The 45,530-nt window shown below is 30.1% G+C and carries 48 protein-coding genes and 2 riboswitches; of the genes, 15 read left to right on the top strand and 33 right to left on the bottom strand.

What is annotated here, in order from left to right; genetic code table 11:
* Positions 1 to 95: 95 nt before the first annotated feature.
* Genes DW911_RS08765 through DW911_RS08755 form a run of 3 tightly spaced genes read right to left on the bottom strand, consistent with a single transcriptional unit; the run spans position 96 to position 3,701 of the window.
* Positions 96 to 788 (bottom strand): GntR family transcriptional regulator, encoded by a 693-nt coding sequence (locus DW911_RS08765; protein WP_118433429.1) that lies wholly within the window; start codon positions 786 to 788, stop codon positions 96 to 98.
* Position 789: 1 nt separating this feature from the next.
* The gene (locus DW911_RS08760; RefSeq protein WP_118433427.1) at positions 790 to 1,782 is read right to left on the bottom strand and encodes an isocitrate/isopropylmalate dehydrogenase family protein; all 993 of its coding nucleotides are present in this window, start codon (positions 1,780 to 1,782) and stop codon (positions 790 to 792) included.
* Positions 1,782 to 3,701 (bottom strand): aconitate hydratase, encoded by a 1,920-nt coding sequence (locus tag DW911_RS08755; RefSeq protein ID WP_118433425.1) that lies wholly within the window; start codon positions 3,699 to 3,701, stop codon positions 1,782 to 1,784. Before DW911_RS08755 ends, DW911_RS08760 begins: the two co-directional genes overlap by 1 nt.
* 113 nt (positions 3,702 to 3,814) lie before the next feature.
* On the opposite strand from DW911_RS08755, the gene abc-f reads away from it, so the two are divergent.
* Together abc-f and DW911_RS08745 are read left to right on the top strand one after the other, a co-directional pair.
* Complete coding sequence (gene abc-f, locus DW911_RS08750; RefSeq protein WP_118433423.1) at positions 3,815 to 5,659, top strand: ribosomal protection-like ABC-F family protein; 1,845 nt, start codon at positions 3,815 to 3,817, stop codon at positions 5,657 to 5,659.
* Positions 5,660 to 5,746: 87 nt separating this feature from the next.
* A complete protein-coding gene (locus DW911_RS08745) occupies positions 5,747 to 7,165 on the top strand; it encodes a glycoside hydrolase family 1 protein (RefSeq protein WP_118433421.1) in 1,419 nt (472 codons plus the stop codon).
* An 8-nt stretch (positions 7,166 to 7,173) separates the two neighbouring features.
* Here DW911_RS08745 and DW911_RS08740 read toward each other — a convergent pair whose 3' ends face one another.
* Positions 7,174 to 7,785 (bottom strand): YczE/YyaS/YitT family protein, encoded by a 612-nt coding sequence (locus DW911_RS08740; protein WP_118433419.1) that lies wholly within the window; start codon positions 7,783 to 7,785, stop codon positions 7,174 to 7,176.
* A gap of 98 nt (positions 7,786 to 7,883) precedes the next feature.
* Here DW911_RS08740 and DW911_RS08735 point away from each other — a divergent pair, with 98 nt between their 5' ends.
* The gene (locus tag DW911_RS08735; RefSeq protein ID WP_118607713.1) at positions 7,884 to 8,675 is read left to right on the top strand and encodes a LysR family transcriptional regulator; all 792 of its coding nucleotides are present in this window, start codon (positions 7,884 to 7,886) and stop codon (positions 8,673 to 8,675) included.
* A 26-nt stretch (positions 8,676 to 8,701) separates the two neighbouring features.
* Here the strand turns inward: DW911_RS08735 and DW911_RS08730 are convergent, their stop codons facing one another.
* Positions 8,702 to 9,241 carry a DUF305 domain-containing protein gene (locus DW911_RS08730; protein ID WP_118607712.1) on the bottom strand — a complete coding sequence of 180 codons (540 nt, stop codon included), beginning with the start codon at positions 9,239 to 9,241 and terminating at the stop codon, positions 8,702 to 8,704.
* A 53-nt stretch (positions 9,242 to 9,294) separates the two neighbouring features.
* Positions 9,295 to 10,656: an alanine/glycine:cation symporter family protein gene (locus DW911_RS08725; RefSeq protein ID WP_118433413.1), complete on the bottom strand. Its 1,362-nt coding sequence runs from the start codon at positions 10,654 to 10,656 to the stop codon at positions 9,295 to 9,297.
* Between the two features lie 48 nt (positions 10,657 to 10,704).
* Positions 10,705 to 10,787, bottom strand: a riboswitch (glycine riboswitch).
* Positions 10,788 to 10,863, bottom strand: a riboswitch (glycine riboswitch).
* A 44-nt stretch (positions 10,864 to 10,907) separates the two neighbouring features.
* On the opposite strand from DW911_RS08725, the gene DW911_RS08720 reads away from it, so the two are divergent.
* Positions 10,908 to 11,378, top strand: coding sequence for a VanZ family protein (locus DW911_RS08720; RefSeq protein ID WP_335673710.1), 471 nt, complete (start codon positions 10,908 to 10,910; stop codon positions 11,376 to 11,378).
* On the opposite strand, the gene DW911_RS08715 is transcribed toward DW911_RS08720, so the two are convergent.
* The 18 genes from DW911_RS08715 to DW911_RS08630 form a co-directional block, all read right to left on the bottom strand.
* Positions 11,362 to 12,006, bottom strand: coding sequence for a YczE/YyaS/YitT family protein (locus DW911_RS08715; RefSeq protein ID WP_118433409.1), 645 nt, complete (start codon positions 12,004 to 12,006; stop codon positions 11,362 to 11,364). The genes DW911_RS08720 and DW911_RS08715 overlap by 17 nt on opposite strands.
* Positions 12,007 to 12,120: 114 nt before the next feature.
* Complete coding sequence (locus tag DW911_RS08710; RefSeq protein WP_118433407.1) at positions 12,121 to 13,554, bottom strand: C69 family dipeptidase; 1,434 nt, start codon at positions 13,552 to 13,554, stop codon at positions 12,121 to 12,123.
* An 89-nt stretch (positions 13,555 to 13,643) separates the two neighbouring features.
* Positions 13,644 to 15,722 (bottom strand): glutamine synthetase III family protein, encoded by a 2,079-nt coding sequence (locus DW911_RS08705; RefSeq protein ID WP_118433405.1) that lies wholly within the window; start codon positions 15,720 to 15,722, stop codon positions 13,644 to 13,646.
* Between the two features lie 149 nt (positions 15,723 to 15,871).
* Positions 15,872 to 16,375 carry a hypothetical protein gene (locus tag DW911_RS08700; RefSeq protein ID WP_118433403.1) on the bottom strand — a complete coding sequence of 168 codons (504 nt, stop codon included), beginning with the start codon at positions 16,373 to 16,375 and terminating at the stop codon, positions 15,872 to 15,874.
* Between the two features lie 153 nt (positions 16,376 to 16,528).
* Complete coding sequence (locus tag DW911_RS08695; protein ID WP_118433401.1) at positions 16,529 to 17,878, bottom strand: PTS sugar transporter subunit IIC; 1,350 nt, start codon at positions 17,876 to 17,878, stop codon at positions 16,529 to 16,531.
* Between the two features lie 265 nt (positions 17,879 to 18,143).
* Positions 18,144 to 18,860 carry a GntR family transcriptional regulator gene (locus DW911_RS08690; protein WP_118433399.1) on the bottom strand — a complete coding sequence of 239 codons (717 nt, stop codon included), beginning with the start codon at positions 18,858 to 18,860 and terminating at the stop codon, positions 18,144 to 18,146.
* 114 nt (positions 18,861 to 18,974) lie between these two features.
* Positions 18,975 to 19,517 (bottom strand): phosphodiesterase, encoded by a 543-nt coding sequence (gene yfcE, locus DW911_RS08685; protein ID WP_118433397.1) that lies wholly within the window; start codon positions 19,515 to 19,517, stop codon positions 18,975 to 18,977.
* 2 nt (positions 19,518 to 19,519) lie between these two features.
* A complete protein-coding gene (locus DW911_RS08680) occupies positions 19,520 to 20,125 on the bottom strand; it encodes a GyrI-like domain-containing protein (RefSeq protein ID WP_118433395.1) in 606 nt (201 codons plus the stop codon).
* Between the two features lie 78 nt (positions 20,126 to 20,203).
* Entirely contained in the window at positions 20,204 to 20,461 is a 258-nt protein-coding gene (locus DW911_RS08675) for a glutaredoxin domain-containing protein (protein ID WP_118433393.1), read from the bottom strand.
* A complete protein-coding gene (locus DW911_RS08670; RefSeq protein WP_118433391.1) occupies positions 20,461 to 20,943 on the bottom strand; it encodes a peptidylprolyl isomerase in 483 nt (160 codons plus the stop codon). The genes DW911_RS08675 and DW911_RS08670 overlap by 1 nt, the downstream gene beginning before the upstream one ends.
* 1 nt (position 20,944) lies before the next feature.
* The gene (locus tag DW911_RS08665; protein WP_118433389.1) at positions 20,945 to 21,229 is read right to left on the bottom strand and encodes a hypothetical protein; all 285 of its coding nucleotides are present in this window, start codon (positions 21,227 to 21,229) and stop codon (positions 20,945 to 20,947) included.
* A gap of 71 nt (positions 21,230 to 21,300) precedes the next feature.
* Positions 21,301 to 21,780 carry a 23S rRNA (pseudouridine(1915)-N(3))-methyltransferase RlmH gene (gene rlmH / locus DW911_RS08660; RefSeq protein ID WP_118433387.1) on the bottom strand — a complete coding sequence of 160 codons (480 nt, stop codon included), beginning with the start codon at positions 21,778 to 21,780 and terminating at the stop codon, positions 21,301 to 21,303.
* Positions 21,770 to 22,519 carry an MBL fold metallo-hydrolase gene (locus DW911_RS08655; protein WP_118433385.1) on the bottom strand — a complete coding sequence of 250 codons (750 nt, stop codon included), beginning with the start codon at positions 22,517 to 22,519 and terminating at the stop codon, positions 21,770 to 21,772. The genes rlmH and DW911_RS08655 overlap by 11 nt, the downstream gene beginning before the upstream one ends.
* A gap of 44 nt (positions 22,520 to 22,563) precedes the next feature.
* Positions 22,564 to 22,767 (bottom strand): 50S ribosomal protein L31, encoded by a 204-nt coding sequence (rpmE, locus tag DW911_RS08650; RefSeq protein WP_118433383.1) that lies wholly within the window; start codon positions 22,765 to 22,767, stop codon positions 22,564 to 22,566.
* Between the two features lie 331 nt (positions 22,768 to 23,098).
* The gene (locus tag DW911_RS08645) at positions 23,099 to 23,773 is read right to left on the bottom strand and encodes a DUF6036 family nucleotidyltransferase (protein WP_118433381.1); all 675 of its coding nucleotides are present in this window, start codon (positions 23,771 to 23,773) and stop codon (positions 23,099 to 23,101) included.
* Positions 23,763 to 24,158 carry a hypothetical protein gene (locus tag DW911_RS08640; protein WP_118433379.1) on the bottom strand — a complete coding sequence of 132 codons (396 nt, stop codon included), beginning with the start codon at positions 24,156 to 24,158 and terminating at the stop codon, positions 23,763 to 23,765. Before DW911_RS08640 ends, DW911_RS08645 begins: the two co-directional genes overlap by 11 nt.
* Before the next feature lie 538 nt (positions 24,159 to 24,696).
* On the bottom strand, positions 24,697 to 25,290 hold the full coding sequence (locus DW911_RS08635; protein WP_118433377.1) for an NAD(P)H-dependent oxidoreductase: 594 nt from the start codon (positions 25,288 to 25,290) through the stop codon (positions 24,697 to 24,699).
* Positions 25,291 to 25,316: 26 nt separating this feature from the next.
* Positions 25,317 to 26,591, bottom strand: a complete 1,275-nt coding sequence (locus DW911_RS08630) for a UDP-N-acetylglucosamine 1-carboxyvinyltransferase (RefSeq protein ID WP_118433375.1) — start codon at positions 26,589 to 26,591, stop codon at positions 25,317 to 25,319.
* 171 nt (positions 26,592 to 26,762) lie between these two features.
* Here DW911_RS08630 and DW911_RS08625 point away from each other — a divergent pair, with 171 nt between their 5' ends.
* A complete protein-coding gene (locus DW911_RS08625; RefSeq protein WP_118433373.1) occupies positions 26,763 to 27,305 on the top strand; it encodes a GNAT family N-acetyltransferase in 543 nt (180 codons plus the stop codon).
* Between the two features lie 36 nt (positions 27,306 to 27,341).
* Here DW911_RS08625 and fba read toward each other — a convergent pair whose 3' ends face one another.
* The 4 genes from fba to DW911_RS08605 all read right to left on the bottom strand — a co-directional run bounded on the left by fba (position 27,342) and on the right by DW911_RS08605 (position 30,687).
* Entirely contained in the window at positions 27,342 to 28,208 is an 867-nt protein-coding gene (gene fba / locus DW911_RS08620) for a class II fructose-1,6-bisphosphate aldolase (RefSeq protein ID WP_118433371.1), read from the bottom strand.
* A gap of 296 nt (positions 28,209 to 28,504) precedes the next feature.
* Entirely contained in the window at positions 28,505 to 29,689 is a 1,185-nt protein-coding gene (locus DW911_RS08615; RefSeq protein WP_233541865.1) for a MalY/PatB family protein, read from the bottom strand.
* Positions 29,682 to 30,428, bottom strand: a complete 747-nt coding sequence (locus DW911_RS08610) for a TrmH family RNA methyltransferase (protein ID WP_118433369.1) — start codon at positions 30,426 to 30,428, stop codon at positions 29,682 to 29,684. The genes DW911_RS08615 and DW911_RS08610 overlap by 8 nt, the downstream gene beginning before the upstream one ends.
* Positions 30,418 to 30,687, bottom strand: a complete 270-nt coding sequence (locus DW911_RS08605; RefSeq protein ID WP_118433367.1) for a hypothetical protein — start codon at positions 30,685 to 30,687, stop codon at positions 30,418 to 30,420. Before DW911_RS08605 ends, DW911_RS08610 begins: the two co-directional genes overlap by 11 nt.
* An 87-nt stretch (positions 30,688 to 30,774) precedes the next feature.
* On the opposite strand from DW911_RS08605, the gene DW911_RS08600 reads away from it, so the two are divergent.
* The gene (locus DW911_RS08600; RefSeq protein WP_118607711.1) at positions 30,775 to 31,581 is read left to right on the top strand and encodes a methyltransferase domain-containing protein; all 807 of its coding nucleotides are present in this window, start codon (positions 30,775 to 30,777) and stop codon (positions 31,579 to 31,581) included.
* Positions 31,571 to 32,476, top strand: coding sequence for an RluA family pseudouridine synthase (locus DW911_RS08595; protein ID WP_118607710.1), 906 nt, complete (start codon positions 31,571 to 31,573; stop codon positions 32,474 to 32,476). The genes DW911_RS08600 and DW911_RS08595 overlap by 11 nt, the downstream gene beginning before the upstream one ends.
* Here DW911_RS08595 and DW911_RS08590 read toward each other — a convergent pair.
* Together DW911_RS08590 and DW911_RS08585 are read right to left on the bottom strand one after the other, a co-directional pair.
* On the bottom strand, positions 32,412 to 32,981 hold the full coding sequence (locus tag DW911_RS08590; protein ID WP_118433361.1) for a hypothetical protein: 570 nt from the start codon (positions 32,979 to 32,981) through the stop codon (positions 32,412 to 32,414). The genes DW911_RS08595 and DW911_RS08590 overlap by 65 nt on opposite strands.
* A 4-nt stretch (positions 32,982 to 32,985) precedes the next feature.
* Positions 32,986 to 33,717, bottom strand: coding sequence for an acyl-[acyl-carrier-protein] thioesterase (locus DW911_RS08585; protein WP_118433359.1), 732 nt, complete (start codon positions 33,715 to 33,717; stop codon positions 32,986 to 32,988).
* Positions 33,718 to 33,798: 81 nt separating this feature from the next.
* On the opposite strand from DW911_RS08585, the gene DW911_RS08580 reads away from it, so the two are divergent.
* The 3 genes from DW911_RS08580 to DW911_RS08570 all read left to right on the top strand — a co-directional run bounded on the left by DW911_RS08580 (position 33,799) and on the right by DW911_RS08570 (position 36,538).
* Positions 33,799 to 34,998, top strand: coding sequence for a CapA family protein (locus tag DW911_RS08580; protein ID WP_118433357.1), 1,200 nt, complete (start codon positions 33,799 to 33,801; stop codon positions 34,996 to 34,998).
* Between the two features lie 7 nt (positions 34,999 to 35,005).
* On the top strand, positions 35,006 to 35,869 hold the full coding sequence (locus DW911_RS08575; protein WP_118433355.1) for a M15 family metallopeptidase: 864 nt from the start codon (positions 35,006 to 35,008) through the stop codon (positions 35,867 to 35,869).
* A 177-nt stretch (positions 35,870 to 36,046) separates the two neighbouring features.
* Positions 36,047 to 36,538, top strand: a complete 492-nt coding sequence (locus DW911_RS08570; protein WP_118433353.1) for a hypothetical protein — start codon at positions 36,047 to 36,049, stop codon at positions 36,536 to 36,538.
* A gap of 37 nt (positions 36,539 to 36,575) precedes the next feature.
* Here DW911_RS08570 and DW911_RS08565 read toward each other — a convergent pair whose 3' ends face one another.
* Positions 36,576 to 37,895, bottom strand: coding sequence for a hypothetical protein (locus DW911_RS08565; RefSeq protein ID WP_118433351.1), 1,320 nt, complete (start codon positions 37,893 to 37,895; stop codon positions 36,576 to 36,578).
* 185 nt (positions 37,896 to 38,080) lie between these two features.
* Here DW911_RS08565 and DW911_RS11025 point away from each other — a divergent pair, with 185 nt between their 5' ends.
* The 3 genes from DW911_RS11025 to DW911_RS08555 are packed head-to-tail and all read left to right on the top strand — an operon-like array spanning position 38,081 to position 40,061.
* Positions 38,081 to 38,497 (top strand): LytR/AlgR family response regulator transcription factor, encoded by a 417-nt coding sequence (locus DW911_RS11025; protein WP_199669470.1) that lies wholly within the window; start codon positions 38,081 to 38,083, stop codon positions 38,495 to 38,497.
* A 3-nt stretch (positions 38,498 to 38,500) separates the two neighbouring features.
* The gene (locus DW911_RS11360; protein WP_199669471.1) at positions 38,501 to 38,809 is read left to right on the top strand and encodes a LytTR family DNA-binding domain-containing protein; all 309 of its coding nucleotides are present in this window, start codon (positions 38,501 to 38,503) and stop codon (positions 38,807 to 38,809) included.
* Entirely contained in the window at positions 38,799 to 40,061 is a 1,263-nt protein-coding gene (locus DW911_RS08555) for a GHKL domain-containing protein (protein ID WP_158575443.1), read from the top strand. The genes DW911_RS11360 and DW911_RS08555 overlap by 11 nt, the downstream gene beginning before the upstream one ends.
* 39 nt (positions 40,062 to 40,100) lie before the next feature.
* Here DW911_RS08555 and DW911_RS08550 read toward each other — a convergent pair whose 3' ends face one another.
* Positions 40,101 to 41,834, bottom strand: coding sequence for an ABC transporter ATP-binding protein (locus tag DW911_RS08550; protein WP_118433345.1), 1,734 nt, complete (start codon positions 41,832 to 41,834; stop codon positions 40,101 to 40,103).
* Positions 41,827 to 43,545 (bottom strand): ABC transporter ATP-binding protein, encoded by a 1,719-nt coding sequence (locus DW911_RS08545; protein ID WP_118433343.1) that lies wholly within the window; start codon positions 43,543 to 43,545, stop codon positions 41,827 to 41,829. Before DW911_RS08545 ends, DW911_RS08550 begins: the two co-directional genes overlap by 8 nt.
* 117 nt (positions 43,546 to 43,662) lie before the next feature.
* Between DW911_RS08545 and DW911_RS08540 the strand changes: the two genes are divergently transcribed.
* Both DW911_RS08540 and DW911_RS08535 read left to right on the top strand, forming a co-directional pair.
* On the top strand, positions 43,663 to 44,505 hold the full coding sequence (locus DW911_RS08540) for a LysR family transcriptional regulator (protein WP_118433341.1): 843 nt from the start codon (positions 43,663 to 43,665) through the stop codon (positions 44,503 to 44,505).
* A 12-nt stretch (positions 44,506 to 44,517) separates the two neighbouring features.
* The gene (locus tag DW911_RS08535) at positions 44,518 to 45,372 is read left to right on the top strand and encodes a MurR/RpiR family transcriptional regulator (protein ID WP_118433339.1); all 855 of its coding nucleotides are present in this window, start codon (positions 44,518 to 44,520) and stop codon (positions 45,370 to 45,372) included.
* The last annotated feature ends 158 nt before the right edge of the window (positions 45,373 to 45,530 follow it).

Here is a 45,530-nt window from a genome sequence, read left to right as displayed (position 1 = left end):
TTTGTGTGCCTGAAATTATCAATAAGAAAATTATGTTTTTTCTATTGATTTTTAGTAGGTCTCCTTATAAACAAATACATCCCATAAGGGATGTATTATACTTTTTCTGCTTGAATTTTTTCTTTTTGAGCATAGTAATTTTTTACTAATAATTGTGTTTTTCTAATATGTTTTTGAATTTTTTCTTTAGCCAACTCTTTATCTCGCTTTTCAATAGCTTCTAAGATTTCTTTATGTTCCTGAGCAGCAGGCAACAAACGATCTGGTTGTCTAATAGAATGACGTGATGTGACATGAATATAATAATTGATGTCAGACAATAATTGTTCAAAATACTGAGAATGTGTTCCACGATAAATAGCTTCATGGAATTCAATATTGATTTCAGTAAATTTTTCTTGATCATTCTTTTTAGCGTAGAATTCTAGTAAATCATAGATTTCTTTAATTTTTTCTAATTCTGCTTCACTAATACGATCAATCGCTAATTGAATTGAAAGACCTTCTAAAACAAGTCTAATTTCTAACATGTCATCAATATCACGAGGTGAAAATCCTAGTACATAAACACCTTTATTAGGAATACTTTTAACTAATCCTTCTAATTCTAATTGTTTTAATGCTTCTCTAATGGGTGTCCTTGATATATTTAACTCTTTTGACAAAGCTACCTCATTTAATTTTTGACCCGCTTCATAGTCTTCGTTTAGTATTTTATCTCTCAAAATACAAAATATTTTATGTCCTAAAGAACCATGCCCGGCATTTTCTAATAAATCTCTTTTCATCTTATAATTTCCCAATAATTGCTTCTGTAAATTCTTGTGTAGATGCACTTCCACCAATATCTGGTGTGACTACTTTTCCCTCTTCTACAACTTTCGATAAAGCTTCTCTTAAACGATGAGCTTCATTTGTTTTTCCTAACGCTTCTAACATAAGCGCAAACGCTAATAATAATGCGCTTGGATTTGCAATTCCCTTTCCTGCAATATCTGGTGCACTACCATGAACAGCTTCATAAATACGATATTCATCCCCAATATTTCCACTAGGTGCAAAACCTAATCCACCGACCAATCCTGCGCATAAATCAGAGACAATGTCACCATAAAGATTAGGTGCAACAAGTACATCAAATGTTTCTGGACGTAAAACCAATTGCATGCACATATTATCTATGATAACTTCTTGTTTTTCAATATCTGGATAATCTTTTCCTACATTTCTAAAGCATTCTAAAAATAACCCGTCAGTATATTTCATAATATTAGCTTTATGAATCGCTGTTACTTTTTTTCTACCATTATTTTTAGCGTATTCAAAAGCATAACGACAAATCTTTTCACTTGCACCTTTAGTAATTAATTTGATACCATGAGCCACATCATCACCGACCATATATTCAATCCCTTTATATAAGTCTTCAGTATTTTCACGAATCATAACTAAATCAATATTTTCATATTTTGATTTAATTCCTTTAAATGAACGAATAGGTCTGACATTGGCATAAGTAGCAAATTGTTGTCTTAATGCTACATTTACACTTCTAAATCCTGTTCCAATAGGTGTTGCTGTTGGACCTTTTAATGCCCATTTGTATTCTTTAATCGCATCGACTAAACCTGGTTCAAAGACTTCTTTTGTTTTAGCCGCATATTCTGCTCCTGCTTGATATTCTACCCATTCGATATCTAAATTCATAGCTTTCGTAACATCAACGACACTCTTTGATATTTCTTTACCAATTCCATCACCTGGTATTAAGACTGCTTTCATTAAAAGTCACCTCCTAGTTCTTTAATTGCATTTAATAAACCACCATATAAAATCATTGTTTTTTCTCTTGGTGTTAATTTTAACTTAGCAACAATAGTATCATTTGTTGTTTCATTCGTTACTTTTACATCTAAATCATTTTCTACACAATTTTTAAGATCATCTAAACGATAAGTATCTTGATCATTGAAGAAATCTAAGTCTTTAGCGTCAATCACTAATGGTAAAATACCATTATTAATTAAATTAGAACGATGAATTCTCGCAAATGAAACTGCAAAAATAGCTTTAATTTTTAAATAATTTGGAACTAAAGCAGCATGTTCACGAGATGAACCTTGTCCATAGTTATCTCCCCCAACAATAAATCCACCATTATTTGCTTTACAACGATTATAGAATTGATCATCTACTTTACAGAAACTGAACTTAGCTAAATGAGGAACATTACTACGATAAGGTAATAATTTAGAATCTGATGGTACGATATGATCAGTAGAAATATTATCACCTACTTTTAAACATACTTTACCTTCAATGACATCTTGTAATTTATCTCCTCTAGGAACTGGTTTAATATTAGGTCCCATATAAATTTCATTATTTTCATCATAATCTTCAATAAAGAAGTTTTTATTTTTAACAAATGGTGTTTGTGGTACATCTGCTAAATACATATCATCTTCAAATTCATCAGATAAATATCCTTTAATTGCACTTAATGCCGCTACTTCTGGTGATACTAAATAGACACTGGCATCATTTGTTCCAGAACGACCTTTAAAGTTACGGTTAATTGTTCTTAAAGAAATCCCTTTTGAAAGTGGTGCTTGACCCATTCCAATACATGGTCCACAACCACATTCAAGAATTCTTGCTCCAGCAGCAACCATATCGGCTAATGCTCCATTTTGTGATAACATTGATAAAATACTTGATGACCCTGGTGCAATAACTAATGATACATGCGTAGCCACACGTCTTCCTTTTAAAATACGAGCAGCTTTCATCATATCTGCAAATGATGAGTTTGTACATGAACCAATGACAACTTGATTAACTTTCATACCATTTAATTCACTTACTGGTACAACTGCATCTGGACTATGAGGTTTGGCTGTCATAGGTACAAGTTTTGATAAATCGACTGTGATTTCTTCGTCATATGTTGCATCTTCATCAGCTTTCATTTCTACAAAGTCTGCTTCACGTCCTTGTTGAATTAAATATTCTTTTGTTTTTTCATCAGTTGGGAAAATAGAAGTTGTTGCTCCTAATTCTGCCCCCATATTACAAATTGTAGCACGATCTGTTAAAGATAAAGATTGAACACCTTCACCCGTATATTCAATAATTTTATTAACTCCACCTTTAACTGTCATTTGTTGTAAGATATAAAGAATAATATCTTTAGCACTTACCCATTTTGATTTTGTTCCTACTAAGTTCACTTTAACAACACTTGGACATTGTAAATAGTATGTCCCTGTAGCCATTGCTACTGCAACATCTAATCCTCCTGCACCAATTGCAATCATTCCCATGGCACCACATGTTGGTGTATGTGAATCTGAACCAACTAAAGTTTTCCCCGGTTTAGCAAAGTTTTCTAATTGTAATTGATGGCATACACCATTCCCTGGTTTTGAAAATACAATACCATGTTTTTTAGCTACACTACGAATAAATTCATGATCATCCATATTTTCAAATCCTGTTTGTAACATATTATGATCGATATAAGCCACAGCTTTTTCTACTGCAACATGACCGATTCCCATTGCTTCTAACTGTAAGTAAGCCATTGTCCCTGTTGAATCTTGTGTTAATGTTTGATCAATTTGAATACCAATTTGTGTTCCTGGTATGAGTTCCCCTGTTTTTAATTTTGACTGCAATATTTTATATGCTAAGTTCATTTTTTGTCATCCCCCTTAATTGTATACAATTATACATTAAAGCAATTTCCATTACAACCTTATTTTTCATTGTTCTTATAATCTATATTTGATAAAATATGAGCGGTGATAATATGTTAATCGAACTTTCAAAAATTACAAAATCATTTCAAGGTATTCCTTTATTAAAGGATATTACTTTTAAAGTTGATAATCATGATAAAATTTCAATTATAGGTGTAAATGGCGCTGGTAAAACAACGATTCTAAAAATCATATTAGGTGAAGAAGAATATGATAGTGGTGATTTATTTAAAAGCCGTGATTTAACAATCGGCTATTTAAAACAACAACAAACAATGGATCCTACTTTATCGATTTACCAGATTGCTTTAGCTGTTTTTAAACCTTTAATTAAAATAGAAAATCGTATGCGTGAATTAGAACTCATTATGAAAGAAGATCATAGTGAACCTATATTAAATGAATACGATCAATTAAGTCATCAATTTCAAGAAAAAGATGGCTTTAGTTATCCAAGTAAAATAATCGGTATTTTAAAAGGGTTAGGTTTTCAAGAAGATGAATTTGATTTATTGGTTGGTCAACTTTCCGGAGGACAAAAAACAAGATTAGCTTTGGCTTGTTTATTACTAGAAGAACCTAAGTTACTTATTCTAGATGAACCAACTAACCATTTAGATAGTGAGGCTATCACCTTTTTAGAAAACTATTTAAAAGGTTATAAAAATGCTTTAATTCTTGTCAGCCATGATCGTTACTTCATTGATACTGTTTCTAATAAAATTATCGAAATAGAAAATGGTAAAGCATCAAGCTATCAATGTCGTTATGAAGAATATGCACTAAGAAAGAAAACCCAAAGAGCGATTGATTTAAAACATTACTTAAACCAACAAAAAGAAATTAAAAAAATGCAAGAGAGCATTGATACTTTAAAATCATTTAATCGTGAAAAGAGTATTAAACGTGCTGAATCTAAAGAAAAACAACTTGCAAAAATAGAACGCATCGATCGTCCTGAAAGTTTGCCTTCTACAATAACTATCAACTTTACTCCTCTTAAAGAATCTGGTTATGATGTTTTAAAGGTAGAAGATTTAGCTGTTCGCTATCAAGACCTTGTTTTTGAACATTGTAACTTAGATATTAAAAAGAATGAACGCGTTGCTATCGTGGGAGAAAACGGAATTGGCAAAACAACTTTGTTCAAAGCCATCATGGGACTCCTTCCTATTAGTCATGGTAAGATTAAATTTGGTAGTCATGTAGATTTAGCTTATTATGATCAAGAACATACTTCTTTAAATATGAATAAGACTATTTTTGATGAAATTTCTGATACTTATCCAAGAATGACAAATCAAGAAATTCGTAGCACTTTAGCTCTCTTTAATTTTAGAGGTGAAGATGTTTTTAAAGATATCGCCATGCTTTCTGGTGGTGAAAAAGGGCGTGTTGTTCTTACTAAGATTCTTTTAAAACAAGCGAATTTACTTATTTTAGATGAACCAACTAACCATTTAGATATTGCTTCTAAGGAAGTCTTAGAAGATGCTTTGTTACAATTTACAGGAACCATTTTATTTATCAGTCATGATCGTTATTTTATTAATAAAGTTGCATCTCGTATTGTTGAAATAACAAAAGAAGGTACAATTAGTTATAATGGTCGCTATGAGGATTACCTTTTATCTAAGCAGCCAGCTATAATAAAAGAAGAAGTCAAACAAACAAAAGTACAACAAACCATTGATCGTAAAACTAAAAATGAAATTAAAAAGGTTGAACGTCAAATTAGTGCTTTAGAAGAAAAAATCAAGGAAATGCAAACAGAATTAAGAAGTGATGAAGTCATGGACGATTATCAAAGATATAATGATTTACAAAGTCAAATAGAAGAAAATGAAAATGAATTAGAAAACTTATATGAAAAATGGGAGTCATTACAAATGTAAGACTGCCATTTTTTCATATTTTAAAAATAATCATGTTTTTTAATTAATTTATGTATAATAGGCGTGTAAATCAAGGAGGAAATATAAATGTTACATAAAAAATTAAAACCTTTTCCTAAAGATTTTCTTTGGGGAGCAAGTACAAGTGCTTATCAAGTAGAAGGTGCTAGTTTAGAAGATGGTAAAGGACCTTCATGTCAAGATGTTAAAGTTGTTCCTGAAGGAACATCAGATTTAAAAGTATGTGCTGATCAATATCATCGTTATAAAGAAGATATTGCTTTAATGGCTGAAATGGGATTTAAAACATATCGTTTCTCTATTTCTTGGTCAAGAATTATTCCTGAAGGTACAGGTGCTATCAACCCTAAAGGAATTGAATATTATAATAATGTCATTAATGAATGTTTAAAATATGGTATTGAACCATTAGTAACAATGTTCCATTTTGATATGCCTGCTGCATTAGATCAACGTGGATCATGGTCTAATAGAGAATCTGTAGACTGGTTTGTAAACTTTGCTAGAGTAATGTTTGAAAACTTTGGTGATCGTGTTAAATACTGGCTTACAATTAATGAACAAAATATGTTAACTTTAGTTGGTCCTGTTATTGGAACATTAACTATTCCTGAAGGATGCACAAATGTATTAAAAGAAACATATCAACAAAATCATCATATGTTAGTTGCTCAAGCTAAAGCTATGGCTTTATGTCATGAAATGTTACCTAACGCTAAAATTGGTCCTGCACCAAATATCTCATTAGTTTATGCTGCTACATGTAAACCTGAAGACGTTTTAGCTGCTCAAAACTATAACGCTATTAGAAACTGGTTATATTTAGATATGGCTGTTTATGGTGTTTATAATAATTTAGTATGGGCTTATTTAGAAGAACATGATGCTTGTCCTGAATTTGCTGAAGGTGATGAAGAAGCATTAAAGAATGGACATCCTGACTTTATCGGATTCAACTATTATAACACTGCTACATGTGAAGCAAGTGATGGAACTGAAACAATGGATCCAGGTGCTGATCAACAAACTGCTCGTGGTGAAGCTGGCGTATATCGTGGATATCGTAATCCTAACTTACCTACTACTGAATTTGGTTGGGAAATTGATCCTATGGGATTTAGAGCAACTATTCGTGAAATGTATTCAAGATATCGTTTACCAATGATCGTTACTGAAAATGGTTTAGGTGCATATGATACTTTAACTGAAGATGGTAAAGTTCATGATCAATACAGAATTGAATACTTAAGAAAACATATTGAACAAATCCGTTTAGCTATTAGTGATGGTGCTAAAATGATGGGATATTGCCCATGGTCAGCAATTGACTTAATTTCTACACATGAAGGAATGGTAAAACGTTATGGTTTCATTTATGTAGACCGTGATGAATTTGATTTAAAAACTTTAGATCGTTATCGTAAAGATTCTTTCTATTGGTATAAAAAAGTCATCGCTACTAACGGTGAAGATTTAAGTGATTAAAAAGCGAGTTAATACTCGCTTTTTTTATATGTATATTTTTCACATACTCCTATCACTCTACCAATATAAAATGCAGAAAAAACAGTACCTATACCTATTCCATATATAGGTTTACCACATAATAAACAAACAACGATTGTTATTGTTATCATAGAAATATCAAATAAATTTTTACATAATGAATATTTTTGATGAAAAGTTTGTGAAATACTTAATACTAAACCATCTACCGGTGTCATGACAAGGTGACTTAATATCATCAAAAATACACCTAATGCACAACAAGTATTTCCCAGTAATAATAAAATAATTTGCATAATGATATTTGTTTGAAAAATAGGTATCAAGTATTGGTAGAAATCAACTAAAAAACCAAATATAAATGAAAACGGTATTTCTAATAGAAAGGTTGTTTTTATTTGTTTTTCAATTATGATTTGTAATAAAACAAAAATTAAATAAAAAACAATATTAGCCTGACCAAAAGTTAAAAAAGTAATCCGACTTATAGCATAGGGTAAGGTGCTAAAAGCACCTACACCTAAACCAGATAATGTATTCAATGTAATTCCTAAAGCTAACACATTCATTCCAAGTATGTAATATCCATATTTTTTCATCTTATCCCTCTTTTCATTATGCATTGTATAGTTAATATTAATAACTTTCCAATATTAATATTTCATATTATAATAACTATATCTTATGAGGTGATAACATGAACATCAAGCAACTAGAATATTTCGTCGATCTAGCGTCTACATTAAATTTTACAAAAACAGCCAAAAACTTTTATATCAGTCAAACTGCGATAACAAAACAAATACAAAACCTAGAACATGATCTTGACTTAACTTTATTTTTAAGAACAAAAAAAGAAGTTGTTCTCTCTCAAGAAGGTAAAACTTTCCTTCCTTATGCCAAACAAATATTACATGATGTGAATTTAAGTTATGAAGCAATTAAAGAATATAAAAGAGGAAAAAGCGGGATAATTAAACTTGGATTCATCAAAGCCTGTGAGCACCAAGTTTTACTTGATTTATTAGAGAAATTAAAAAATCAATTTCCTCTCATACAATTCCAATACCAAGCCTATCCTCGCCAAGTTCTACTTGATCTTTTTAAAGATCATCAATTAGACGCTATTATTATGTACGAGCATAATGAAACTCAATCATTTTCTAAATGTGTTCTAAAAAATAGTTATCTAAGAAAGTATTACCATCGTGAATGTAACCTCAGTACACTTCCTTTAATATATGATGTTCAAGATGATGAAAATCACCAAGAATTAGAACAAACGTTACTCAAATTATGTCTAAAAGAAGGCTATGCGATTCTTCATGATTTTATTGAATATAATCAATATGCAAAAAACTTCAATTATGAAGATACTTTTGTTTCTTCACCACTATGTTTTTTCTATTTAAACAATCATACTAATTTTGCATTAAGCCATGTTATTGATTATGTTTTACAAACATATAAAAAGGATAACCTTAAATAGATTATCCTCTTTGTCATTCATTATAATCAACTATTCTCTTTAATTTTATTGATTTGATCAATTGTTTGTTGTTGATGATAAATAATACCTTCTAATATCGGTTGTAATGCTTCAATGACATGATATTGAATTGTTTCTTTAGCCATATCAATACCTGCTTGATAATAAATCAGCATTTGTTCAAGATATAATTGATTAATGTTGTCCTTACAAATCATCGTCATTTTTTCAAGCATAGCTTCAATTATTTGATTCATCTTTTCTTGATGTTTCTGTAAATCTTGATAAGTATTTTTTAAATCCTTTGCTTGATCTTTTACCTCCAGCATATTGTTAATTCCTGATGTTTGTTCTTTAATAATTGAAAAAGCGATATCTTGGACATCCTCATTTAATGAGTAATTTAACAAATTGGCACTTATTTTTATTCCTGCATAACGATAAGGTAAAAATTGGACAATAAAATTATATGAAATACTATCACTTAAACAGACACTCATCATCTTACAATACATCTTATTAATAATATTTTGATATTCATTTAAATAATGATTTATACAATTCACGAAGATCCCTCCAAGATAAAAATATGCGTATTCTTTAAAAGAATACGCATATTTTAATCAATTACTAATTCTTCTTGTTCTTCGTAACCAAAATAATTTTCAGTTTCCATGATGATTTCTTTTCTTAATCCAATTAATCCAATTAAATTTGGAATAGCCATACATCCATTAACAATATCTGCAAGGATAAAGATAAAGTCTAATGACATAAATGGTCCAATTGCGATAAAGATAATATAAATAAGTTTATAATATTTAATTGCTTTGATACCCTTTAAGTAATAAATGCATCTTTCACCATAATAATTCCATCCAATAATTGTTGTAAAAGCAAAGAATACTAAACCAATATTGACAATATATTTACCTATTAAAGGAATAAATAAACCTACTGAAAAAGCATGTGATGTCATGGTTGCACCATTTAATCCTGTTGTATGTGATTGTGTAAGTAAAATAGCGAGACCTGTCATTGTACAAATAACAATAGTATCAATAAATGTTCCTGTCATTGATACCAATCCCTGTTCTACACATGAATCTGTCTTTGCTGCAGCAGCTGCAATCGGTGCACTTCCTAGACCGCTTTCGTTTGAAAAAATCCCACGACTAATTCCTTTTTGCATTGCTAGTGCCATTGTAACTCCAGTTCCACCACCAACAACGGCTTGAGGTGTAAAAGCTGCTTTAATAATCATGGCTAGGGTTTGAGGAATCATTGTAATATGAGTGATTAAAATAAGTACAACTCCTCCAACATATAGCACACACATAAGGGGAATGACTTTTTCAGCTACTGATGCAATTCTCTTGATTCCACCAATAGTGATAAAAGCTACTGCAATAGTTAAAATAATCGCTGTAATATAGCGAGGTATATGAAATGACATTGTAAGTGCATCGGAAATAGATTTAACTTGAGTAAATGTTCCTATCCCAAGTAAAGCTACAGCTACACCAAAAAAAGCAAATAATTTGGCTAAAAATGGACTATGTAATCCTCTTTCTAAATAATACATAGGTCCCCCTGCCATTTGATTATTTTCATCTTTAACACGGTAGCGAATAGCAAGTAATCCCTCTGCATATTTTGTTGCCATTCCAAAAAAAGCAGAAACCCACATCCAAAATAACGCACCAGGTCCCCCTGCTACTATCGCTGTAGCAACACCAACAATATTTCCTGTTCCAATCGTTGATGAAAGTGCTGTACATAATGCTTGAAAACTGCTGACATCTCCTGATTCTTGCTCAGTCTTTTTAAAAATACAGCGAAAAGCTAATTTTAATTTTGTTAACTGAATTAATTTTAGATGAAAAGTAAAATAAATTCCTGTTCCTAACAATAAACAAATTAATGGCATCCCCCATATATAACTATTAATTTGTTTTAAGATATTGGTAATCATTTGCATAAAAAAAACTCCTCCTAATAAATTAGTCGGAATTAATAATGAAAAAACTATTAAGCCACTGTCCTTTTACCTGAGAGTTTCACCCTTCTAGGCTTGCTCCTTCGGTGTTCAAACGAATCTCTCCAGTGGTTCGTCCAATAGCGATCCTGTTACCTGAAATCTTTCATTCTTCGGTGTCCATCTAAGGATCTCTTTCGCCATTATCATCCGATATACGACTTTATTATACTACGTTGTATACAATTGTAAATATGATTTTATTTTTTGTAAATATTTTCATCCTTTGTTATAATACAAGCATGAAAAAATATAGATACTTAATATTTACAATTTTATGGATGATATTCATCTTTTTTATGTCACAAACACCTGGACAAGAATCATCTCATCAAAGTTCTTTCTTTGTTGATATTATAATTAACTTCATTCCTATAAAAGCTAATACACTTTCTTTTATCATTAGAAAATGTGCTCATATGTCAGAATATGCTATTCTCTTGTTTTTAATTTATCAAACAATTAAAAATAGATACACATTAAAAATCAGCTTTTTTATCACTTTTCTATATGCATGCAGTGATGAATTTCATCAATTATTTATCCCTGGTAGAGCCGGTCAATTAAGAGATGTACTCATTGACTGTACTGGTGCTTTTATTATGGCATTGGTTATTTATTGTTATAAAAAAAGAAAGCATAAGCTTTCTAATCATAATCAATAAGATCAAATTTTTTAAAAAGTGGCTTTTGCCATTTCATAAAAATACCCATTAAAGGACCAAACAAAAACATTCCTATAATTGTTCCTTCTCTTATGGCTAATGGTACATTGCATACAAGTCCTACCACTAAAGCAATCATAATACTGACAATATCAACACTTTGTCTTAATACATGAAATGGTTTATTCGTCTTTTTACTTACTGCCATGCATGCCCCTTCTAATGCAAAAGTAACAATATCTAAAACCATGACAGCCCCAACACCAAAAGCACAAATAATATATCCTGAAATTAAAATAGCCACATTCATCCAGTATTCATGAATATGAATTGAACCCAGCAAATCATATAATACAAAATTAACAATATTTCCTAATATAAGACATACTATAATTTGTAATAATTGGATTTTTTTAAAATCCTTTTTTAATACTAAAATTTGAACAATAATACAGCTAAAGTTAAAAAACATACCAATCGTTCCAACTTGAATACCCGTAATTTCATTTCCTGTTTGTGCAAGAGCATCCCACGCACCAACACCAATTGCAGCCTTTAAAGTTAATGCACTCCCAATGCTACCAATGATTACAAATACAACTAACATGATTAATCTCTTAATTTTCATATAAAACCCTTCCAAAATAATATCATTATGGCTAATCTTATACTAAAATATTTTTACTTTGTATATTTTTCTAATTATGAAAATTTAAATAGAGGAACTTATTAAGTTCCTCTATTAGGCGTCTGAACGTTCAAATTTATTTTTCATTGAAAGACTTAATTCATTTAAGACTAACGCTAAGGTTTTATCTGTTTCCTTTTTCAACATTTCAGCAATTTCTTGGTTAGCTTGATGTTTAAGAAGTAAGCATTTTTCATCGTTTGCTTCTTTTAATAAATTATCATATTTATTAATAATATAATGCCCTTTAGCCATGACACTTTTTTGATAACGCTCTATATGAATAGCTGATTTTTTATAACAGGCATCTGCCATCGCTGCAATTAAACGACTTGACCAATAAAAATTATCAGTCGAAACTGTTGCTGTTGTGTTATTTAAATATTCTGGTGTTTCTTCTATTCTTCCATAAAATGGAACTAATGCATTAAAAACATTTGATGCATAGGCTACCCATTCAATAGCTTGATAAGCTTGAGGCACATCATTTCTTAATTGGATTACTGATAAAAAATCGTTTCGATTAATACCGATAGGACGGTAAATTCCTTTTTTTATAGAATGACCATAAGGGTCATATTCAGTACCTTGATAATGTAAAGATAATGCATATTTAACATCCTCTACTGTTATTTTCTTTTCTGGCACTTGAGACCATGGAATATCGTCATCACTTGGAAGATGTTGGAAAGAACGCGGATTAAAGTATCTTTCAATATCATAGGCTCTTGGTGTGTTATAAACATGATCGGAATCATCATGACTTCCAAAAGTATCACGAGCATTAAATTTATCATCAAATGCAAGATTTAAATGATATTGATTGATAAATTCTTTCATATCTTGGGAACACATATGATTGATTTGGGTCGTCAAAGCATCATGTAAATCAAAAGAATCAATACCAAATTGATTTGGCATAACAACATATTCATCATCAGGTACTCTTTTAGCAATCCAATGATGACCACCAATTGTTTCTAACCACCATATTTCATTTTGATCTTGAAATGCAATACCATTCATTTCATAAGTTCCATATTTTTCTAATAAACTTCCTAATCTTATCACACCCTCACGAGCACTATGAATGTAAGGTAAAACAATATAAACAATATCTTCCTCGCCAATTCCACCAGGCATATGATTCATTTCATCATATTCTACTAAAGGATCTGCGCCTAACACGCGTGGATTAGATGTAATGGTTTCTGTTGCTGTCATCGCAACATTTTCCTCATTAATACCACTTGCAGCCCAGATTCCTTTTCCCTCTACCGCGTTTGGCATGGCAGTAAAAGACATAGGATTATCTGGTAATTCTATTTCTAAATGAGATAGAACTGATTTATATATTTTTTCTTCTTTAGAAATCACTACAAATTTCTTTGGAGTAAAACCATCAGCCCCAGAATCATCATTTCTAGCAATCATTGTTGATCCATCATAAGATGCATTTTTACCTACTAACAAAGTTGTACAAGACATATTTCTCCCTCCTCTTTTTTCTTATTATATAACAAACTAAACATAATTAGAAAAAAAATGATTCTACCGAAGTAGAATCATTTCATCTATTAAATTCCAAATAATAAATCAACATAAGTAGGGATTGGCCAATATGAATCATCAACAACTTCTTCAACAGCATCCATTGTTTCTCTTAATGATTGCATAGTTCCAAATACTTCATCTCTCCACATAGAAGCCACTTCAAAGATTTCTGCTTCACTATTTTGAGCCTTTGTAATATTTGCTTCTAAAGTATTCATTTTTTCTTTAGCAGTTTTTAATAATCCAGATAAGTTATTAGCATCTTCTACCATGAATTCACATTCAATACCTGCATCTTTAGCAGCTAATACACTACCAGAAAGTTTAGCTAAATAATCACAAGCAGCTGGGTATAATTGAGTTTTTGCCATTTTTAAAGCAGTCAATGCTTCAACTTGGATTGTTTTAATATAATTATCTAATAAGATTTCATATCTTGATGCTAATTCAACTTTTGAATAAACACCGATACGATCTAACATTTCCATATATTTTTCTTCTTTTAAGCATTTTAATGCATCAACAGTGTTTTTATTATTAGGTAATCCACGTCTTGCTGCTTCTTCTTCCCATTCTGCTGAATATCCATCACCATTGAAGATAATACGTTTATGTTCACTAATAAATTCTTTAATCACTTCATCAGCAGTTTTTCCAGATTCAATAGCATCTGACATTTCATTCATTTCTTGTGCTAAGATAGCATTTAAAATTGTATTAGGACCAGCAACAGATTGAGCAGAACCAACTGCACGGAATTCAAATTTGTTTCCTGTAAAAGCAAATGGTGAAGTTCTGTTACGATCAGTATTATCTTTAGAGAATGTTGGTACAACTGATACACCTGTATCAAAACGGCCACTATCTCCATGGGCTACTTTTTTACCTGAACAAATTTCTTCAACTAAAGCATCTAATTCTTCACCTAAGAACATTGAGATAATTGCAGGTGGTGCTTCATTAGCTCCTAAACGATGATCATTACCTGCAGAAGCAACTGACATACGTAATAGTTCTGCATATTCATCAACTGCTTTAATTGTACAAGCAAGTGCAGCTAAGAATGGTTTATTTTCTTCTGGTTTAGGACCAGGATTGAATAAGTTAACTCCAGTATTTGTAATAACTGACCAGTTATCATGTTTACCAGAACCATTTACTCCAGCAAATGGTTTTTCATGTAATAAACAACGTAAACCATGTTTTTTAGCAATATCTTGTGCTAATTGCATTAATAAATGGTTATTATCAGTTGTAATATTCACTTTAGAATAAACACAAGCAACTTCATGTTGTGCAGGTGCTACTTCATTATGTTTAGTTTTAGATGGAATACCATATTTCCATAACTCAGTATCTAAATCTTTCATAAATGCAGCAACTTTACGTTTTAATGAACCAAAATAATGATCTTCTAATTCTTGTCCTTTTGGTGCCATTGCTCCAAATAAAGTTCTACCTGTTAATTTTAAATCCATACGTTCTTGATAATATTTATCATCAACTAAGAAATATTCTTGTTCAGCCCCAACTGATGCAGTTACACGAGTAACCCCTTCTAATCCTAATTTAGGAAGTAAACGAACTGCTGCTTGACTTAAAGCATCACATGAACGAAGTAAAGGTGTTTTCTTATCTAATGCTTCCCCTGTATAAGAACAGAATAATGTAGGAATATATAAAGTACCATCTTTAACAAAAGCAGGAGATGTACAATCCCAAGCAGTATATCCTCTTGCTTCAAATGTAGCACGTAGACCACCTGATGGAAATGATGAAGCATCAGGTTCCCCTTTTCTTAATGTCTTACCACTAAATTCTAATACTGCTTTAGTTCCATCTGGTTCTAAGAAAGCATCATGTTTTTCAGCAGTTAAACCTGTCATTGGCATAAACCAGTGTGTGAAGTGAGTTGCCCCATTTTCTACAGCCCAAATTTTCATTGCGTTAGCAATGACTGTAGCACATTCTTTCGATAATTCTTCGCCGTTATCTAAAGATTCATGAAAAGCTTTGTATGTTGATTTAGGAATACGTTCTTTCATGACATCATCAGTAAAAGCTAAACATCCGTAATCATTAACTAAATTGTTTAGTTCCATTTTTAAGTTCCCCCTTGTTGATTTATATATACATTTATTATGTTTATATGCCGTTATTATACAAATGAAATATCAAGATGTCAATATATATTTATAATTTATTATCATTTTAATAATTCATTATTATTAACTTAATAAAAAAGAAGAAACTAATGAGTTCCTTCTTCAAGTTGTGCTTTTTCTCTTTTATTTTCTCTTCTTCTTTTCTTTTCAAATTTACGATGTGTTTCATTGTATTCATGTACTTGACAGTTAATACGTTTATTAGCGTTAACAACGGCTCCTACAAATCCTTGACGATCTTTTGGAAAACAACAGTAACGTTTATTATTTTCTGTATAAATTTCAATTGCATGTGGACGAGTAACTAAGTCTGCCATTCTTGATACTGGATCACAAATTGTATCACAACGCATTAAATCAACTTCTTTATTTTTCCATAAAGGATATTTAATTGTCATACGACGATTTTCAATTTCATAAGCGTTTGGACGACATCCTATAAAGATGATGAAAAGTAATACTCCAAAAGCAACGACTAAAGGTAAATCTTTAAAATCTTGGAAAATCAATTTAATAAGTACATATAGTGTATAACCAGTTAAAAAGATCAATGTTGCTGTGTTCTTTCTAAATTTAAATTCTTGTTTCATAATAGCCTCACTTTCTTGTTCATTATAACAATAATCATTATAATTGCCAATTTATTCCTTACTTTTTCTAATCATCATTTATAATGTATGATTAGAAAAAATAAGGACAATTGCTTGTCCTTATTCATATTTTTTAAATTTGCTCTATATATCTTAAGCTTCTGCAGCTTGTTTGTTTTGATATTTTTCGTAAGCAATAACGAATGGAACATAGATAACTGTTGCTAACACAATTGCGATTAATTGTGAAACAGCTCCCATGATTGATCCACCTGTAGCTAAGAATCCTAAGAATAGAGGTGGCATTGTCCAAGGTACTTCGATACAAACTGGTGGACAGAATCCCATAGAAATTAAAGCCCATCCTAAAGCAACGCAGGCAACTGGTGCTAAGATAAATGGAATACCTAAGATTGGGTTTAATACTAAAGGAATACCAAATGTAACTGTTTCGTTGATGTTGAATAATCCAGGAACGATAGATAATGTAGCGATAGCTTTGTTATCTTCACGTTTACCGAACATAAAGATTGCGAATACTAAACCTAAAGTAACACCAGATCCACCCCATTCACCAAACATTTGTAACATTGTTAAGTTGAATGTGTTGTATCCAGATTTAGCTCCAGCTTTGAACATTGCAGTGTTTGCATAAAGTAATGGTCTGAAGATTGGTTCTTTTACTGCAGCTAACATGTTGTTACCATGAATACCTACTAACCAGAATAATGAAATTAATACATACATTAATAATACTGGTACTAAACTGTTACCAATGATATGAGTTAATGGTTCTTGGATGTAATGTGAAATTAAGTCATTTACATAGAATCCAGTTCCTAAATATAAGAAATGACCAATAGCTCCTACGATAGCTAACATGATAAATGTTGGAATTAATACTTCGAATGCACGAGAAACTCCTGGTGGAACTTGTTCAGGCATTTTAATTTTTAATGCATCTTGTTTTCTTAACCATCCATAGATTTCCATAGATAAGATACCAAAAATTAATGCTGTGAAAAGTCCAGTAGCTCCAGTGTATGAAGATGAAATTCCACCAACTGTAGTTAATGCTTCTTTACCAGCTGGTAAAACAACTCCAGTAGCGATTTCTTTTCCTGCTTTCCATACATAAGTAGTAGTTGGTGTTACAACTAACCAAGCAATAAATGATAATACTGCAGGATATGCTCCTGTTTCACCGTTAGCTTCAGCAATTTCTTGCCCTACTAACATAACAATACCAATTGAGATACATGAAATTGTAGCGAATTGGATTGCTGCGAAAATTGGATTTAAGAACTCTAAAGCCATGATTCCGCTCCATAAAGCTCCTAACCCTGTACCTGAGTTAACTAATACGTTAGTCCAAAGTACACCGATTGCACCAGCGATAGTTGCTGGCATGAAGTTTTGGAATGCGTTTTTGATGGCACCAAGGTATTTATTTTGACCACACCATGCACCAACGCGTCCAAGCTTATCAGCAAATGCGTCCATATTTTTTCCTCCCTTTAAAATATATCTTTCTGACACTTATTAGTATAAAAAATGTTTATCCAAAAGTCAATGCTTTTTAAATCTAAAAGTACCATACTTTTAATTTTAAAAAGCATATATTTTCCCAAAAAGCGCATTCTAGAGCCATTTTTTAGTGCTAAAAAAATGGTATATTTTTTAAAAAAATGTAACCACTACCAAGAAAAGGCTACCATAATGTATATACAAGGTCTATTTTAGCTACAAAAAAAGAGTCATTTGACTCTTAGTTTTGTACTGTAACTGTCTGTAATTCAAAGTTATTATAATGAAATCTTGAAAAAGAATATTCAAAAATAACACCACTACTTAAATAAGCTGTTTGTTCAATTTCAAAATAAGGTTCATATTCTTTTAATCCTAAATATTCCTGTTCAAGTTGAGAAGATAAATGTCCCCTTACTATTTTATGACAACTTTGTATTTTCAACTTCAGATCTTTTTCTATATACTGATAGATTGAATGCTGTAAATGGGTCAGCTTTAAATTTGGTATCACCGATATAGGCATATATGTTATCTCTAACGAATACGGCTTATCATCTATTTTTCTAAGCCTGATAATATGATAAACAAATGATCCTTCTTCTATTTGTAGTTTCTTTGAGATAACTTCATCACTAGGAATTACCTCAAAAGCAATCACATCACTGCTGACTTTGGCCACTCCTTCGTATCTTTTAGATAATCCTTGTGCAGCCATATTTGTTGCTTTGGCAGGGTCTATTGATGGATCATAATCCTTAACAAATGTTCCTGCTCCACGTCTTCTAACAATTAAGCCTTCTTTAACTAAAATTTCTAAAGCTTTTTTCATTGTTTCTTTATTACAATGATAAGCTACACATAATACATATTCATAAGGAAGTTTTTGACCATAAGTATACTTTTGTTCTACTATTTTTTGACGTATATCATCTGCTATATCAATATACTTAACCATACAGTCTCCTCCTTTTATCATTCTATCTTAAAAATACCATACTTTTATATAATTTGCACGGATTTTTTGATTATAACAAAAAAAGATGATTGATTATCTCAACCAACCATCCTTTTATTCTAAAGTGATTTCTTTTACTATATTTTGATTAAAGTCTTTGATCACAATACGATGATTTTCATAAATAGCATAACTATTTGTTCCTTCTTTTGGTAAAGAAATAGAAGAAGGATTAATAATATAGATATTATCTTTTTTCTTTGCTATTGGCTTATGAAAATGTCCATACACAAGAATATCATTATCATTTAATAATGGTAATTGATCTTCATTATATAAATGACCATGTGTTAAAAAGAAATGATGTCCATCTACATCATACAAAGCGTAGTCGCTTCTCATTGGAAAATCCAATACCATTTGGTCTACTTCACTATCACAGTTTCCTCTTACTGCAATAATATCCTTTTTCAATGGATTTAATAAAGCAATTACTCGCTTACAATTATACCCATCTGGTAAATCATTACGTGGACCATGATATAAAATATCTCCTAAAATAATTAATTTATCTGCTTTTTCCTCTTGATAAGTTTCAATAGCTCTTTTTGCCCATGTATAAGAACCATGAATATCTGATATAAACATTAATTTCATTTTTAGCCTCTTTCTATTGCATAACGAATAATTGTCTTCAAATCTTCTTCTGCCGTCTTTTCTGGTTTATTTAAATAAATTTCATGATGCATACCTGCCAGCTTATAATTTTCTACTGTAATATACTCCATAATCTTTTTAGTAGAATTAATTTCTGTATGATAAGCACCTTTATGTAAAAGCTGAACTGCACGTTCTCCGTTTCTTTTCTTTAAATACACATCTAATATATAAGGATTATCTGTCCTTAAAGATAAATCTAATTTTATTTGATTTAATATTTGTTCAGTTAATGTTGGTACTTGGACCATCATTAATGTAAATTTAATCATCTTTTTACGTGTCACATCAAAATGACTGTTATCATAGGTATCCCATATTCCCTCTAAAGGTGGAACTGTATATAATATTTCATCTTTAAAATAATTCCTTAATTCTCTTGAAACCATTTGTAATGCTTTGGATTTTAATTTAAATTCATCGACAGATGGGTTCCCCACCCCATCAAGCATAATATATGTTAATTCAGGTACATCAACCAAGGCAATCACTTTAGAAGATGTTGTATACAGGTTACGATACAATTTCTTGACATCATAGCTTTCCACTGTTTCACCCCCATAAGCACTCTTTATTATACCTCATTTTTCTAAAAAACAAAGAAAAAAAGAATCAGGATATTGAATCTATCCTTGATTCTTTAAGTGTTTATCAAAAACTGATTTTAATTCTTGATAGGTAGTAGCCCCTTCAATATATTTACTGGTTCCATCAAATAATGCTGGTACATAATAGTAATCATATGAATCAGCTAGTTCAACCTCTTGACTTTCATCAATTAATTGAATATCAATATTTTGATATTTTACATCTTCTTTTAATTCCTTAATCCATTTTATTGCCTGCTTACAATAAGGGCAATCAGGTAATATAAATAATTTCATTATGCTCTTTTGATTGTTTTAATCACAATAGGAGTATTTGGACAATCTCTCATATCTCTAGGAGCACGAGCAATTTTATCTACAACATCTAATCCTTCTGTAATTTTACCAAATGCTGCATAATCACCATCTAAATGTGGTGCTGCTTCATGCATGATAAAGAATTGAGAAGATGCAGAATCTTTAAACATTGTTCTAGCCATTGATAAAACACCCGGTGTATGTTTTAAATCATTATCAACACCATTACTTCTAAATTCACCTTTAATTGCATCAGTATGTTTTTCATTAAAGTTAACATCATATCCACCACCTTGGATCATAAAACCAGGAATAATACGATGGAAGATAAGTCCAGCAAAGAAATCTTCATCAATTAATTTTAAAAAGTTTTCTACAGTAATAGGCGCAACTTCAGGATAAAGTTCTCCTTTCATTACATCTCCATTTTCCATTTCAATAATAATATCTACAGTTTCCATTTTAATCCTCTTTCTTTTCTTCTATATATTCAGCTTCAACAATATGTTTCTTTTCTTTTTTCTTTTTGAAATACGTTTTAAATAGAAAAAAGACAATAATAACAGCTGCTACAACGGCAAGTACCCAAATAATATTTTTTACTTGATCAAATTGATACGCTACAGCAACAACAAGACATAAACTTATTACATCAAACATTCCTGATAACTTATGTTTTTGACCAACTAAACAATTTAATGATAAAGCAGTCGAAATAAATAACCCTAAAATAAGTGCGACTTCCATATTATGTACCTCCTTGCCTCATTTTATCATATTTTTTATAAAATATAAAAATAGTAGCATAAAAATTGCTACTATTTATGGTACGTTTCATTTTTCATAATCTTAAATGCCCGGTATATTTGTTCTACTAATACCAGTTTCATTAATTGATGAGGGAATGTCATTTTTGAAAAGCATAAACGATAGTTGGCTCTTTTAATGATAGCTTGACCTAAGCCTAAAGATCCCCCTATAACAAAAGTAATCGTACTTTTACCTCTAATCATACATTCTTCTATTTGTTTAGAAAAAGCCACACTATCTATTTCTTTTCCATGCAAATCTAAAACAATAACATATTCATCATCTTTTATTTTAGATACGATTTTATTAGCTTCTTTATCTTTAATGATATCTTCTGTATGTTCACTTGCTTTATCAGGGATTGGCTCATCGGGTACTTCTATCATTTCTACCTTACAATATGCATTTAATCTTTTTACATATTCCTTAATTCCATCTACTAAATACTTTTCCTTTAGTTTTCCAACCGTCACAAGTTTAATCTTCATGATGTCCTCCTGAAACAATGTCAACTTGACTTGTAACTTTAATATTTTTAAAGTTTATCCCTCTTTGATTAAATACTTGATGATATGTTTCTAATGCTTTTTCTTTCGTATTGGCTTCTTGACTTAGATGTGCTAAGCATATTTCTTTTGTTTTATTGCCTATCACCTGAGCCATAATATTAGCACTATATTCATTATTTAAATGCCCTTCATCGCCATAGATACGATTTTTTAAAAATAAAGGTCTTTTTGTTGCCATAAGCATTTCTACATCATGATTACTTTCAAATATGTAATAATCTAAATTATCTATGTATTTCATATTCTTTTGTGATACATATCCTGTATCTGTCATATATAATATTGTTTCTTGATAACCTTTAATCACAAATCCTAAAGGTGAGGTTGCATCGTGTGATAAAGGTAATGGGGTAATACGAAAATGATCTAAATCTATATCTTGATAAGGTTTTAATACATGTGTTTCATCTAGATGAGGAATACAATTCTTACCACTATAAACTATCTTTTGATCAAAAATACCAATATTTTTATTATGATCATAATGATCATGAGTTAATAATACATGACGTATATCCCTTTCTTTAAAACCTAAACTATCTAATTTATAAAGTAATTGTTTACGACTAATCCCACAATCTATTAATAAACCTTCATCTTTATCATAAATAAAGATACTATTTCCTTTAGAACCACTTGCTAATACATGATATTCCATAATTTCCTCCATAAAATAAAAATGAGTACCAAGTACTCATTTTATTATTTAAGTCCGTATTTCTTATTGAATCTTTCAACACGTCCATCAGCACTAGCAAATCTTTGTTTACCAGTATAGAATGGATGACAGTTTGAACAAGTATCAACACGTACTTCATCTAAAACTGATCCACTTTCAAATTCGTTTCCACAAGAAGTACAAACGACTTTTACTTTTTTATAATTTGGATGAATTCCTTGTTTCATATTCTTCAATCTCCTTCCGCCTTATAGTATTTCACTACAAAGTAAGTGCTATAGTATGATAACATTAAATTACATTGAATTCAAGACTCTTTTTTGATTTTTATCAAATATTATCATTAAATGTTAAGCCTCATTGATAAGCTCTTTCTGGTTCATCTTTTTTCTTTTAATTTTATATTTAATAATTCAAATGTACAAATATAGTCCGCTAATTGTAAAAGTATATATTCACTTTGTTGTACTTTTCTAAACTTCACATTATTTAGTTTTTTAAAATTATTAGTATTTTTTTCTTTACATGAAGTAAAAAGAGCCACATATTGGCTCTTTTCTAAATTTTCAGACCGTTATCTTCTTCATCTTCAGGTACTTCTAATTCTTCTAAAATTTCATTTCTATTTTTTTCTTCCATATGAATTATAGTATCATATTCTTTTTCTAATTCTTTTCTTGGTAATTTTAATAAAGATTCTACATATGCCATTAAGTCTTTGTCAACAACCTCTAACGAGTTATACAAATTACAAATTGCATCTTGTATCTTTTTTATTGTTATACAAGGGTTTTCTAATATAATTCCAATTATGTCGGAATAATCGTTTTTGTAGTTTCTATTAGACATCAGTTTCATAGCTATGAGGTATTCATCTTTGATTGTATAAAAATGAATATGATTAGAATATGTTCTATAATAATCGGCATAGTTAATCAACTTATTACTATATGATGACGTCGAGATGAAGTCATCATTTATCCAGTTTGAAGTTAAATTATATTTATCGGCTATTTTATTTGCAGACCGTTTGATATTTATAAGTTTATTAGGTTTTATAATATCAAAATCTGCTGTAGAATATCTAAAATTATAATTTAATACTATAGAACCTCCACCAACAATAATTATATCAATATCGACATTTTTTGTTTCTTTCCTTAATTCTTTTGCAAATTCTTTTAAATATTGATGAGCAGTATCTTTATTGATAGTGTCTGTATCAATAGACATTTTCTATTTCTCCTTCACAAATATTAAATTTTAAAAACTCTTTTTCAGCATTTTTTAATGCTTTTTCTTTTATTTCATTATTTTTTAATAATCTAGACATCATTTCAACCCCTCTAGGATAAACAATATCTTTCAATTTATATTTATCATAAGTATGGATATTCATATTTAATCCATATTTATTTGAAAGATAATTGACCATTGCCACTAAATAAAATGATTTACAATATTTTTTTTCATTAAAGAATTTCTCTATCTTATGAGAATTTATAATTTCTTCAACAGCTTCTTTAGGATCTAACATTTTAATAGACTGACAAAGATTGCTTTTGAATAATTCAAAATCGTCATTTTCAGTGTTGATTATTATCTTTTTAACAGGCATGTCAATCATCTCCCTTGTATAAACTCATAATATATTAGTTATAAAGACACATCAATTTTTTATAACCAATTAAATTTTATCCTCTCAAAAGTATATTACCACTACTTAAAAATAATAAAAGTTAAAAATCATTTTTTTACTTAAAATTATCTAAATTATACCCTATTTAGTTGCTTTTATCATATTCAATACCGTATAATTCTTATTTACAATGACAATATAATGTTGTATTGAAGCATGCAAATAAAACATTCTCATTTTTTAAATTAAAGAGCATCTTCGATCTAAAAATAGATATAAATATTCGCCTTTTATTCTAATAATCGGTACAGTATGTATGAATTTTTGATTAATATTTTCATTTAATCCACCTTTCCTTAACTAAAAAAATTGGCGGGGAAGTGTCCTCGCCTTCAGTGACCCAGATCATTCGAACAAGCCAAACAATAAATGTCATATGACATATATATTGTATTCATAACATATCATTTTTATGCTCGATTTTAAACAAGCTTTAAGAAACATTCTTTGATTTTTATCAAATATTATCATTAAACGTTAAACCTAATTGATAAGCTCTTTCTAGTTCATCTTTTTTCTTTAAATCTCGTTCAGGGTAGTCTCGACTCATACGATCAAAAACAATAAATTCGCATTCTTCAGTTCTTTCATTCATTCGATCATGAACCATGACTTCTTTCATTGCATCAATTTGTCTTTGGCGAACAACTTCTTTACTATCGCCACCCATCGTTACTAAAAATAATGTTTTCTTTAAATCTTTCATCGTTTTATTACCATAGGCAAAACCATAAGTCCATACCCTTTGAAACCAACCTACAAGTTTACTTGGGGCTTCACTCCAAAATACTGGATAAGCAAATACAATGGCATCACTTTGGTTAATGAGTTTTTGTTGATCAATAACATCTTGAGGTAAAGTAAGATGTTCATCATAGAATCCTTCTCGCATATATTCTGCCTCAGACATATCACTTTGAAAATTTATTTTATATAAATCATTAAAAATTACTTCATGCCCTGCTTTTTTTAATCCTAATATAAAACTGGCTGTCATCTCATAAGTAAAACTATTTTGACTAGGATGACAATAAACAACTAAGACTCTCATTTTTTCCTCCTAACAAAAAAGGCATCTTATGCCTTTTCGTCTTCTACTTGTATTCTTCTAATAACTGCACCTAAACTAATCAGTTTTTTATCAATATTAGCGTATCCTCGATCAATATGATAAACATTACCAATTTCTGTAATACCATCAGCTATTAACCCTGCAATAAGCAACGCTGCTCCACAACGTAAATCTGTTGCTTCTACTTTTGCTCCTTTTAATGGTGTCTTTCCATTAACAAAACACATACTTTCATCTACTTCAATGTTTGCTCCCATTTTATTTAACTGTTCACAATGTCTAAATCTTTCCGGATAGATTGTCTCTACTACCTGTGATTGACCATGAGCCTGTGTAAGTAAAGCTGTCAATGGTTGTTGTAAATCAGTCGCAAATCCCGGATAAACTTGTGTTCTAATATCTGTTGCATTTAAGTCTCCATCATGTCCATAGACAATAATACTATCCCCTACATTTTCCATTTTTACACCAATTTCTTTGAGTTTAGATATTAATGATTCTAAATGTTGAGGAATGATATTTTGAACAATTACACGTTCTCCGGCTGCTGCTGCCATGATTAAGAAAGTCCCTGCTTCAATACGATCAGGAATAATTTCATGGGAACATCCATGTAATGTTTCTACTCCTTCTATTGTAATCGTATCTGTTCCAGCACCTCTGATTTTGGCACCCATTTTTGTTAGTAAGTTAACTACATCAATAATTTCTGGTTCTTTTGCTGCATTTTCAATAATTGTTTTTCCTTCTGCTTTCACCGCAGCAAGTAAAATATTGATTGTTGCGCCAACTGAAGCAAAATCTAGATATATTTTATTACCAATTAAGCGATCAGCCGTAATAATATGTGCACCATCTTTGAATTCTACATGAGCACCTAATGCTTCAAATCCTTTAATATGAAGATCTATAGGACGAGGTCCTAAAAAGCATCCTCCTGGAGCTTTCATAACTACTTTTTTACATTTACCAAGTAAAGCTCCCATAAGATAATAAGAAGCTCTTAACTTATCTACAGCATCACTAACAAGTGGTTTATTTTCTAAATGTGAAGGATCAACAATTAATGAGTCACCATCTCTTTTAACATCACAATTTAACTCTTTAAGTAAAACGGCTAATGCATCAACATCACTAATTTCAGGTACACCAAAAATAGTAACCGGTGAATCAGCTAAAATAATCGCTGGTATCAACGCTACCGTTGCATTCTTTGCCCCACTAATTTCTACCGTTCCATTTAATTTATGTCCACCTTCAATTGCTATAATTTCACTCATAAATTGCCTCCTTATACCTCTTATCTCTAATACTATATATTAAATAAATCAAAAAAACAACTTTAAAATATTGATAATAAAATCACTTCACAACATAATTTAATTCTTATCATCATTTTATTTGACATTTTATTAAAAAAGCAGAAAATATATGAAAAAAGGAGAGATATTATGTCAAATATAACGATAAAAGTGGCATCTGTAGACGATGCAAAACGTTTATTAGAAATTTATACACCTTATGTTTTAAATACTGCCATTACTTTTGAATATGATGTTCCTAGTTTAGAAGAATTTAGAAACAGAATTAAAAGCACACTTATAAAATATCCTTATCTAGTTCTTATGGAAGATGAAAAAATTATTGGTTATGGCTATACCGGTGCTTTTCATCCTCGTGCAGCTTATCAATGGGCAGCAGAAACATCTATCTATCTTGATATTCATCATAAAGGCAAGGGATTAGGACATCTTTTATATCAGGAATTAGAAAGAATCTCTCATTTACAGCATATAACTAACTTAAATGCATGTATTACTTATGGTAACCCTCAAAGTATTCATTTTCATGAAAAGGAAGGATACCAAGAAGTGGCTCATTTCCATCGTTGTGGTTATAAGTTTAATCAATGGTATGATATGATTTGGATGGAAAAACAAATTGATCAACCTGATCAACCTCTTCCATTTATTCCTTTTTCAAGACTAAAATAAAAAATGGCTTCTCAATGAGAAGCCTTATTTTTTTAATTAAGCTTTACCGATGCAACCAAATACTTCCATTCTGTCTTTTACACATTCTTGAATTGCTTTAGCACCTGGAGCTAATAATTTACGAGGATCATATCCTTTTCCTTCTAAATCTTTTCCAGCTTCGATGTATTTTCTTGTAGCTTCTTGGAAATATAATTGACATTCAGTATTAACATTAACTTTAGATACACCTAAAGTGATTGCTTTTTTAATCATTTCATCAGGAATTCCTGAACCACCATGTAATACTAATGGTAATTTTCCAGTTTCTGCTTGAATTGCGTCTAATGCATTGAAGTCTAATCCTTCCCAGTTAGCAGGGTATTTACCATGAATATTTCCGATACCTGCAGCTAAGAAATCAACTCCTAAATCTGCGATTGATTTACATTCTTTTGGATCTGCAACTTCACCTTTACCGATGACACCATCTTCTTCTCCACCGATTGATCCAACTTCTGCTTCTACTGAAACACCTTTTGAATGACATAATTCAACGATTTCTTTTGTTTTTTCAATGTTTTCTTCGATTCCATAATGAGAACCATCAAACATGATTGAAGAGAAACCTGCAGCTAAAGCAGCTTTAGCTCCTTCATATGAACCATGGTCTAAGTGTAAAGCTACTGGTACAGTAATATTTAATGCTTCTACCATTGCTTTAACCATTGCTGCAACTGTTGTATATCCAGTCATATATTTAGCAGCACCTTCTGATACACCTAAGATAACTGGCGCTTTTAATTCTTCTGCAGTTAATAAGATTGATTTAGTCCATTCTAAGTTATTGATATTGAATTGACCTACTGCATAATGTCCTTCTTTAGCTTTCTTTAACATTTCTGTTGCTGATACTAATCCCATAACAAATCTCCTTTTCTTTTTTTCGTATATATAATACTATCTTTTATCAAGAATTTCCATTAATTTATATTATTTTTTAAAAAGAAAAACGTAGCCTAGGCTACTTACAGAAATATCCATGTATTTAATCAATGGGAAACCTGTTTCTTAAATACGGGTGTGGCTACGTTTTTCAATAGATTACCGTAAATTATTTGGAGAACAACTTTATCGTAATCTCTATGTAATCCAATGATTACACTTATAGTATACATCTTTTTTCTATTTAATCAATAGTTTTTTATCACTATGATAAATTATTTTAATTCTTGATAAGCCTTTAATAATCTTTGACAAGCTTTTTCTAGTGTTGCTCTTGGTGTGGCTAGATTGAAACGTTCAAAGCCTTCACCACCAGTACCAAAGATATACCCTTCATCTAGCCATAGACCCGCCTTATTTTGCATAAAATCTTCTAATTCTTTAGCTGACATATTTAAGGCTCTAAAATCAACCCACGCTAAATATAAACCTTGAGGATGAACTAACTTAATTTCTGGCATGTTTGCTTTTAGGAATTTATCTAAATAAGTAAAGTTATCATAAACATATTCTAGCATTTCATCAAACCAAAGCTCACATTCATTATAAGCCGTTTGGCACGCTAATAATCCTAAAATGGCAGGTTCATCTACACCTACACGATTCATCGTTGCTTTAAAAGCTTCCCTTATTTCTTTATTAGCGATAATAATATTTGATGTTTGTAATCCTGCTAAATTAAATGACTTACTCGGTGCAGTACAAATGATTGAAAATTCTTTAAATGATGGATCAACATTATAAAAAGGAATATGTTCATTATCTTCATAAACAAAGTCTTGATGTATTTCATCAGCCACAACTTTAACTCCATGTTTTTTACAAATCATTCCTAATTGATATAATTCTTCCTTTTTCCACACTTTACCAATTGGATTATGTGGATTACATAAAATGAATAATTTGACATTATTTTCAATAATAGCTTTTTCAAAAGCTTCAAAATCACATTCATATTGTCCATCTTTAAAAATCAAAGGATTTTCAACAACATGTCTTTCATTAGCCAAAATAGAACGATCAAAAGGATAATAAACTGGTTTATGAATAATAATACCATCACCCTTTTGAGTTAATGTATTGACCGCTAATTTTAATGCCGTAACAACACCAGGTGTCGGTACGATCCATTGCTTATCAATATCAAATTGGTGACGACGATGCATCCAGCTGACAATCGCATCTAAATAATCATCCCCAACAAAAGAATAACCAAAAACACCATGATCTATACGTTCTTTTAATACATCTAATACTCTTTGTGGTGCTTTAAAATCCATATCAGCGACCCACATCGAAATCACGTCAGGATTGACATTTTTTCTTTTCATACCATCCCACTTAGCACAGTTCGTATTTTTACGATCAATAACTTGATCAAAATCAAACATCTCACTCATCACCTAATACCTCCATATCTTTAAATTCCAAACTTGAAAAATGAGCTAATGTAATTCCTAAAGCCATTGATAAATTCAAAGAATCTATTTGATGACTATGAGGAATAAATATTGTTTTTCCATAATTTAAATATTCATCTGGTAAACCACTACTTTCATTACCAAAAACAAGAGAATGTAATTGTTGATCTGGTTCAATCTTATGTATATTCGTTGCTCCCTTTAACATTAAAGGATAAATATGATGATGACGATAACGTTCCAAATAATCTTCAAAACTATCAAAATATTCTACATTTAAATGGAACAATGCTCCCATCGAAGCACGCACAACACGAGGATCAAAAACATCTACTCCCGGTCTGATAATCGCTAAATTCGTATAATGAAAGCCTAGCATCGTACGCATGATCGTTCCCATATTTCCCATATCTCCGGGATTAACAAGAACGACATGATTTTGATCTTCTAATTGTTGAGCATATTTTTTTACGATTGCTAGAGCAAAACAATTATCTTTTTTAGATAATTTATGAATTGTTTTATCACTTTCTATCATTTCTATTTGATATTGTTTACATAATTTTTCAATTAAAGGTATCCCTTTATTTTTATATGAATTGGACTTAACATACACTCTTAAAACAAGCTCCGGTTTATTTTTTAATAATTCAATTGTTTCAAAAACCCCTAAAGTATAAGTATAGTCTAAATCTTTTTGATAACTCTTAATCTTCATCAATAAGCCCCTTTACTCTTCTTGCTTCTTGATCAACGCTATCTTTTAAAGATTGAAAATGTTTTTTATCAAAGTTAGCCCCTTGATCAATTAATTTCAATAAATCATTATATTTTTCACTTGCTAGTACTAATTGTGAATACTTAATCGTAAAATCTAATTCATTTCCAGCATTGGCTGTAATTTGATTAATTTCTTTATATAAACTTTTAAATTTATCATCTAAATTCACTTTTTCTTTCCTTTTAAAAAATCCCATATTCTACGCTCCTTTGCTTGTTTCATTATATCATAATTCATATTTGTTTTTTATCCTTTTATGTTATAATGGCAAAGAGGTGATACCATGAACAAATTAGCTTGTCCTAAATGTCATCAACCCCTTGTTTTAGATCAGCGTAGTTTTCGTTGTCAAGAAGGACATTGTTATGACATAGCGAAAAGCAAATATATTAACTTATTACTTAACCCTGATAAATCAACCAATAACCCTGGAGACAGTAAAGAATCTTTAGTTTCCAGAAAAGCCTTTTTAAATCAAGGCTATTATAATATCATTTGTGATCAAGTGATTGATTGTATTGATCGTTACAAAAAAGAAGCAAACCCTAGTATTTTAGATTTAGGGTGTGGTGAAGGATATTATACCCAAAGAATTAAACAACATTTTATTGATAGTGATATTTATGGCTTAGATATTTCTAAAGAAGCCATTAATATGGCAAGTAAATATCGTAAAGATGTTACTTGGATTGTGGGTAATTCTAAAAATATTCCTATTCTTGATCATTCTTTAGATTTTGTCAGTGCTCTTTTTACTGTTGTTAATCAAGATGAATTAAAAAGAGTTCTTAAAAAAGGAGGCTATGTGATTCATGTTACAGCTAATCCTCGTCATTTAATTGAAATTAAAGAATTAATTTATGATGAAATCAAAGTAAAGAGTGATAAATATATTCGTCTAGATTTTCCTAAAGTAGAAAGTTTTGACTTAGTTAAAAAAGTAGCCATTACCAGCAGGGAAGATGCTTTAAATTTATTAAAAATGACGCCTCACTATTACCACATAAAAAAAGAAAGACGTCACGTATTAGATACTTTACAAGGACTTGATATCACAATTGATGTCAAAATAACAATTTATGAAGTATAAAGTCATCAATGATCAACTTATCATTGAAATTGATAAAACAACTCAAGGACAAACTATCCTTGAGTATTTTCATTCCATGCATCTTTCTAAAAAAACAATTCATTTATTAAGACAAAACAAAGAATATTTATACAATCATCAATTTGTTGATTACAATCAAGTATTAAAAAAAGGAGATCTACCACAAATCAAAGCTTTTGAAAAAGGTATTGATTTTGAATGTTTTGATCATCCTTTAGATATTGTTTATGAAGATGAATTTTTATTAGTCATTAATAAAGAACCTGGGATGATTATTCATCCCGAAGGTAAACAAGGTCAGCATACACTGGTTAATGTTGTCGCTAACTACTATAAAAAAACAAATCAAAATTATCCTGTTCGTTTTATTCATCGTTTAGACCGTGATACCAGTGGTTTGATCATGTTTTGTAAGTGTACCCTATTACAACCTTTGCTTGATTATCAAATTGCAAATAAAACTATTAAAAAAGGTTATTATGCTTTAATAGAAGGACATCTTCAAAGAAAAGAAATGACCGTTAATCAAGGTATAGCAAGAGATCGACATCATAACCAAAAGATGATAGTAAGCAAACAAGGCAAAACAGCATGTACTCATTTTAAAGAAATCAAATCAAACAAGCAAATTTCATTAGTATCTGCTTTTTTAGAAACAGGACGCAAACATCAAATCAGAGTTCATCTTGCTTCTTTAAATCATCCTATTTTATCAGATCCCCTATATGGAAAACCATATCCAAAAATGCCACGGCTTGCCTTACATGCCTACTACCTTCGTTTTTTTCATCCCCTAACCAATCAAGTCATTACTTTACAAACAAAGACGCCTCCTGATTTTTGTTTACAAAGCGAACCAATTTCACAACATTAATGCGATGTTTTTTAAGTAAAACTCGCGTTTTTATTTTCTTCATTTTTCCATAACTAGAATAATATATCGAATCTTGATCATAGCCAAAGATTGTCATCCAATGCCACTTATCATCTCTCATTCTTATTGAATGATGCGTTAAAACCAGCATACTGACAGGATTTCCATGATCAATAGCTTCTTTTATAAAATGATATCCTTTTTCAATACCTGGATTTCTGATAATTTGGTAATCCCGTTGGAGTAGGTTTCCTACTTTTCTTGCATAATGATAAACATAAGGATATCCCCTTTTACCAGGGGTAAGCAAAGCGTAGAGTTTTTCTTGAAAATGAAGGTACTGTTCTTTAGTATAGACCTTTTGTTGATTTAAATAATAAACATAAACATTGGTTGCACAAACACTGGCACATCCTGCCATTTGAGCCCATTTATCATGAAACCAATCTTGACTTCCCCCATAATAAAGTTTGTCATCTTTTATTTTAGGGCACTGTAATAACATCTTATCATCCCCTATCTTGTAAGATTACAGCCATTTCAAAACACGTTTTATCTGCCACTTTAAAAACAATTTTTATATCTTGATGCTCTTTTCCTAAATAAAGTTGCACCTGACTTCCCGGTAAAATTTCTTGAATATAGTGAACACTCATTTCCTTAATATCATATTGACGATATATCTCAAATGGAATTAAGTCTAAAGCCCATTCTACATAACGATAATTATTCATATGCTGATTAATATCTACATCACTATAAACAACTTCTCTTGTTTTTATATATTCTAATTCAATATCTTTTCTTATTTTATGATAACGATCAACAATACAAGGATAATCTTCTACTTTTGGTATAGTAATTCCCACGTCTTGAGGTCTTACAATTTTTCTACTTTTTAAATCAATAAGAGTCCACAGTGAAAAACCACCACCCAATATCTTTTCTTCTTGTCTTATTTCATAAGTACGAGAAAATTGAACCCGTGATCCCCCTTTAACACAAGTTACCAAATCAATATGCTCACCAGCCTTTATTGGACGATTAAAAACCATTGTCCGTTTAGAAAGCACCCATCCGCAATGATTTTCTAAATCGTCATGCCATATGCCTACTTCAATTGCGTTTTGCGTAGCTAAATCGGCAAAAAGACTAAATAATGTAGCTTGACGAAATTGTCCTTTAAAATCCGATTCTTGATATTGAACGATATGATGTTGTACTGTTTCTAGTTTTTTCATTTTATTACCTCTTAATGTTTAAAAATTATTAAAATTATAATAATATAAATATATCAATTAATAAAGTTTTGAGGTGAGATAATGAAAAAAAGAAAACTAAATTTAAAACATCTAGGTATATCTATGATTGCGATAATTGTTGTTTTCTCACTTGTATTTTTATTTTTACATCCTTTTGCTTCTACAAAACAAGCACCAAAACCAAAAGCAAAAAAAACAACAGAAAAAACAACACAACAAAAAGTATCTTTTGTTGCGGTAGGAGATAATTTGATTCATGAAAGAGTTTTTAACTATGCCAAAAGTCAAAGTTCAAATAATACATATAACTTTAAACCTGTTTATCAACATGTAAAACCTTATATTAGTAAAAAAGATTTAGCTTATGTTAATCAAGAAACGATTATTGGTGGTGATGAATTAGGTATTCAAGGATATCCTGATTTTAATTCACCTAGTCAATTAGCTGATGATTTAATTGATACAGGATTTAATCTTGTAAATGGCGCAACAAATCATTCTTATGATCAAGGACTCAATGCTGTTTTTAATACTTGTAAATTATGGCGTACAAAACCCAATGTTCTCTTTGCTGGATTATATGATAGTCAAGAAGATCGTGATCATATTCGTACGATTGAAAAAAATGGTATCAAATTTAGTTTTCTTGCTTATACTTTTGGCGTAAATCAAGAGCCTAAAGCACGTTATCGTCAATATTTAAAAGATGTCCAAAATTATCCTTATTTTATTGGAACTTTAGATAAAGAAAAAATCAAACAAGATGTCGCTAAAGCTAAACAAGAAAGTGATTTTGTTATTGTTTCTGCACATTTTGGTAAAGAAAACTCAAGCGAATTAGGTGAAAGTCAAATTGAATATGCTCAATTCTTTGCAGATTTAGATGTAGATTTAGTTGTCGGTAATCATAGTCACATTGTCCAACCTGTTAACTGGTTAGAACACAATGGACATCAAACACTTGTTGTTTATTCATTAGGTAATTTTGTGAGCACTATGGACAATGTAGATAATCAATTAGAAGGTATGCTATCATTAGACTTTATTAAAGATAATAATACCTATTCTATTGAAAATGTCACTTATACGCCATTAATTAATCATTATAATGCTAATGTAGTTACAATTTATCCTTTAAAAAATTACAATAATGATTTATTATTACAACATGATATATTAAAAAATGACCCATCATGTTTACAACAATTCCAAGAAAAAATTAAAAGTATTGTACCCGATGGTGTTAAAATAAATATGTGAGGTTAGTATGAAAAAAAGACATTTAAAAAAAAGAGTCATTGTATTAGGTGTGATCATATTAGCTTTGATTCTAGGATTTATTTTCTATCCTCGTCAAAGTTCTAGTACAACACCAAAAAAGCAAACTGTAAAAGTTAAAAAACAAACAAAAAAAGAACTCTCTTATTATAAAAAAGAAAATGCTCAGCGTTATCAAGAATATCAAAAACAACATCCTGAATATAGTCATGAAGATGTTATTACATATGTGAATATGAATCTTGATTATGATTTTTATGGAAAAATCATTCGTCAAGATCATCCTAACGACCTAGATACGATTGTTAATAAATATTATCAATTAGATCCAAGTTATGCTCCTGATGATTTGGTGGAAATCAATGATCAGGCAACTCCCGGTAGTTATGGATATCCTTATCGCAGTCATCTTGTTAGAAAATGTGTTTATGATGACTTTCAAGCTTTAAGAAAAGCTTGTCAAGAAAAAGGCTTTGAACTCTATGTTGCTTCTGGTTATCGTTCTACTAAATGGCAAGATGAAATCTATAATCATATGGCTAATACTTACAATCAAGCTAAAGCTGATGAAACATGTTCACGTCCTGGTCATAGCGAACATACAACCGGTCTATCAATGGATATCGGTCTTGACCAATATAAACTAGATGATGTTATCAAACATCCTCAATACCAATGGTTTGTATCTAAACTTGCTGATTATGGGTTCATTATTCGTTATCCAGATCAAAAGGACAAGCTAACTGGTTATCTTTATGAAAGTTGGCATCTTCGTTATTTAGGTAAAGATTTAGCCAAAAAAGTCACACAATCAAAACTAACTTATGATGAATACTATGCTAGACATCACTAAAAGAGACAGATATACAGTTTTACATATCTATCTCTTTTATTAATTAAAAACATGTTCTATATAAATCACTCATCTTCTACTTTTCTATTATTCTTACTTTTTACAAGAAATTATTAAGACTATACTATTTAATAAATTTCTTGTATAATATGTATATGCAAGAAAAGGAGTCAAATCATGGAAGGTCTTTTAGTTATATTACCAATTTTAGTATTTCTTGTATTCCTTTGGATTACATATACTAATATAAATTTATTTGTTACTATTATTCGTTGTTTGAAAAAAGATAAAACTTTAGAATGTGCTTTATCTACTGTAGGAAAAATATTTTATGTTGGATTACTTATTATTTATGTAGCTTGTTTTGTAGGATGTCTTTATTTTATGATTATATCAGCTATGAATAATAAGTATAATGATGCCTCATTACCACTTAATATTATTGCAATCGTATCGTTAGTGAGTGGATATTTATTCCAACAAGTCATCTTTATTGGTAGACGTGATATGTTAATTGGTAAGATTCAATTAGATTATCGTAAAATAAAAAGAGTGAACTATCCTAAACCTACAACTTTAAGTTTTAGTTACGGACAAAAATCATATTCTACATCACTTAGATTTATGGATGAATCTAAGATGAAAAAAGCATTACAAAGAACAAGATAAAAACAGATGGTCGATTTAAAATGACCATCTGTTTTTTTTATTCTTTTCTTTCACTACGTTTTTTTATGATAACGATAGCTATAACACTACAAACTAATAAAACCATCGCTTCAAGAATATTTGTAGGATCTCCTGTTTTAACAGTTTGATTATCTTTTGTTTCTTGTTTTTTTGTTTCCGTCTTATTTTCTGTTGTCATTGTCGGTTTGACTTCTGGATTTAGCTTAGCAATCGTACTTGTTTGCATAACATAATGACAAACTGTACATTCTTGATGTTTCAATCCTTCTTTTGAAGTAGTAGCCTCTTCATCAATAATCCACTTACTTGCTGTATGTTTTTCCATATTATTTACACTTGCGCATCCTTCTACTGTACAAGCATAATAATGATGTGTTGGACTCGCTTTTAGTTCACTAGCATATTGATGGCTGCCACTGCTTTGTGTGTCTTCAAAGAAATCTACAGTTGATGTTTTACCACAACGTGTACATACATACCAGTATGTATCGTGTTCTTGACAATTGCTAGCTTTACTTCTTAAAAAAGCAGAGTAAATTTTCTTTGTATATCCATGTCCTAATGCGTTTGTATAAAAAACAGCAGCATCTGATTTCGTACTATATCCACAAACACAACTTTTATAATAAATACCAGGTGTAACACATGTTGCCATTTGTTTTAAATATTCACTTTTTTCAACTTCTTGATCCATTACATGTGTATGCTTAACTTGTTTAATAACAAAAACATGATCTGCAGCCGTTCCTGTGTGATGTAAATCTTCATTTTTAAATGGTTCTTCTGACCATATAGATTGAGAAAAATAGTTTTCTCCATCTTTTGTTACCATACATTCATTTCCGTCTGTTGGTTGAACTATAATTTTCCCATTTCCGTTTACTCCAGGATTTCCTTTTAAAGTGGCACTTTGAATATAAATTACATTCTCATTATTATTCTCTTGCGATCCTGATCCAGCAAATACTGAATAGTTAGACCCTCGAATATAGGTTCCATTTCCTTTTAAAATAAGAGTAATACCCATATTATGTTCTAAGCAAATTGCTTCTAAACAGTTACTTCCATCAATAGTCTTTCCATTAGCGTCAAAAACGATATAAGCTCCCTTGATTTTAAAATTTAAACGTCCTTTAATGTTTTTTGTAAGTTTGATATTAATATGATTTTGTGCATCTTGACTTACTTCAGCAACATTCGCTAATGTACTTTCTACTTTGTCATAGGAATTCATCGCTTTATTCCCCATTTGTTCAAAATCTTCAGCGTATATTTTTGTTGGTGTTACGCCTATCAACATCATTAAAACAACTAAAATTGATAATACCTTTTTCATCTCTTTTCTCCTTCCCTCTATCTTGTTTACTCAATCCTCTTTATAATTGAAAACTCCCTCCTTACATTTATATTTTACTTTTTTAACCCCTTTTTTTACGTTACAGGCGCGAAATGTCGTTTTTAGGGTGTGAAATGTATATAAGAGAGAATTATATTTTGATAAAATAGAATTAGGTGATAGTAATGAATATAGCAATTTGTGATGATGATATTTTATATATGAATAAAGTAAAGGAAATGATTGAAGCATGGGCACAACAAAATCATGAAAAAATATCTATCTATTTATTTAATCATGGTGATGCTTTGATCAATAGTTATCAAAAGAGTCATATTGATGTGATTTTTTTAGATATTATGATGCCTTTATTAAACGGGATGGAAACAGCCCATGAAATTAGAAAGCATGATCAGGCTGTTAAAATTATTTTTTTAACCTCTTCGATAGAATTTGCTGTAGAGTCATACGATGTCAAAGCAAGCGGCTATCTCGTAAAACCTACAAACTATAATAAATTATGTACCCTTTTAAATGAATGTAGCCAATCCATTCATCATGAACCGCAATTTATTATTGTTAAAACAGATGAAGGATTCTAAAAGATTTATTATCATACTATTGAATGTATTGAAGCTCAAAATAAAAAAGTCTTATTTTACTTAAATAATGGATATTGTATTGAAGTATTAGATACCTTTATTCATTGTAGTGAAAGACTATTATTAAATGATGGTTTTTATAAATGTCATCGTAGTTATCTTGTTTATATGCCAGCTATTGATCATTTTAATTCAACTGAAATTCAAGTTAAATCTCAAAAGATAATTCCTATTTCAAGGAATTATGCAAAGAACTTTAAAGATGTATATTTTGATTATATGTTTAAGAAAGGAAACCCTGATGATGATTAATACTTTATTAGAAATAATTCGTTATTCTTTAACATTGTTGTTTGGTATTTTTGTTTCCAGTTTGTTTATTGATGTAAAAATGAATAAAAAAAATATTATGGTGTTAATGAGTTTCTTTTTAATTGATTTAGGATTACAGGGCATCTTCTATTTCATTAAAGGACTCTCTTTAGTTATTTCGCTCTATCCTCTTATTACACATCTTCCTTTATGTTTATTTTTCATTTTTTATTTAAAAATACGTATTTTTCCTTCTTTAATTGCGATTACAAGTGCTTATTTATGTTGTCAAATAAGTAACTGGACTTCTATTTTTATTAATAGTTTTATTCCAAATATCAATCATATCACTTATTCACTTTCTTTAATTATTTCATTTTTTATTATTATGAAATATGTATCTGCTTCTATATCACAATTATTAAAGAAACAAAATAATGAATTATTTTCTTTTAGTATTATCCCTGTTTTCTATTATATATTTGATTATATAGCAACTGTTTATACCCATCTGCTTTATCTTGGTAATAAGATTACTGTTGAATTCATTCCTTTTCTTTTATGTATTTGTTATTTCATTTTCTGCACCGTTTATTTTAAACAGTATGAAGAAAAACAAAAAATAGAAACCTATAATAAACTCATTCATATACAACAAACTCAAGCAGAAAAAGAAATGAAATTAATGGAAGAAAATGAAAAAAGAATCATTATGATTAGACATGATATGCGTCATTTTCTCAATCATATCTTAAACGATTTAGAAAACAATCAAAATGAACATGCTATTCACTATATTCAGACATTATTTGATTCAATTGACCAAACTGTAAGAAAACAATATTGTTTAAATAATACCATTAATATGATTATTGCTTCCTATGAAGAAAGAATGATTGAAGAACAAGTTGATTTTCATTATTCATTGAATGTACCTCAACAATTAAATATAAGTGATATTGATTTAACTTCTATTCTTTCTAATGGTCTAGAAAATGCATTGAAGGCTGTATTATTATTAAAAGAGCATCGTTTAATTGAACTAAGTATTGATGAAAAATGTGGTAAGTTATTGATTTCTATTGAAAATACTTATGCGATTGAACCTGAATTTATAGATGGTATTCCTGTTTCTAAAGAAAAAGATCACGGTATTGGTAGTCAAAGTATTGTTTATACTGTAGAAAAGTTGCATGGTCATTATCAATTTTTTACAAAAAATCATCATTTTATTTTAAGAATCGTTATATAAAAAGACTATAACATTTCGTTGTTATAGTCTTTTTCTTTATTATTCTATTTCAAATTGACTGTAATATAATTGATGATAAAAACCTTTTTTAGCGAGCAATTCTTCATGATTACCGACCTCTAAAATATGTCCTTGATCCATCACAATAATTTGGTCAGCATTTTTAATCGTTGATAAACGGTGTGCAACAATAAAAGTCGTACGTCCTTTCATCATTTCATCAAATGCTTTTTGAATTTGTAATTCTGTACGAGTATCAATTGAACTTGTTGCTTCATCTAAAATGAGCATTGGTGGATGAGTTAACATAATACGTGCAATACAAATTAATTGCATTTGTCCTTGCGACATGTTTCCTCCATCTTCTTCTACTAAAGTATCATACCCATCTGGTAAAGACATAATATATTTATGAACTCGTGCTTTTTTAGCTGCTTCAATAATTTCTTGATCTGTTGCTTCTGGTTTACCATAAGCAATATTTTCTTTTACAGTTCCTTTAAATAACCAGCTATCTTGTAAAACCATACCATACATTTTTCTTAAATCATCACGATTCATATCTAAAATATCTACACCATCAATTGTGATATGTCCAGCTTGAGGATCATAAAATCTCATTAATAAATTAATAAGTGTCGTCTTTCCACATCCTGTTTTTCCTACAATAGCATTCATCGTACCTGGTTTAGCTTCATAATTAAAATCTTCAATTAATGGTTTGGCAGGATCGTAACTAAAAGCTAAATGTTCTATATTGATACGTCCTTTTTTGTTTTCTACTATTTTTGATTCACTTAATTCAGTAATTTCTTCTTCATCTAATAAAGCAAAAACTCTTTGACTAGCAGCTAAGGCTGTTTGCATTTCTGACATCACTGAAGAAATTTCATTAAATGGCTTTGTATACTGATTGGCATAAGTTAGAAAACTTGAAAGAATCCCTACGCTAAAAGCACCATTTAATACTTGAAAGGCACCATAAATTCCTACTGCCGCATAAACAATACTGTTAACTAAACGCGTTGTTGGATTAATCAAGGCTCCATAAAATTGAGAAATAACCCCGCTTTTATGCATTCGCTCATTAATTTCATTAAACTTCTCTTCATTTTCTATTTGGTAATCAAATAGATTCACAATCTTTTGATTACCAATCATTTCTTCACAAAAACCATTCATCTCTCCACGAATCGCTAACTGTTCTTGAAAATAAGAATGTGTTCTTTTGACAATCAATGAAGCAACTAATAATGATAATGGTGTTAATACAACAACAATGACAGCGACTGAAAAATGAATCCACGCCATAATTAAAATTGTTCCAACAATCGTTGCAATACCAGTAAGTAAAGAAGTAAAGCTTTGTAATAAACCTTGCCCAATTAAATCAATATCATTAATTAATCTTCCTAAAATATCTCCATGACTTGTACTATCAATATATTTAAGAGGTAAAACTTGAATCTTAGAAAAAACTCTATTTCTTAAATCATTAGTAATATTATAAGTAATACTATTGGTGATTTGTCCCATAATCCATTGAATAAAAGAAACAATCAAAACAACGCCACCTACAATCATTAACTTATGTAATAATGCATGAAATTGAACTTGATGCACACCTACTAATAAATCAATAGCTTGTCCTAATAAAACAGGTGTAAGTAATGTAAATACGACTGATATAATAGATAAAATCGCTAATGCAATAATCTTATCTTGATAAGGTTTACAATAAGTAAGTAATCTTTTAATTGTTTGACTATCCATGATAATCACCATCCTTACTATTTTGTGATTCATAGATTTCTTTATAAACAACACAATCTTTTAATAATTGATCATGACTATCAAAACCTACAATTTCACCGTGATATAAAACCATAATACGATCACATCTTTTTAATGAAGATGTTCTTTGAGAAATCACTATTTTTGTTACGTCTTTTAATTGTTGTAATTGTTTTTGTAACGCAGCATCTGTTGCATAATCTAAAGCACTTGAACAATCATCTAATACTAAAATATCCCCTTGTTTAACTAATGCTCTAGCAATAGTTAAACGTTGTCTTTGTCCTCCAGAAAAATTCTTTCCACCTTGAACAACAGGACTTTCTAATCCTTGAGGAAGTAAACTCACAAACTCTTTAGCTTGAGAAACTTCTAATGCTTGATTAACGACCCCTTCTTGATAAGGTAATGACATACATAAGTTTTCTTTTATTGTTCCTGATATTAAAGCTGTATTTTGTAAGACATAACTTATATGTTTTCTAAGGGTTGCCAGTTTATAATCTTGAATACGTCTTCCGGCAATCTTGATTTGTCCTGAAGTGACATCATAATTTCTTCCAATTAGAGAAACTAAAGTTGATTTACCGGCTCCCGTTCCTCCTATAATACCTACGGTTTCACCTTTTTTAATAGTGAAATTTAAATGATGTAGCACATCTTTATTGGTATAACCAAAGCTCACATCATCAAATTCAATCATCTTGTCTTGTAAAACCATTGTTTCATAGATACCTTCATCTTGTACTTGGGACTTCGTTTCTAAGACTTCAAAGATTCTTTCATAACTTGCTGTAGCTTTATTATAAGTTGATAAAACATTCGCAAAAACAATAAGTGCTTGTAAAATACTATTCATGTAGTTTACTAAGGCAATGACTTCACCTTGAGTTAAAGTTCCTACATTAATTTGAAAACCACTGGCATAGATAATAATGATAATCGCAAAATTAACAATTAAGTAAGTAAAAGGATTTAACATAGCTTGAATTTTACCTACTTTAACTTGTTCATCTTTTTGATTTTTCGTTTCCTGATGGAATCTATTGGTTTCATACTCTTGATTAGAAAAAGCACGAATAACCCGGACCCCTTTTAAGTTTTCTCTTGCTATCAAGGCTATTTTATCTAATAGTTTTTGAATTCTAGCAAAATAAGGCATAGATAAAACCGTAATTGATAACATCGATACCGCAAGAATAATGGCTCCTACAACAAAAATCATCGATAAAGACCCACTAATCATAAATGCCATAAATAATGAACCAATCATTAAAAATGGGGCTCTTGATGTAAGACGGATGGTCAGTGCTACAGCCAATTGGATTTGAACAACATCATTAATTAATCTTGTTACTAATGATGGTGCTGTTAAACGATCCAAGGCTGCATCATCATATTGATTAATTTGATGATACATATCTTTTCTTAATGCTGTTCCTACACTTTGTGATGTCTTTGATGCATACCATTGACATACTAACGCAAATAAATAACCACATAACGCCAGACCAATTAAAACCAGTCCACACTTTAAAATATAGTTAGTATTATGATGACCAATTCCCTTATCAATAACCGAAGCCATCACAACAGGAACACACAATTCTAAAGCAGCTTCAAAAATCTTAAAAATAAAACCTAAAGAAGCCGAATATTTATATTCCTTTACATACTTCAATAATTTCACTTTCTTCACCTCGCATCTATTATATGTTAAAATCTATATATGTAAAATATATATAAAGTATGATTATTATATAAATTATATATATAAATACATCTATACTTATTATGGAGAAAATTTATGGATATTAGACAAATGAAATATTTTAAAACAATTGTAGAGCAGGGCACGATTTCAAAAGCAGCCAAAGTTCTTCATATTGCTCAACCACCACTTTCTATGCAACTTAAACAGTTAGAAGAAGAACTTCAAGTTACTTTATTAAAAAGAGGAAAAAGGCAAATTGAATTAACCGATGCTGGGCAACGCTTCTATAAAAGATGCCTACAAATTCTAGATTTAACTGAAACAACAAAAAATGAACTCAAACAATCTTATCAAGATATTTTAAGAATAGGTATTACTTCTTCTAATAGTGGGTTGATTAATCAACCCACAGTAAAAACCTTTATTTGTCAACACCCTCATATCCAGTATCACCTTCATGAGGGAACCACTTATGAAATACTTGATCTCTTGTTATCACATAATATTGATTTAGGCATTGTTAGAACGCCCTTTGATACATCTTTAGTTAATTCTTCGTCATTGCATTTTGAACCTATGGTTGCGATTGGACAAAGAAAATACTTTGAAACACCTAAATCTACCCTTAAAGACTTTAAAAATATCCCTCTCATCATTCATCAGCGTTATTTTCCTTTGATTAACGACTATTGTTTAAATCAACAGATTCCCTTAAAGTTACAAGTGACTTGTGATGATAGTCGTACTTCATTGATATGGGCCACTACTGGTATTGGGGTTGCGATTGTCCCTAGTAGTAGCCTATTATATAAATATGATGATACTTTATATCATGTTGTCTTAGAAGATCAAAGTCTTTATACTGGTGTCACTTTTATTACTAGAAAAAATGAGGATATATCGGATACATTAAAGGCATTTATCCAATCATTTTAATAGGAGGTTATTATGAATATTGAAAAAAGAATCCAACTATGTAAAAACTTTACCCCGATTGAAATACAAATCAGTCATTATATTTTAAATCATAAAGATATGATATTAAATATGACTATCGAAGATTTCTCTAAAGAAATCTTTACATCTAAATCTACTATTCATCGTTTTTGTAAGAAAATCAATTTAAACGGCTTCAATGATTTAAAAGTGGCGCTCGCTAAAAATCAACATCATTCATTCAAACATGAACAAGTTGACGTCAATTATCCTTTTAAAATCAACGATACCACTAAAGATATTTCTTTAAAGTTAACACAAATCTATGAACTCGCTATTAAAGATACTTTTGAAGTCATTGATCAAAATGAATTATACAAGATTTCTAAATTATTACATCAAGCTCAATTAATTGATATTTATACCAGTTCACATAATAGTCATGTAGCTTATAATTTTCAAGATAAAATGCTTTCTATAGGACGTATTGTCAATTGTCCTCAAAGTGAGCATATGAATTATATTGCCTTAGCATCTAACGAAAAACATGTCGCTATTATTATTTCCTATTCAGGAAAAGCAACCTATATTCCAACTATCATTGAAATCTTATCCAAAAGAAAAACACCTATCATTCTTATAAGTAAAATTGGTAATAACTTCTATCCTCAATATATAACCTATCATTTAGGTATGTCTGATCAAGAGAATGTAAGAGATCATACGTCAGAATTTGCTTCTCATATTGCATTACAATATATGTTAGATGTTATTTTTGCGTGTGTTTATCATTTGGATTTAGATAAAAATAATAAATACTTAAAAGAATATATTCGTTATACAGATGATCGTAATCTTGATGAATAGTTTCAAAATGTTTCATTATTTTTCTATATTTCATGAAAAAAAGTCTCTGATTTTTCCATTTTATTGTCTTTTATCCTGTCACTTACTAAAATATTTGAGTGAATAAAGGAGGAAAGATAAATGAATAAAAAACCTGTAAAAATTGTAACAATCGGTGG

Source organism: Erysipelatoclostridium sp. AM42-17 (assembly GCF_003480255.1).
Lineage (GTDB): Bacteria > Bacillota_I > Bacilli_A > Erysipelotrichales > Coprobacillaceae > Faecalibacillus.
Note: the sequence above shows the minus strand (reverse complement) of the source record. Positions and strands in the feature narration are given on the sequence as shown.

Bases quoted from the DNA above. Each gene is read 5' to 3' on its own strand.
- DW911_RS08765 (WP_118433429.1), bottom strand. From the start codon at position 788: ATGAAAAGAGATTTATTAGAAAATGCCGGGCATGGTTCTTTAGGACAT.
- DW911_RS08760 (WP_118433427.1), bottom strand. From the start codon at position 1,782: ATGAAAGCAGTCTTAATACCAGGTGATGGAATTGGTAAAGAAATATCA.
- DW911_RS08755 (WP_118433425.1), bottom strand. From the start codon at position 3,701: ATGAACTTAGCATATAAAATATTGCAGTCAAAATTAAAAACAGGGGAA.
- abc-f (WP_118433423.1), top strand. From the start codon at position 3,815: ATGTTAATCGAACTTTCAAAAATTACAAAATCATTTCAAGGTATTCCT.
- DW911_RS08745 (WP_118433421.1), top strand. From the start codon at position 5,747: ATGTTACATAAAAAATTAAAACCTTTTCCTAAAGATTTTCTTTGGGGA.
- DW911_RS08740 (WP_118433419.1), bottom strand. From the start codon at position 7,785: ATGAAAAAATATGGATATTACATACTTGGAATGAATGTGTTAGCTTTA.
- DW911_RS08735 (WP_118607713.1), top strand. From the start codon at position 7,884: ATGAACATCAAGCAACTAGAATATTTCGTCGATCTAGCGTCTACATTA.
- DW911_RS08725 (WP_118433413.1), bottom strand. From the start codon at position 10,656: ATGCAAATGATTACCAATATCTTAAAACAAATTAATAGTTATATATGG.
- DW911_RS08720 (WP_335673710.1), top strand. From the start codon at position 10,908: ATGATTTTATTTTTTGTAAATATTTTCATCCTTTGTTATAATACAAGC.
- DW911_RS08715 (WP_118433409.1), bottom strand. From the start codon at position 12,006: ATGAAAATTAAGAGATTAATCATGTTAGTTGTATTTGTAATCATTGGT.
- DW911_RS08710 (WP_118433407.1), bottom strand. From the start codon at position 13,554: ATGTCTTGTACAACTTTGTTAGTAGGTAAAAATGCATCTTATGATGGA.
- DW911_RS08705 (WP_118433405.1), bottom strand. From the start codon at position 15,722: ATGGAACTAAACAATTTAGTTAATGATTACGGATGTTTAGCTTTTACT.
- DW911_RS08700 (WP_118433403.1), bottom strand. From the start codon at position 16,375: ATGAAACAAGAATTTAAATTTAGAAAGAACACAGCAACATTGATCTTT.
- DW911_RS08695 (WP_118433401.1), bottom strand. From the start codon at position 17,878: ATGGACGCATTTGCTGATAAGCTTGGACGCGTTGGTGCATGGTGTGGT.
- DW911_RS08690 (WP_118433399.1), bottom strand. From the start codon at position 18,860: ATGGTTAAGTATATTGATATAGCAGATGATATACGTCAAAAAATAGTA.
- yfcE (WP_118433397.1), bottom strand. From the start codon at position 19,517: ATGAAATTAATGTTTATATCAGATATTCATGGTTCTTATACATGGGCA.
- DW911_RS08675 (WP_118433393.1), bottom strand. From the start codon at position 20,461: ATGAAATTATTTATATTACCTGATTGCCCTTATTGTAAGCAGGCAATA.
- DW911_RS08670 (WP_118433391.1), bottom strand. From the start codon at position 20,943: ATGGAAACTGTAGATATTATTATTGAAATGGAAAATGGAGATGTAATG.
- DW911_RS08665 (WP_118433389.1), bottom strand. From the start codon at position 21,229: ATGGAAGTCGCACTTATTTTAGGGTTATTTATTTCGACTGCTTTATCA.
- rlmH (WP_118433387.1), bottom strand. From the start codon at position 21,780: ATGAAGATTAAACTTGTGACGGTTGGAAAACTAAAGGAAAAGTATTTA.
- DW911_RS08655 (WP_118433385.1), bottom strand. From the start codon at position 22,519: ATGGAATATCATGTATTAGCAAGTGGTTCTAAAGGAAATAGTATCTTT.
- rpmE (WP_118433383.1), bottom strand. From the start codon at position 22,767: ATGAAACAAGGAATTCATCCAAATTATAAAAAAGTAAAAGTCGTTTGT.
- DW911_RS08645 (WP_118433381.1), bottom strand. From the start codon at position 23,773: ATGTCTATTGATACAGACACTATCAATAAAGATACTGCTCATCAATAT.
- DW911_RS08640 (WP_118433379.1), bottom strand. From the start codon at position 24,158: ATGCCTGTTAAAAAGATAATAATCAACACTGAAAATGACGATTTTGAA.
- DW911_RS08635 (WP_118433377.1), bottom strand. From the start codon at position 25,290: ATGAGAGTCTTAGTTGTTTATTGTCATCCTAGTCAAAATAGTTTTACT.
- DW911_RS08630 (WP_118433375.1), bottom strand. From the start codon at position 26,591: ATGAGTGAAATTATAGCAATTGAAGGTGGACATAAATTAAATGGAACG.
- DW911_RS08625 (WP_118433373.1), top strand. From the start codon at position 26,763: ATGTCAAATATAACGATAAAAGTGGCATCTGTAGACGATGCAAAACGT.
- fba (WP_118433371.1), bottom strand. From the start codon at position 28,208: ATGGGATTAGTATCAGCAACAGAAATGTTAAAGAAAGCTAAAGAAGGA.
- DW911_RS08615 (WP_233541865.1), bottom strand. From the start codon at position 29,689: ATGAGTGAGATGTTTGATTTTGATCAAGTTATTGATCGTAAAAATACG.
- DW911_RS08610 (WP_118433369.1), bottom strand. From the start codon at position 30,428: ATGAAGATTAAGAGTTATCAAAAAGATTTAGACTATACTTATACTTTA.
- DW911_RS08605 (WP_118433367.1), bottom strand. From the start codon at position 30,687: ATGGGATTTTTTAAAAGGAAAGAAAAAGTGAATTTAGATGATAAATTT.
- DW911_RS08600 (WP_118607711.1), top strand. From the start codon at position 30,775: ATGAACAAATTAGCTTGTCCTAAATGTCATCAACCCCTTGTTTTAGAT.
- DW911_RS08595 (WP_118607710.1), top strand. From the start codon at position 31,571: ATGAAGTATAAAGTCATCAATGATCAACTTATCATTGAAATTGATAAA.
- DW911_RS08590 (WP_118433361.1), bottom strand. From the start codon at position 32,981: ATGTTATTACAGTGCCCTAAAATAAAAGATGACAAACTTTATTATGGG.
- DW911_RS08585 (WP_118433359.1), bottom strand. From the start codon at position 33,717: ATGAAAAAACTAGAAACAGTACAACATCATATCGTTCAATATCAAGAA.
- DW911_RS08580 (WP_118433357.1), top strand. From the start codon at position 33,799: ATGAAAAAAAGAAAACTAAATTTAAAACATCTAGGTATATCTATGATT.
- DW911_RS08575 (WP_118433355.1), top strand. From the start codon at position 35,006: ATGAAAAAAAGACATTTAAAAAAAAGAGTCATTGTATTAGGTGTGATC.
- DW911_RS08570 (WP_118433353.1), top strand. From the start codon at position 36,047: ATGGAAGGTCTTTTAGTTATATTACCAATTTTAGTATTTCTTGTATTC.
- DW911_RS08565 (WP_118433351.1), bottom strand. From the start codon at position 37,895: ATGAAAAAGGTATTATCAATTTTAGTTGTTTTAATGATGTTGATAGGC.
- DW911_RS11025 (WP_199669470.1), top strand. From the start codon at position 38,081: ATGAATATAGCAATTTGTGATGATGATATTTTATATATGAATAAAGTA.
- DW911_RS08555 (WP_158575443.1), top strand. From the start codon at position 38,799: ATGATGATTAATACTTTATTAGAAATAATTCGTTATTCTTTAACATTG.
- DW911_RS08550 (WP_118433345.1), bottom strand. From the start codon at position 41,834: ATGGATAGTCAAACAATTAAAAGATTACTTACTTATTGTAAACCTTAT.
- DW911_RS08540 (WP_118433341.1), top strand. From the start codon at position 43,663: ATGGATATTAGACAAATGAAATATTTTAAAACAATTGTAGAGCAGGGC.
- DW911_RS08535 (WP_118433339.1), top strand. From the start codon at position 44,518: ATGAATATTGAAAAAAGAATCCAACTATGTAAAAACTTTACCCCGATT.